This is a genomic window from Dactylosporangium darangshiense, from assembly GCF_039537565.1.
Taxonomy (GTDB): domain Bacteria; phylum Actinomycetota; class Actinomycetes; order Mycobacteriales; family Micromonosporaceae; genus Dactylosporangium; species Dactylosporangium darangshiense.
Window position 1 is genome coordinate 54,736 of record NZ_BAABAT010000040.1, and the last position, 46,881, is coordinate 101,616.

A 46,881-nucleotide genomic window follows, 5' to 3' on the forward strand; every position below is an offset into this window, starting at 1 on the left:
TTCGCGTATCCGGGTCAGCTCACGGGCGAAATCAGTGCGGGTTTGGACGCCGTCGGGATCTGACACATCACCACGACCTCAAATGGGGGACATGGGCACCGTAAGCATAGCCATTGATCAATCGAAGGATTGCCGGTCGGCAAGTAGTGACGCATAGCGGACATTCGGCTGATGCCCCTTGACCTGACCCCGCTCCCGGTGATCGCGAGGGCGTCGACATGGTTTTCCGTACAGCTCCGTCCAAGGCCAGGAAATGGCTGTGACCTGCGCCGTTGGCCGCCTTGCCCGTACGGATCCGTCCGGGGTTGAACCGGGCCCCTTCCCGATGGGCCTGGAGTCATCGACGGTGTGAGGACTGGTGCGCAGCGCACCGAGTAAGGCCCGTCAACACTCTTCATTCTCGGAAAGGACCCGCAAGATGAGACGACGTCTCCTGGCTCTCGTAACCGCTGTCGCCATTGGCGTCGGGGTGCCGATCGCCCTGGCATCGCCCGCGCAGGCTTGGACCGGCGGGAACGTCTGGATCAATTTCGGTAGCTGGAACTGCCCGTCGGGCGGCTCGGTGGTGGGCGTCTACTGGGCCGTGGACAACTACTCCAGCGGCCCGGCCGAGGGCGACTGGGGCGACAACGTCATCTATCCCCCGGTGCGTGTCGGGTCCGGTGCCTACAACACCATCAGCTACCAGCTCTTCTGCAAGAAGTGGGGCTGGTACCAGTACCAAGGCGTCGTCAGCCAGCGGGACCTCACGCCGTACCAGTCCGGGCTGAGCTACACCTACTGATCGCGGCCGCCGTACGTCATGTGCGGCGCGCGAGAGAGGGCCGACTCCGAGGGGGAGTCGGCCCTTTTCGCGAGATACTGTGATCCGTTGCTCACGCCGGGGAGGTCAGCGCGAAGGTGGTTGTCCGGATTGCGGTAGGAGTCATCCCAAAGATTGGCAAGGCGGGTTGGAAAGTCCTGGTTCCGCTCGGAGTGGGTGCCGCCGCCGCGCTCGGGGCCGGCGTCAAGGGCGGTGTGGACGCCGTAAAGGGGCGCGCCATTCGAAACGAGGCCGGGAAGCGTTTCGAGGGGGCGGTCGCCGAATGTGAGGCCGCTCGAGTGGATGTGGAACGGGCGGCTCGGGAGTACGGCGCTCTGCAGATCTGTGTCCACAAGGAGACCGTCGGCCGGTTGGCCGACTGGCTCGAACGCAACGAACAGCTCGTCAAACGCCTCAATTTCCAGAAGGTCGATGGCGTGCGCATCCGGGTGCCGAGCATTCCGCAGTACGTTGCCGGCGTTGAGCATGTCACGGCGGGGGTCACCGGGCTGGCGAGTGCGGTCGGTGCCGCCGTTTCCGCGCAGGCGGGGGCCCTCTGGGGCGTTTCGGCGTTTGCGTCCGCGAGCACCGGCACCGCGATCTCGTCGCTGAGCGGCGTCGCCGCGCAGAACGCGACGCTGGCCTGGCTCGGAGGCGGTTCGCTGGCATCGGGAGGTGGCGGGGTTGCCGTCGGAGGGGCTGTTCTCGGCCTCGTGACGATCGTCCCTGCGCTGCTCGTCGGGGGCATGACCATGGGCGTCGTGGGCGCTCGCACGAAGACCAAGGCTCGGGGATTCGCTGCGACGGTGGACGTCGAAGTCGAGCGCATCGGCCTCGTCCGCGAAATGCTCGGCGCCACCGAGCGACGCATCGAGGAGCTACGGGTCCTGCTGGGCCGTATGACCGAGCGGGCGAGTCGCGCGCTCGACGTGCTCGAACTGCTGGCATTCGATCCGGACGTCCATGCCCGCGAGTTCCTGCGCGCTTACCAGTTAGTTACCGCGATCAAGGAAGTCCTGAACACCCCGGTCCTCGACCCAGAGTCGGGGGAGCTCGCTGAGGCGTCGGTCGAGATCCTGAGGAGATTCGCATGAGCACGCGCAGCACGGCCTCGGCGTTGATTCCCAAGCCGAGCCCGGCCATGGTCGTTGATGCCTTCCGGCTGGTGGTGGCCTCGGCGAGGGAGTGGTACACGGTCGTGGCGCAGGAAGCGACCAGGCGCGAGGAGATCAGAGCCTGGGAGAAGAGTCAGCTCGAGATCATCAAGGTCCAGCGGGACTTCCTGCTCACGGCGTTGGACAAGACCTTCGACGAGCGCCGGGAGAACTTTCGGCGGCTCTTCGACGACCTGGATGCGGTGCTGGTCTCGGATAGAGACGACGCGGCCGCCCGTGCGGCGGACCTGCTCGGTGCGATCACGGACCTCGCCAGGACGAGCCCGTTCAAGGATCTGAAGAGCCCCGCGCTTGTCGTCCAGGAGTTCCTGCAGAGCGGACGGGTGATCGAGCTCTAGGAACCGGCCGGGCCCGCCGGGGCGGTCACGAGGTGCGGCGCAGGCGGGTGCAGGCGTCCAGGGCTTGGTGCAGGGCGGTCTCCACAGTGGTGAGGTCGTTGCGGTCCAGTGTGGCGCGGACCCTCGTCAGGCACGCGACTCGGAGTCTGGCCTCGCCGCGCGGGGGCGGGTTGTGCCGCCGCGTATGCGGGTCAGGGCGCCATTTGGGGCCAGCCGCGCCAGGTCGCAGTGGGTGGTGGCCGTGGAGCCGCACTCGGTCAGGGACCGCTCCATCACTTGGCTAATCGGCCATCCACGGCGCCAACCCTGTGGGGTGCCAAGAACCCGGCCAAGCCCGTGATCTCGAACTCTGTCGTACTTCGGCAATGCAGCGCGGGGAAGTGCGGATGATAGAAGGTGCGTCACGGTAGGAACCGAATGAGGCTAGTCACCCAGCACGGCTCGTGGCGCCGAAGTCGCCGCCACGAAGCGCGACAATCTCCAGGCAACGGCCGCGCGAAATCTGCGGCATAGAAAGACGTTCTGCGTGTCGATGCAGGACGTGGGAACGTCCCCCTGATGCGCTTGTCGGGCTTGGTGTCCCATCGCAGGAGGAGGACGTTCATGGGTAACGGTAGCGGTGTGTCCCGTGGTGATCGCAACCGCAATGTGCGGCTGGCTCGGTTGCGGATGCTGGTCCCGCCGGTGAACGCGATCGTCGGCATCGGCTTGGCAGACAGGAAGCAGATGGTCGTGGTCACGGACCATGACTCGAAAGTGTCGGTACGCAGAACATTCCGCCGCCGCGCCTGGGATCTGGGTGTGGCGCTGGACTGGGCGGGGAAGCAGGCCGCGGTGAAGGGCTTCGCCGGCGTGACGGTGGCGTGTGAGCCGACCGGTCACCGGTGGCGGGTGCTGGGTCAGCTGGCCGGGGAACGGAGCATGCCGTTCGTGTGTGTCCAGCCGATGCTGTCGTCGTGGGCGCGGCGCAGTGAGGATCTGACGTTCGACAAGACCGATGAGAAAGATGCGGTGATCATTGCCCGGCTGACGGCTCAGCTGCGCTGCTATGTTCCCGAACCAGTCGATGAGACGTGGGGCCGGCTGCGGCATCTGGGCGCGCGTCGGGAGCAGCTGCTTGTCGAGGCCGGCAGTCAGGTCCAGCAGATCCGAGCTCTGTTGGAGTGTGTCTGGCCGGCGGTGTTGCAGAGCGCCCGGCAGCCGTTTCGTTCCCTGACGTGGACTGCCGCGTTGAGCGTCGTGGTGGACCGTGATGGCGGGGACCTGGCCCGGACCCGCCGGCTGGGGTTGGTGCGGTTCGAGACGGCGGTGCGGCGTGAGGTCGTCCGACGCGGTCGGCAGCGACCCTGTTTGCGGATCGTGCGGCTGTTGTTCGCGGCGTTGACCGACCCGGCCGGCGTGACCGCTCACCGGGCGGGTGCCTTGGAGCGGGTGGCGCTGCTGCTGAGCGACTGGCTCGAGACCCACCGTCGGCTGCTGGACACCGAGGGGCGGATGACAGCGGTCCTGGACGGGCTGCGGCTCACCGAACTGGCGGCCTCGATCCCTGGTCTGTCCGCGGTCGGCGCCGCGGCGATCCTGGCCGAGACCGGTGATCCGAAACGATTTGCCAGTGCCCGGGCGTTGGTCAAGCACGCCGGTTTGGCCCCGCGGGAGAAGCTATCGGGCACGTTCAAAGGCCGCACGAAACTGACCGGTCAAGGACGTCCCGGGTTGCGGCTGGCCGCCTGGCGAGCCGTGTGGGGCGCGCAACGCGCCAACCCGGTCTACGCCGCCCGGTTCACCCGCCTGACCACCCGGGAGCAGAACGCGCTGACGGTCACCCAGGCCCAGGCCGTGATCGCCGCTGCGATCCTGCGGCAACTGCATGCCGTCGTCACCACCGGCCGGGCCTGGGACCCGGTCATCGCCGCCCACGGCGCCGAACCCCGCACGGTGCTGCCCATCGCTGCCTGACAGCTGCAGGCGGCCCGTCAAGCCGGGGTCGGGGCGAGCCCCACGCGGCATTGAGGAACCACGGTTACCTCGACGCTCATCATGGGCAGCCCCGCCCGTCGTCTCACCAACCCGATTACACGCTGCCGGGACCAACCCCATTACCGCTATGCCGGGACAGACGACGGACGAGGCACCGACCAGGGGCTTGACGCAGAACGTCTTACGCTGATGAGCGTGCACCTGATCAAGCTGGCGCTCGTCTTGCAGCCTGTGGAGATACTCCTGGTATGGATCTGGCGACAGCGCTCGGCACAGGCTCGGCGGTCCTCGGCGCCGCTGTCACGGTGGTTGGCCTCGCAATTAACGCCTCGAGCAACAGGCGGGCCCAATACGATCGCATACTCGCCGAGACGGCGAAGCTAAGCCAGGGCGCGGTGGCCTCCGCCCGGCACAGCGTAGGGAAGCTTTTGGAGGGTGGACCTCAAGGCCGCGTACTGCCTGACGAGACGGTGGAGCAGATCTTCGACGTTCTTTGGGCATTCGAACGCCTGGACGGCCTTTATGAATCGCTGCGTCCACGTTGGATCCGTTCAAAGCGGCCCAACGGCCCTCAGCGCCTGCTGCTGATCTCCTGCCGGAGTGCGATCTCCACCTGGTACGACTACTCCACAAGAGCCTTCACAACAGCCTCCGGCGAACCTGCAATTTTGGAACCGAGCAGTCTCGGTGTCCAGCACCTCCAGACGGAGGTCCAAAGACTCGGATTGGGCACGTCCCGAACCCCGTCCGCTCGGTCTGCGGCATGACAGCATGCCCCATAGACGACGGACGAGACACCGACCAGGGCTTGACGCAGAACGTCCTACGCTGATGTGCGTGCACTGAGGCTGTTTGTATCGGGAAGGCTCGACAACTTCGGGAGCACGGATGCGGGACCTCAACGCCACGTTGACGCCGGCCGTGCGCCGTCAGGCGGCTGCGCTGGCCGGTGCGCGGTACGCGGCACTGACCGTCGGCGTGCCGCCCGTTCGCGGGCTCGGCCACATCGACGCCCACCTGCGCCGGTTTCTCGAAGCGCTTGCCGCCGAGGTGCTTCCGCTCGGTGACCCGGCTGTGGTGGGCGAGTTGAAGCGGCGCGCCGAGAGGTACCTCGACGCCTTCGACGAATATGAGGAAGTGCCGACCGGCGTCGGCTACTACCCGTACGAGTGCGTGATGCAGCTGCTCAGGGCAACGGAGGTGCTTGCCGGTCAGTCGCTCGCTGCGCGGTCGTTCGACAAGTTGTGGGAGTACGGCGAGCGGTTCGCGGGACACGTCGACTGGGAGATGGAGCGCAGTGGGGTCGCGCACGACCTGGGGCAGCCGTTCGAGTCGGCGGAGCGCGACATTTGGCTCGCGCACGTCCGACTGACGGGAGCGGACGACGACGCGTACTACGGGGTGCGCGGCCTCGGTGAGCGCTTCGTCCGGGTGGTGGTCGACAGCCTCGCCGTGGTCTATCGGGCGTAGGGCCGGCTCTGCGAAACCAGCCCGTCCAGGATTCCGTCAAGTTCCTCGGCATGAGGCCTGCTGATACATCCGGTCATCGGCTAGATCAGCGAACCGGCGTACGCCGGATGCCCGTTACGCAGCGTCACGGAGATGATCGACCATGCGCTCGCGGTCGGCGGCATGTGCGAGCATCTGATCAAGACAGCCGGTCTATGCCGAGCGAGTGGATGAGCTCCCGTTCGTCTGAACCCGAACGGCATGTGCGGACCGCCGAAGTCGTGGTCTGGTTGTGTGCGTGGTCGGCGTGCTGGTTGGGCGCGTGCCTGTCGGGCGGCGCGATGAGGGATCATGGTTGCATGGAATTTGGTCTGATTGTCCGTTCGTGTACCGGTCAACGACGATGAACGCTCGTGGGCGAGGGGTTGACTCGCCGGTCAGCTGGGTGCCGATTGCCGGGCTCACCGAGCTTGCCCGCGCGCTGTTGGGCGACCGGCGTGGTGATCGGGATGCGATTCCGGGGCATGTCCGCGACCGGATCACCGCGCTGGCCGAGCGATGGGCCGCGCACGGGTTCACCGCCGAGACGGTGCACGTCTGGAAGGATCTGGATCCGGCGGCGGCCGCGCGGCTGCATGCCCACGGCATCAGCGCGGCCGCTTTGCAGCAGCACACCGTCGTCACACCGATGGGCAGCACCAGCCTGTGGCAAGCCGTCATCTCCGGCACGCTGTCGGCAGCCGAAGCCGTCAACGAACTCCGGGCCGCAGGACCGCCCGAGCCGACGGCGCGGCTGTCTACACCCTCACCGGCCGTGTCGACGCCGCGGCCAGCTCCGGCGGTGTTCTCCCACCCCGTGGCTGACCTCGACCCCGACAGCGCTGACCGTCGCGGCAAATCGACGCCAACTCAGACGCCGTTTCGGGCCTGATGCCGGGGGCTGTCGGTGGGCACCAATCCAAGCCTGATACCGCCAAGACCGCCCGATTGGTATCGATGCTCGCCCGCGATGTCCATCAATGCGTCGATGGCGTTGGACAGCTGAAGCAGCCGGACGTGGTCGGCCGGCGCAGCTCGCCGACGCGTTCAGGTCGCACCTGAACACGCAGTCCGGGCAACGGCGCCGGTGCACTACGCCGCATATGAGCCCAGCCCGCTGGGAGCGGCAGATGCGCGCACGTGACCTTGGTCGTCGCCCGGCCGGAGTGTCCACTGAACAGGGCGGTCCGGCCTGACGCGGTATCAGGTCACGTTTCGGGCGCGATCTGGCGGCCGTCGGTCCGCTTCTGTGGACCGGAGCTGCCGGTTGCGTGTTGATTCTGTGGGAGCTGGGACGTGCACGGCCGCAAGGAGGCGGCGTACGGCCTCGGGATCACCGATGATGGCGGCGCCCGCGGCTACGAGGCCGGCCAGGTCGTCGTCGCCGAAGGCGGCGAGGAGGGCGTCCGTCGTGGTGATCAGGACGGCGTCCGGTTCTTCGGGCGGCTCGTGGGCGATCTCGGCGCCGGCTGGGGTGAAGCGGACGCCGAACACCCCGGCAGGACCGTGGTCGCGGAGTTCGATCCGCAGCGTCGCCCCGGGCCGCTGCGGAGTCGGCACGAAATAGGTCCGGATGGCGAGCATGGCGCTGTCTGCGCTCACGAAGAGCTGTTCCGCGGTCGGCGGAGCGGCCAGTGCCCACGTGCCGAGCGCGACCACGATCGGCTCGAGGCCGCGACCCCACGCGGTCAGCTCGTACACCCGCACATTGCCCGGCGGAGGCAGCTGCCGGCGGCGTACGACGCCCGCGTCGGCCAGCTCGCGCAGCCGGTCGGAAAGCGCGTTCGGGCTGGCGGTCGGAAGTGCCTGCTGCAGGTCGGTGAACCGTTTCGGCCCGAGCAGCAGCTCGCGCACCACGAGCAGCGACCACCGCTCACCCACGATGTCGAGGCCGCGCGCGATGCCGCAGGCCTGTCGATAGCCCCGCTGAGCCGGCATGGACAACCTCTCTCGTGTGCTTGCCCGATCATAGCATTCACTATTAGGGTCATAGCACTCGATGCGAGGAGGACCCATGTCCACGCCAGCTGCACCCCCGCTCACCGATCGCCAGACCTGGCAGCAGCAGCTCGACGAGCTCCGGCTCCGCGAGAAGGCGCACACCCGCGAGGGTGATGCCATCGCCGCGGCCCGCCGCCGGCTGCCGATGGTCGAGGTCGACCCGACGACCCGCTTGATCGGTGCCGACGGACCGGTGCCCCTGCTCGATGTCTTTGAGGGCAGGACCCAGTTGTTCGCGTCGTACCACATGTGGCACACGGGCAGGCCGGCCGCCGAGCAGTGCGAGGGCTGTACGTTCTTCACCGGCCAGGTGCTCGAGCTGTCCTACCTGCATTCGCGCGACGTCACGTTCGCGGTCTTCTGCCAGGGACCGGTCGAGGAGACGTCACGCTACCGAGACTTCATGGGCTGGCAGGCGCCCTGGTACTCGGTGCCTGCGGAGTCGCTCGACGCCCTCGTCGCCGGGCGCGCGTTCGGGATGAAGGCGTGCTACCTCCGGCAGGGCCGCCAGGTGTTCGAGACCTACTGGACCACCGGGCGGGGAGTCGAGGCGATGGCGCTGTCGTACGGGCTGCTCGACATGACCGTCTACGGTCGCCAGGAGGACTGGGAGGACTCACCGGAAGGCTGGCCGCAGGACTTCCGAACCGACGGCGACCAGTTCCGGCTCGACGGGCGACCCGCTTCGCAGTGGTCGCGCCTCGCCGCCGGCCGTGACGACGACCTGGGCGCTACCGGGCCCGCCGGTAGCGAGCACCACTGCCACTGAGGTTCGGCCCCCTGTCCATCTCATGAAGCCACCGGCCGAGTGCGCGGATCTAGGCCAAGATCGGACATCCGCTCTTCGGCAGATCCGGAAGCCATGATCAAGTGCGTGGGTTGACCTTCGATGTGGGCACCGGCGATCCCCATGAGTGACCGTAGATCTTGTACCGGTGCGCAGCCGGTGTGGTGTGGCCTGTCTGTTGATCACAGTACGGGTGTACGTGTCGGCGGTGTGTCGTGATCGTCCACAGTGGACCTCGATCGTGGCCGTTGTGGGACGGGGCGAGTTTGGGGTCGCTGAGCGGCGTGCGGGTCGTCGCGACCGTGAAAGTGCAGCTCAACGGCGGTTCGAGATGGGGCGAGCGCTGCGCGTCGGCGTGCCGGGCGTGGTGGTCGAGCCGCAGGTCGGGCCGTTCCGTGGTGACTAACAGTACGCCCGTACGGGCTAGAACTTGTGTCGCGGGGCGATCGGCACATCGAGCTTTGTCGACACGAAAGGCCAGCTGAGCTGGCCTTTCGTAATGTCGGGACAGCGGGATTTGAACCCACGACCCCTTGACCCCCAGGGGGGGTAGCCGGAGGCCCCAGCGACGTGCTCAGGCACATTCTCCCAGGTCGCTACAAGCATAAACCGGCCGAGTAAAGGAGTCGCTGGTTGCGCTGCGCAGCAGGCGCCCGGGCTGGGTCAAGTCCGATGGCGTCTGCAGGCGCTGCAAAACCGGCAGGTGCGGACGCTGGCCCCAGTCTGAGTCCGTTTTAGGCGAGGATCTCGATGTCCTTGGCCAGGTCGCTCGTCGGCAACAGCCGGAGCATCGCGAAGATGTTCGTCACCCCGAGATACGCCAATCGCAGCAGCACAATCGACCATCATCGCTCAGCGACCGCCGGCTGTCCCCACCGCCATGGCCGTCAAATCAAGGTCGTGGGCCTCTCGGCGAGGAGGCGCCTCACCAGGCCGGATCGCATTCTCGGCAAGCGCAATCACGAACGAGCGACCATCGCGTCCGTTGTCTCCGCCGATCACCGATCCGGCAGAGTTCCGCGACCTCGACATCCGACGACGCGACTGCCTCGGCGGCGTCCTGCACCAGTACTAACACGCCGCTTGAACTGGACGGACACGGTTTTCGGCAAGCGCAGGGCACAGGCTCGATCTGCCCGCCGGATCGGGGCGCATCTTCGTTCAATGGGGCCTGCCGGCGCTTGCCAGAGGCGGCAACGCCTATCTTGCCAGCCGTTCCAGCTCGCTCAACATCAGTTTGTACTGCGGCGAACTGCTGCGCGTCGACGTCAGGTGGCTGGCATCGACCGCCCCTTGCCAGGAACCGCAATTGAGCAGATGTCCGACCGCTCGGACGAACGTGCGGATCGATTTCGGGTAGCTGCCGACGGGTAGATCCTGAATGACGGCCTGGAAGCGGGCGAGTTGTGTGAGCTCCCGTTCGAGCTGCGGTGCCCCGGCGTCCCGGAGCATGCGCACACCGGTGGCGAGGTAGTGCTGGTAGTCGTCGAACAGCAGGCCACTCACGGAGTCGGGGATGCCGTACGGAGTGGGTGCGCTTTCGACGTCGTCGGAAGGTTTGCTCGGTCGCACGCCCGACAGATATGCCTGGCGCAGTATTTTTCGGCAGAGGTCCTGCACGCCCACGTCCTGGTCAGCGCCGGCCAGGGCGATGGTCCTGTCGACGATCGTCGGCCAGGGGCGAATCTCCGACAGCACGTGCAGCACATTCTCGGCACTGGGTCCGTCGCGGGACAGGAGGCTTTCCATCAGCTCGCGGATCCGCACGTTCCCGCGCTCGGCCATCTCCCTCATCAGCTCCCAGTAGTGCGCCCGCTGTCCTCCGATGTAGGGCGTCTGGGCCATTGCGGTGGCCAACCGATCGAGCGTCTCAGCGCGTGCCGGCCATCCGTCGCGTAGCGCCAAGCCGACCAGGTAGAAGTCGTGGTGAGACACAAGGATCTCGAGAAGATCTTGCTGGAGATTCTGGTCGTGATCCTCGGTGAGCCGGCCGATCAGTTTCTTGAGCGCCTCGTCCTGCGACTCGAACGTCCCGTTCTGGTGAGGCGGGAAGAGGTCCACGACGAGGCGGTGCCGCTCGTCGAGTGAGGCCGCACGCTTCAACGCCCAAATCGGGTCCTTGGCCGCGTTCCATCGTGCTAGTTCCAGGACACCGACGTGTTCTCGCCGGTCGGTTGATTCCAGGTAGCACAGGATGCCTGTGCTTGTGCTCTGCATCAGCCGATCTCGGAGAACGGCATCGATGGTCCGCCAAGCCTGCGGCGTCATCAACGAAACCAGAAGAAAGTCTGGCGAGCCGTAGCCGGAGCGCGTGCCTCCATCGGTGTGCACCAGCCCATCGCCCTTGTTGAAGATCCGGACGACTTCGGCGAGACGGACTGGAAACTCGTGCCGTCCGGTCAGAACGACGATCGCGCCGCTTTCCGCACCTCGCAGGACGGCCTGATGTACCTGGCGCCAATCCCGGTCATCGACCGGCAGCACGCTGACGGTGCGCTGTTGCGCCACACCTTCCAACGTTGCGATGAAGGTGGGCATCAGGTGCGGCGCCACCACGTACACCGCGCCCCATCCCATGCGGACCGACACCGCGAGCATTCGGTCCAAAGCGTCGTCGTTGCCCGTCAACTGACCTCGTTCCTCCAGTTCGCTCGGTCGCCCAGCGGTTTCAGCCGACGGTAGATGTCGGCCCGATCCGCATCCTTGTCGTATGCCAGCACTGTGGCGCATATGTGATCGGCGATGGCGGGATAGGGCAGGGCGGCCTCCAGGACGGCCGCGAGCTCGTCGGGCATCGGCAGTTGGCCGGCCCGGCGATACCCGCGGACGATCCGTTCCAGCGCGACCGGGCCGAGCCTCGGTGCCACCAACGACCATGGCCGACGCCCCACGCGGGCATCGGCGAGAAGCAGCGCTTCTTGCGCGAGGTCGACGGCATCGAGCTTCTGCTCCAGGCCCGGTCGCAGATCCATCGCGTCGTTGGCCCGATGTCGATGACACGCAGCCCACGCTTCGGCTAGATAGAACGCGGTGTTGTTGCGATCCGAGTGCGGTGCGACCGCCGCGATCGCGCTTGCCAGCAGCGACGTGGCGCTGTCGGCGATGCCGCAGCGGAAGAAGTTGATCGCGGCCTCTGCAAGTAGCCGGCTCTGGTCGGGCACATCCGTACCAGGCTGTCTGCCGGTGACGCCGCAGTGCAGCACGGCGTGGTTCACGACGGTGTCCTGTTGTCCGTCCATGGTCAGCTCCAGCTGGTGGCGCTGTCCGACGAGCGCGAACCAACTCCAGGCCAGGGTCTGGCAGGCGCCTCCCGGAGCATTGGCCGTGCCGAGGAACAGAGGCGGCACCGCCGTCTCCTCCAACTCGCCCGGCGGTAGCAGGCATGCAAGATGACAACTGCAGACCACGTTCATCGTTGCCCGGATCGGATCCCGGCCGCGGACGTTCAACAGCTCGTGGGTGACCTGGTCGAGCCAGTACCGAATCAGGAAGTCGGGCATGCCGGCGAGCGCGGTGGACTGCACGTCGAGCGCCGTTCGTGGATGCCGTCGGAAGGTCTCGAGGAGACGATGGCAGGCGCGGATCGCCTGGTCCTCGTCGCCGAGGGCGACGTGGATGCGAGTCCAGCCGGACCAGTAATGCATCGTCCCTTCGGGCGACAGCTGGGGCTCGGCGTCGCGCCAGGCCGCGGTCAACGCGGTCGGTTCCAGGCCTGCCACTCCAATGTTGTCCAGCAGCAGCGCGAGGCCTTCGACCGCCGACGGATCATGCGCGGCGTCGCCTGGTGTCGGGCCGAACAACCATCCGGCCTCCATGGGTACCTTCTCGGGATCGCGACCGCCCCGGCCCAGCAACCAGGTTTGCGGAGGCATTGACGACGGCGCGGGTTCGGGATCGGCCCAGCGGATCAGACTAGCTTCGTCGACAGGTGCGAGTGCCGACGCAATCGCGCGGACCGACTGTGCATCGACGACGTCAACCGCCGCGGTGAGCACGTCGAACCGCCCGGCGAGCAGGGCCGTCCGGGCCAGTATCGAAACCGCCGGCCATTGTGAACGCCGCACGAGGTCAGCAAGGGCATCGGGTAACACGGCCGCGACGACCTGCTCGGAAGCGGCGTACGGCGCTTCGGCGAGCTTCAGGATCGTCTCCGCTCGATCTACGGGGTCTGCCACTTCAGTGATCTCGCGAACGAGGTTGAGCCGATACCGCGGCGCCGCGACTGAGCGGAGGGCGAAAAGATTGATCCGCCAGCGCCTGTCGGCGACCGTCTTGATCAGCTCCCCGAACGCAGCGTCGAGTGTCTCGTCAAGGTCGGACGACGTCGGCTTGGCGAGGATGCCGGTGAGCTCCACGATGGCCTGGACAAGCACCCGGGTCGAGCCGGCGCCGATGGCTGACCTGGCCGCGGTTGCGACTGTGGCACGGGCGACATTTATGTCCCCTTCAGCCAGTTGCACGCCGGCCAACGCCATCATCAGCTCGGGACGAGGATCAGCGGTGACGAGTCGATCGATCAGCGGACGCATCGCCGGGCCTGCGTCGCGCGTGTCCGACACCAGCGTTGCGACAGTGCGGAGCCAGCTGGCAACGGCGGCGGTTCGATCGAATCCGGCAGGCATCAGCGACAGGGTGTGTGCCGCCTCGCCAAGTAGCGTCAAGGCCGTTGGTGCCTGTCCGATCGCGACGGTCGACTCCGCGGCAGCGGAGAGCGCCCGGCATCGGGCGCCGGATCTGACGCAACTGCGCGCCGCTCGGGTCAACCGCGCCGCGATCTCGTCGAGATGCCTGCCGCGGTAGGGCGGCGACGTCAGCATCCGCACACAGGTGTCGAGGGCATTCGCCATGGGAAGGTCCGACTGGACAGATTCCAAGAGGTCCATGGTCCTCAGCAGGGCGAGGTCGTCCAGTCCTCCGTGGACCGTCGCGAGCCATTGCAGCAACCGGGCTTTGTCGTCGTCTGACGGTGACTGCTGGGCGAGTGACAACGCGACCTGCAAACACTCGTCGCGGCGAACCGGCGTCAGCCGAATATCGCGTGCGGCCAGTACCCATGCGAGGATGCGATCGAAACCGGGCGGTAGACCAGCAGCCCTGTCGGACCTGATCACACCGCGTCGAGCGTCCGCGATGATGGATGCGACCACCCCGCCGAGATCGTGTTGAGTCAGGATGCCGTCGACATCATGCGAGAGGTGGTCCAGAGATTTGTCCGGGTAGAGCACGCCGAGGGCCAGATCCACTCTCAGCCGCTGGGTCCGGTCCGGAATCGTCTCTGGTGGCAGCGCCCGCAGGTCGCCGACCGACGCGGGGTGATGTGCAGCCGGTCGCGACAACCCGCCGAAGCGGGTCCATTGGGTCCAAATCGCAGGGGCGTCGGAGACGCTCAGATCCTGGCCGATCTGGCGCAGCAGCTGGCGGATGTCCAGCATCATGTCCGCCCCCTCGCCAGAGGCTTGTTTGATCTCGAAGAAGGTGGAGCGAACGAAGCTCCGCAGCTTGGCAGGGTTACGAGCACCGATGAGCCGCCGGGTCAGTGTCCGCAAGGCGATCGACACCTCGCCGGGTACTGCGTTCTCCGGCACGCTCGGACCATTCATGCGCTAGTCCAGGTCGATTCCGATGGCCCGCAGTTGCTGATTGGCGATCTGCTCGTTGATCTGCCCAAGCGTGATCCCTGCACTGCGCACCGTGTCGTCCCGGCGCAGGAACTCACGGAAGCTGGCGTGGTAGATGCGAAAGGTTGAGCCCCGCCCGACCGTTGACAGGTCGAGGAACGGTCGCCACAGTCCGAGCACTTCCTGCACCGCAAAGGGGCTCTCGCCGGCGTACTTGGCGATCCACTCGAGCGGGACCGCTTGTTCGGACTCGGACAGCACATAGATGATCTTCATGGATCGTTCCCACGCTGTCTCCCGTACCCTGGAGCGCATGCGTCGCCAGTGATCTTCGTAGTACTTCGTAAGCCCTTGGGGGAGTCGCTCAGTGTCGCTGTAGTAGGCGGGGTCTTCCGCAATCGCCGGGAGAATGTAGTGCAGATACATGAAGTTGCCCTCGCTGCGTTCGACGAGAGCGTCCAGCAAATCGTCCAGCCGTACTCCCAGGGCGGCGAGGTCGCGCCCGAGTCGCGTGCCGCTGATGCGCTCGCCGAGATAGGCCCTGGCATCGCGCCTGTTGTCGGCGGAGAGCGGGTCGATCGTGAACTTCGAGTACGCCGCGCTGGTCCTCAGGGCGAGCTCGTCGGGCCGGACCGTCAAGACGAAGTACACCGACTGCGGCAGGTCCGGCGGGAGGAACAGCACGTTCCGCCCGGCGCCCGGGTCGCCGACCTCGTCGATCGCGTCAACCGCGACCACCAGGCGTTCGCCCGCGGCGGCCGCCTTGGTGCCTGCTTCCCGCAACAGTTCGCTGAGTGCCGCGCCGTCCCGGCGGAAGTCGGAAACCGTCGCGGTCGTCCGTATGTCGTACCGAGCCACGAGTTGCGCGCAGACGTTCCCCAGAAACTGCTCGAAGCTGTTGACGCCCATGGCGGCGACGTTGAAGTGATGCACGTAGCTGCGGTGCCGTACGAGATTGGCGATCACGGCGGTCTTGCCGATTCCGGGTACGCCCTCAACGGCGAAGTAGCCACGGTCGTGCCGACCCAGGAACTCGTCGATCCTGTCAAACACGAACTTCCGTCCGATGAAGCCCTCGACATGATGGTCGATCAGCGTGCGAAACTCGATCGCGCGGCCGGTCGAGCCGGTCCGGCTCGCCTCCGCCGTCCCGTCCGCCGCGGCCGGCGGCGGAGACCCAAGGTCGTCGAGAAGGTGTTTTCGCAGTGTTGAAAACGTCAGGTTGCCGGGCGCGTCAGGGTCGAGGATCGAGAAGTGGTCGCCGGCGAGCGCCCCGACACTGGGAAAGGCACTCTGCGCCGAGGTCCGAGTGACCACGTTGTCGGTCCGGCCGGAATACACATGGAACGGAATTGGGCACTGTCGTTCGTCCACGCCCCTGGCGTTGACGACCTGCCTAAGGACGGTGCGGCGCGACTCGGCCGCCTCCTTGGTGAGTACCCCTAGCTCCCGCGCCTGCGGGTGGCGATGGAACCTCGCAGCGGCCCGGAACGAGCGTAGGTATTCCGACCCTTCGTTGGGACACGAAAGCATGACGACCATCTTGAGCCGGGTGAGCTCGCGGCCGCGACCCTCGTTGAGCATCCAGGCCAGGAATCGCTGCAGAATGAGTCCGCCCTGGCTGTGCGTGACAATGGCAACCCTCGGTTCACTCTGCAGCTGTACGCTGTACAGGGTGGCTAGCGTCTGCGCGATGTCGTTGTAGTCCGGAATCCGAGCCGGCGTGAGGGGCATGCGCAGCTTCGGCGACTCGTACCCGAAGGCATGTACCCGCAAACTGCGCAGCTCATCGTCGGCCTCGATCCGATCGATGAGCTTGGCCCACGTGTCAGGCGACGACCAGAAGCCGTGAATGAGAATGATGGCCCCATTGACCATACGTTGATCCATTCGTCATTGATCTGCGGACGGCCCTAGAAAACCCTGTACCGGGGTCCCGACCCGAGCGTGTCAGCGACCCACAACACGGTACCGGCACTGATCCTGCTTGAGCCACCCCAGGCGCGCCTGCCGATCCGGACCTGTTCAAGTGAGCAAATGACCGCTCAGGCGTCTGTCGAGGGACGGAGGTCCGCCGAGGCGATCGCGACGGCGGATGTTGAGGTGCATGATCGTGCTGGGATCGGTGATCGGGGCGGGTAGCGGGTGTAGGGGTCGAACGTTGTTGATGCCGCGGTGCGGGCAATGAGCGTTTGTAATGCCGGCTCGTACTGGCGCAGCGCGTGCAGCAGATGTGGCTGGTTCCAGATCGAGGTCCGGTCCAGCAGTTCGCGGCGGCAGGTCTGGATCCACTGCTCCATGACCGCGTTCATCCTGGGCACTTGCACGCCGGTGAGGACGACCGCGATGCCGGTGTCGGCGAGGATCGTGTCGAACAGCGCCGGGTACTTGCCGTCTCGGTCGCGAATGAGGAAGCGGACGCGGTAGCCAGCGTCCTGCAGGTCCATGGCGGGGTTGCGCACGGCTTGGGCGACCCAGGCGGCGGTGGGGTGTGCGGTGGCGCCGAGTATGCGTACCCGGCGGGTGGCGTGCTCGATGACCGCCCAGACGTACGTTCGGGAGCCGGTCAGGGTCATGGTTTGGAAGAAGTCGGCGGCGAGGAGGGCGTCGGCTTGGGAGCGCAGGAACACCGCCCAGCCATCTGATGTTCGTTCGGGTGCCGGGTCGATGCCGGAGTCGTTAAGGATCTCCCAGACCGTGGATGCGGCGACCTTGACACCGAGGACGAGTAGCTCACCGTGGATGCCGGTATCCCCACGAACTGTTCTCCCGCGCCAGGCGTAGCACCGGCACCCGGATGGACCGCACCGTGCGCGGTCGGCCGACACGCTTCGGGCAAGAGATGCGAGCATGACGTGCGGCGAGCAGGTCGCGATGCCAGCGCAGCACGGTCTCGGGGCGCACCAGCAACCGGATCTGGCGTAGCACGGCGCGGGGGAGTCGGCGCAGCAGCGCGGCGAGCAACGCCCGATCAGCAAGGGCGAACCGGATCTTCTAGCCGTGGATTCGCCGCTGGAGGACGGTGATCTGGTGCCGCAGGGCGAGGATCTCGGTGTCCTTTGCCCGGTCGCTCATCCCGAGCAGCCGCAGCATCGCCAGCGCGTTGGTTACGCCGAGGTAGGCCAGTCGAAGCAGCACAACCAGCCATCCTCTTCCAGTGGTCGTTAGCGATACGACCAGCCTCGGCGCGTTGATGAGACAAGATCTTGTCGCCATGGTCAAACCGGCCGTGACCAGGGTGGACGTCATTGCCGGCACCCGCAACGTCGGCCACTGGGCGTGGTAGAACGAACCGCGATGGGCATCCGTGCAGACTGGCTCATTCGCCCGGACACCAGCGAACGTAGGGAGTTAGCTGCCGAGAGTTCGTAGGGCGGCGTGCGTCAGATCGGTTCAGCGGCGCCGGCTTGCGGGCTGGCGAGCGTGCCGGCCAGTCGGGCCAGCTGGGCGGTTATTGCCGGGTCGGTCGGGGCGGCGACGCTGAGTTCGGCGAGGTACCGCGCGTTGAGCCGCTCGACATCGGCGGCGTCGAGCCCCCAGGACCGGGCGATCTCGATCAGGTGGACGCGTTCGTCGCCGGTCAGTACCCCGTCGCGGAGGGCTCGGTCGAGTACGTCGAGGTACGCGTCGCCGCGGTGGTCGCCTGTGGCTGCGGCCCCGACGCGGGCGGCGATCCCGGCGACGCTGCCGCTGGGCGGCGTGTGGACCGGATGTGGCCGTCTCGATCGCGGTATCGCGGGCCGCGCCGTAAGAGCGGTGAGCGCGCCGTGGTGGTCTCGGAGCCACGGTGCCGGGAACGTGGTCGGTCGGCACCCGAGCTCGGCCAGGTCGCCCGGCGCCAGGAGCCGCAGCGCGTGCCGGAACAGCGCGGCCGTCGCGGTTGCGTCGCCGAGAGCGGTGTGAGCATCGTCGAGTGGAATCTTCGCGGCCGCGCAGCAGTCGGCGAGCCGCCGCGACGTGCCGGCGCCCAGCCGGTCCGCGAGCTCGATCGTGCAGATTGCCGGACGGGGGCGAGGGTCGAGGCCGAGGCGGCGGTACTCAGCCTCGAGGAACCCGACGTCGAAGCGGGCATTGTGCGCTACCAAGACGTGCCCGTCGAGCCGATCGGCGAGGAACTGGGCGATCTGCGCGAAGTGCGGAGCGGACCGCAGGTCTTCGTCAGTCAGGCCGTGCGTGTGGGTCGGCCCGGCGTCGCGGCCCGGGTTGACCAACGTCGTCCACCGGTCCGCGACCTCGCCGGCCGGGTCGAGCCGGACGATCGCGATCTCGACGATGCGGTCGTGGTGCTGGGCGGCGAACCCGGTGGTCTCGAGGTCGACCACCGCGAACGGGGTCCGGCCGAGCACAGCGGTTGCACCGGCCGCCGGGCCGGGTTCCGGCAGGACGAGATCGGGCTCGGTCGGCGTGACGGTAGCAAGCTCGCGGATCGCGTCCCAGGCCGCCGGCACGTCGACGGCTCGGGCCGCATGGGCCAGGATTGCGAGGTCGTCGCTGAGGTACTCGTCGTACTTGTCGACGATGCGGTCGTCGGCGATCGCCGCTAGGTCGATCGCCGGCGGCGGGTTCGCTGCTGCCAAGGCGGCGAGGTGGGCCCGCAGTTCGGCGGGGTCCGTGCCGCGGACGGACAGGGCCGGTCCTTCCAGCCCGACGTTGAGCCCGCGGCTGGTCAAAGCCAGCGCCAGCGTGCCCATGACTTTGTCGCCGCGCCAAGGAAACAGCAGCGTGTCGCGGCCCATGCCGATGATCGGCTGCTCGTCGAGCAGGAACCGCCGGTACGCGTCGCGGCCCTCGTCGAACAGCGCGCGGGCGGCCGCGTCGAGGTAGCGCGGCGGGGTCCCGGTCCTGTACAGCTCCAGCATCCGCCGCCGTACCGCGTCCGCGACCGCGCCGCCGCCACCGGCGAACGGCGGCACTCGTCCACCGGCGGAGGGGCGCAGGTCGATGACCTTCTGCCGCCCGTCAACAGCGGTGACCTCCCAGCGCCGCCCGCCGAAGATCAGCAGCATCCCGGGTGCGATCGGGTGGTCGACCGGAAGCGTGCCGAGGGTCCGGCCGCCGGCGATCAGGCGGTACTCCTCGACGGTGCGGAACGCGGCGTAGAACGTGTAGTGGTTGATCAGCCGGTCGCCCGCGCCGCCGGCTAGCAGCAGCCCACCGCGGTCCTGAACGAGCAGGTCGGCCGCGCCCATTGCGCGCAGTAGCGCGGCGAACGTCGCCCGGTCGACCCGTGCGAACGGCCCGTGTCCGCACAGCGCCTCGAACAGCTCCGCTGGACGCGCGCCGCCGCGCTGCGCGACGACGGACAGAACCTGCTGGATAAGCGTCGACAGGTGCGGGTTGTCCCGGTCCGGCGGCTCGTACCAGCGGGCGAGGAGCAGGTCGACGACGGCGGCGGTCTGGAACAACGCCACCCGCAATGCGTCGATGGGCGAGGACTGCCCGTCCAGGGCGTGCTCGGCGACATACATCCGCAGCACCGCGGGCTGGTCGCCGCGCCGGCCCGAGCGGCCGAGGCGTTGGCGCAGCGCCGCCACGTGGTGCGGCGGCCCGATCTGCGCGATCGAATCGACCGAGCCGATGTCGATGCCCATTTCCAGCGTCGAGGTGCACACCGCCGTCACCGGCGTCGAGCGGTCCTTGAGCTGCGCCTCGACGTGCTCCCGGATGTCCTTGGCCAGGTTGCCGTGGTGCGGGCGGAACTCGTTCGGCACCCGCAGAAGCTCGGACATGCGGGTGAGCCGGTCGGTGTAGTGCTCGACCGCCGCCCGGCTGTTGGCGAAGACCAGGTTGTCACTACCTCGCAGCGTCTCGAACAGGTGCTGCGCGATCGCCGTCTCGTGCGGAGGGTCCTCACCCTCGTCCGGTCGTCGGGCCACGTATCCGCGCAGCTGGAGCCGGATCTCACCGCCGTCGTCGGCGCCCTCGACGATGGCGACGTCCGCGCCGCGGCCGGGCCGCAGGAAGTCGGCGGCGGCATTGAAATCACCGAGCGTGGCGGACAGCCCGATCCTGGGCACGGCCCGGCGCACGACGAGCTCGAGGCGATGCAGCAGCGACTGGAGCTGAGCGCCGCGCTCGGTACCGACGAACGAGTGCAGTTCGTCGACGACGACATGTTGCAGCCCGGCGAACAGGGTGGCGATCCGCCCGCCGTGCAGGACGAACAGCGCCTCCAGTGACTCCGGTGTGATCAGCAATACCCCGGATGGCGCCCGCAGGACTCGCTGTTTCTGCGACTGCGGAACATCCCCGTGCCAGCGGTGCACGGCGATGTGGTGGTCGCCGAACAAGGCCGTCAGCCGGTCGTGCTGGTCGTTGATCAACGCCTTCAACGGTCCGATGTAGACGGCCGCGATGCCGGCCCGGTCAGGGTCGGCGAGTAGCGCCGAGGCGATCGGCAGCCACGCGGCCTCCGTCTTGCCGCTGGCCGTCGCCGCGGCCAGGATGACGTCCCGGTCGCCGGCGAGGATCGGCGTCACCGCCCGCTCCTGCACGTCCCGCAGCCCACGCCAGCCCTGGTCGTACACCCACCGCTGCACGGCGGGGTGCAGCCGCCCGAACTGCGTCGAGAGCCGCTGCGACGCCGGACCGGTCACGGCTACAGCCGGAACGACGCAAGGTCGTCGTCGGCCGTCGGCTCTGCCCCGGGCAACGCCGCGAGGTCCGGGTCGCGGTCCTGCTCGATCTCGGCCGCGTCGACGAGGGTTCGCCAGTCGAGGTCGCGGTGCTGGTCGAGGACGGCGAGCAGGTCGAGGAAGCTGCGGATCGTCGTGCGTGGCGTGCGGAAGTACGCGTCGCCGATTCGGCCGGCACAGTGCGCCATGAACGCCTCGATCGCGGCGTCGGGCACGAGATACGCCGTCTCGTCGCCGCTGGCCCAGATGTGCCGCAGCTTCATCAGCAGGACGTAGAAGTCCTCCGGTGACAGGTTCGCCAGGCGGATCACCGGTCCAGAGTGGTCGACTCGGCCGTCGCCCGCGAACGCGTTCTCGACCAGCCGCGTCTGCAGTGCCGAGTACGAGTACAGGCCGCGCCTGGTGTCCATGAGGAAGTCTGGGGTACCGCCAAACACGAACCCCAGGTGCGCGGCGGTTCCCTGAAGGCTGTCGTTGACGATCCGCAGGATCTGCTCGTAGTTGGCGTTGCGGGCCTGCGAGTTGTGCAGCTTGTACAGGTTCACCATCTCGTCGAGGCAGACGAGCAGTCCGTCGAAACCGGCCATGCACACGAACCGGGCTAGCAGCTTGAGGTGGTCGTAGAACGTGGAGTCGTCGACGATCGTGCGGACTCCGAGCGCGTTGCGGGCGTCGGAGCGGGTTGTGAACTCCCCCCGCAGCCATCGCACGGCGTCCGCCTTGAGCTGGTCGTTCTCCTGGTCGTGACCCTCCCAGTACTTCGCGACGACCTCGGCGAAATCGTAGCCGCCGGTGAGTTCGGAGAGTTCGGTCAGGCGGCGCCGGATGACGACGTGCGGGCTCTCGCCGGCCTCGCGGGCGTTCGTCAGCACCTGCGACACGAACCGCTCGACGACGTTGGCGAGGGCGCCGCCGTCCGGCTTCGCGCGGGTCGCCATGTTGCGCATGAGCTCGGCGTACAAGGCCCGGGCCTGCCCGCCGGTGGCGTGCAGCCGGCGGTCGGGCGACAGGTCGGCGTGGACGGTGACGAGCCGCTTCTCCAGTGCGATCGAGCGGATGAGTTGGAGGAAGAAGGTCTTGCCGGAGCCGTAATCGCCGATGACGAACCGGCTTCCGGCACCGCCGTCGGCGATCCGGTCGATGTCGGCGACGAGTGCCTGAACCTCGGCGGCGCGGCCGACCTGGATGTGGTGCTGGCCGGTTCGCGGTACGACACCGGCCCGCAGCGACTGGAGAACAGCGTCGCGGTCCTTGGGACGAATCCGCGAGCCGTGCCCGGCGGCGTTGATCGTCATGCCAGCAGCCCTTCGAGGATCTCGGTGTTCACGTCGAGCGTTTCGTCGCCATCGACCACGGTGTCGCCGACCCGGTCGAGCGCGGCCTCGTTGAGCACGTCGAGCGCGCCCGCCGGCAGCAGTCCGCACTCGGCGGCAAGCCGGTCGAACTCGGGGCGGCTCCACGACGGCTTCGCCGCCAGCAGTCGGACCAGGCGACTGTGCGCTGCATCGAGCCCGTCGACCGGCGCCACCGCTGGCTGCGGCGCGGCCGGCGGGGCGGCGGGTTTATCCGGTGCCCCGTCCTGCGGATCGTCCTCGACAAAGATGGTCGCGAGCAGCGCGGAGACGCTCGCCGTGTCGGCCAGTTTGGCGGCGATCGTGGCGTCGTCGAGCGCGAACCCGGTCCGTGCGGCCGGGCTGGCCGGTCGCGGTGGCAGCAGATGCTCGTCGTCGACCGGCAGGCGCTCACGGACGACGACCGGCCCGCTCACCGCATCGTGGAGGCGGGCGAAGACGTCGCCTCCGTCGAGGTCCAGCAGCTTGTAGATCTTCGTGAGGGTGGTGACCTCGGCGGGGGAGACAACCCCGTCGACGGCGGCAACGGAGACCGCTAACTCGGCGATGTCACGCTTGGTCGCCGCGTCCAACCCGGCCAGCCGCCGCTTCAGCCCGGTCAACTTGACTCCGGTCGCCGTCAGCCAGCGGATGTGCGCCGCGAGCCGGTTAGTCTCGGCGGCGGTCAGCTGGAACGCCTGCCGGACATGGCCGACGAGGTGCTCGTGCTCGGCACCGCTGACCTCCCCGTCTGCCTGACTCACCGCGACGGCCAGATGCAGCAGCAGCGTCACCGCCAAGTACGGCGGCCGCGCGGACGCCGGCGCGTCCGGGCCGCACCGGAACAGCACGGCCGGACCCTCGGCGAGCGGTGGGCCGCCCATGCGAACGTCCGGCTCGACACCGAACCCGAGCCGCCCGAGCAACTGCACAAGTCCGACGGACTCCGCCTTCGTCGCCTTGCCCGGCGTGGCCGACTCCCAGAATCGCAGCAGGTCGGCGGCGTCGATGACGCCGCGCTCGACGTTCTCCTCACACCAGTGGCGCAGCGGCGCGACCTGACCCATCCGGCTGGCCAGCAGCTCCGCCGGCAGCAGCGCGGCCTCGGCAAACGACCCGCGCTTATCTGGGTTGCGCCCTACCCACCGGCTGTATGCGTCGAGGTCGTTGGTGACGGAGCCGACGAGGTCGCGGAGGCGAGCCGAAGCCGAGGGCTCCTCGAGGACGTCCGGAACCTGCAACTTCACGGTCACTTGGCCGATGCCGGCGCTTGCTGGGCTGTACTCGCTGGTCAGCTGCCGGCCGTCGGCGCCGAGCGTAATTCCGGCACCGAACCGTTCGACATAGCGGATCGTGAATAGCTCCCGGAACTCGTCGGGGCAGCGCTCCTGCGGCGTGCGGGCGTAGATCGACGGATGGAACCAGGCCCACGCGTGGGCCCACTGCGCCGGGACGGGTTCACCGTCACGGGCGTACACGCCGAGGCCAAGGCGCAGTGTGATCGGCGGCGACCAGCGGTCCCCGGTTGTCGCCGGCGGATCGTCGGGGACGGAGATGGCGCCGCTGCCGTCGCCGACGAGGTCGAGTACGGCGAGGAAGTCGGTGGCGTACGAGCGGAACGACCGGCTCTCGCCGTAGATGCCGAGCAGCCGTCGCACCTCGGTCGCGATCGTGGCGAGCTCGTAGCGGACGGTCCCGTCGTGCTTGAGGTCGCTCAGGACCCGGCGCTCGAGGCCGTAGAAGTAGAGGAAGACATACCCGATCGGGGCCCGCGGGTACCGGCGCCCGTCAGCCAGCCACGCAAGGTACGCCGCCCGCGCGCCCGGCAGGATCTGGGCGTAGGACGGCCAGTACGGCAGATTGCCTCCGTCCCAGTCGGGCCGCGTCGGGTCGATGGGAAGACTGGGGTCGATCAGCGCCGGCTCGGTCCCGCCGCGCGCGTCGCGCAGCCCACGGCCGGTGTAGAACATCCCGTCCGGGATTCGGTAGCCTGCGACGTCGAGGACCTGTCCGGGCGGCACCCACACCGCCTGCGGCCCGACCGCGTGCAGCAACGGCCGCGGCGCGGCGGGTGTCGCGGTAGACCGGCGCGCCATGCTCGCACCGTCCCACGCCCCGCCATGTTGCCCCATGTCGCGACAAGTTAGCGGCAATCCCGCGGCGGTGCCTCGTGCCGCGCGGGTTTGTGCGCGTTCGGTCCGCGCTGATCAGACGTTCGGGCATCGGACCGCGCCGTGCGGCCCACGCGCTCCGGGAACCGCACCAAGGCGCCGACGGCGGCCGCGCATTTGATGCGCCGCGCCCAGCGTCAGGCAAAAGAGATCGGCAGGGCTTGGTTCGCCACGTCCGTGCCGGTCGTGGCCGTCGCTGTGTCGCCGCTGCCGCCCGCCAAGGCGCGGCGGTGCGGGGTGATGGTGCTGTCGTCGCCGGGCCCATCGGGGCGTGCCGGACGGACACTCTCGCGCTCGGGCTCGCGGTGCAGCGGCGCGGGATCGCCGGGTGCCTACGACAACCTCGGCCGGTAGACGACGACCGGCTTTGGGCAGAGACCTTGCCTGAAGTGGCAGACCGGCACCACTTGCCGCGGCGGCCCGACCGTAGTCAGCCCGACGCGGCACCGCGCCGACGTCAGTCAAGGCGGACGCGCGACGTCGTTGCGGTTGGTGGTGGTTCGGTGAGGAGGTGTGCGAGGTGTTGGGTGGCTTGGTGGCGACGGTTGGCGTTGATGCGGGTGTAGTACCGCATGAGGGTGGCAGGGTCGTGGCCGAGTCGTTCGGCGGTTTCGTGGATGCCGTAGCCGGTGTCGAGCATGGTGGATGCGATGAGGTGGCGGATTTGGTGTGGTCCGATGGGGCGGCAGCCGGCGGCGGTGGCGAGTTGGTTGAAGCGGCTGGTGATGTTGTCCGGCCGGAGCGGTTGCCCGGTCCGCCCGATGAACATGTACGCGGAGCGGGTCGCTGTCGTGGTGAGGCAAGTGAGGGTTGCTGGGTCGAGGACGATGGTGCGGGTGCCGTTGTGGGACTTGGGGGGCTTCTCGGCGACGCAGCTGGTCGGGTCTTCCACGACGCGTTGGCGGGTGATGTGCAAAGCGGCGAGGTCGGGTTCGAGGTCGGTCCATTTCAAGGCGCAGAGTTCGCCACGGCGCAGTCCGGTGGTGAGCAGAAGTCGCCAGAGCGGGTAGCGGTGGTCGTGTTGGACGTGATCGTGGAAGCGACGGGCTTCGGCGAGGGTCCAGACCGGGCGCACGTGATCGGTGTGGCGCGGTTTGTGGGTGCCGAGGGTTCGACCGATTTGTTCGCCGATGGCTTTGGTGAGGATGAGGTCAAGGGTGCGCAAGGTAGTGCGGGAGTAGCCGGCTGCCTCGAGGTCGCGGTAGGCGCGTTCGGCCAGTCGCGCACTGAGCCGGTTGGCTCGGACGGTGCCGAGGTGCGGGTCGATCAGGCCGAGGAGCCATGAGTAGTTGTAGAGGGTGTTGGGCTGCAGTTCCTGGGCGCGGGAATGTAGCCACTGCTCGCAGATGGTGTGGACGGTGTCGCTCTGGCGTGGCCTGGCGAGGTTGATGTCGCGCTGGCGGGCGAGGCGCCGATATTCGGTGAGGGCAGCTTTCTCGGTGGGGAAGCCGGTCCGGCGGGCCTGCATGCGGGCGCCGGTCCGGTCGCGGCCGAGTTCGATGCGGAATCCGAACAGGCCGGTTTTGGAGTCCTGGACGATCATGTCGGTTGCCGTCACGGTGACCTCCTGAAGATGTGAGGAGAACTCCCGACTGGGTCTCAACTCAGGACAGCGCGGTTACCCGCAGGTGTGACGGACCGGTTGGGCGACTGTCGAGGGGCACGGTCGGTGAAAGATCGCAGTACGGCCGTACGTGTCACCCGCGTGTCGTGATCATCCACAAGGGAGGCGTGCGAGCACTGCGGGGCTAGCCGCGGTAGAGAAGAGATTCCGGCGGCGTTAGCCCAGGTCAACGCCGTGTGGAGAGGGGGACGCCGGATCTGGCCCTCGATACGACGATCGCCGCGGCGGCAGCCAACGCGTAAACCGTACGTTTGTACGGGTAGAATTATGTGTCGCGAAGATCGTCAGGCATTCGCTGACATCAACAAAAAAGGCCAGCTGAGCTGGCCTTTTGCACTGTCGGGACAGCGGGATTTGAACCCACGACCCCTTGACCCCCAGGGGGGGGGTAGCCGGAGGCCCCAGCGACGTGCTCGGCAACGTTCTCCCAGGTCGCCCAAAGTGTAAACCGGCCGAGTAAAGGAGTCTGTGCCCGCGCCGCAGGACGGCGTAGCTGGCCAGAAGGCGCCTTCGGGGAGCCTCGACGACGACGACGAGGTGCGTGCGGTCGGCGGGTTCGGTTCATGCCGGATCAGTCGTCGGTCACGCAGCCTTCATCTGCGCCCATGTCAGCTGTCCGTGAAGACGTCCTGCGCGAGATTTGCTGCTCCTGTCGCGTGCAGGATCGACGCGGCTGCTTCCGCAGCAGCCGAGACGAAACGCTGGATAGGCCAACCGTCGGGCAATTCCGCACCGGCCGTCATCGCCGTGACCAGTGTCTGGGCGTCCGCGCTACGGTCCGGGTTGTCTTCTTCGGAGAGTCGCTGGCCTCGCTCGTGAGCCACCTGCAGAGCGCTCTCGATCCAGCCCAGTGCTCGCGTCCGGGCGGCCGGCTCAAGACGGGGGTCATCGCCCTCGAGTTCAGGGAGTTCGGCGGCCAGGTCGCCTGCGGCGATGGGCGCCACCTGCGCGGCCAGGGAGAGGATGTGTGTCCGGAGGACTGCATTTTCGTTGATGTCTTGATGCAGGATCAGCGTTGCGTGCATTGCGGGATCCAGCAGCATGTAGTGGGTGAGCATCTGCGGCGTCGAGACATGGCCCTCGATGGTGCGACGGGGGTTCGCGTCGGTTTCGGTAAGTCTTGCCGTCAGACCGGTGACGGCGAGGAGGTACCGGATGCGTTTGGCGAGGCCCGTACCGCGCGCCAGGATGCGCTCGAGCGCAAGGTTCATGTCGTCGTAGGCGTCTGCTGCCTCGTCCGTGTCGGCGTGTTCTGTTGTTGCCAGCGCGGCGACGAAGGCGTTGATACCCAGGCGCAGCCGAGCGGGTGCTGGTTGCTCGGCCAGGGCGGCGGTCAGCGGTCCGGATCCGGCCATCAGGAGCGCGTCGTGGATGACGTGGTGGAAGGAGGAGTTGTTTTGGGCGGCCCGTTGTACGAGGGCGTTGCCGGCCGGGGTGTCGAGTAGCCCCGGGTGTCGGATCGTCAGCCACACCAGGACATGTGCTGCGGCAGCGGACTCCAACTCTGCTGCGTCTTCTTCGGCGTCCTCTTCGTTTTGCTCCTCCTCTGCCTGGGCCAGAATCGAGATGATCGTGTCGTCGCCGAATGTGTCCAGCACCTGCCAGGGCCCGGTCAGGTGCGCAAGCGGTGCAGCCATCGTCGCCAGCGCCCGCAGGCCAGCCCAGAGCAGTGCTCTGAGTTGTCGGTCGCTGCGCTCCTCGGTCGCTTCTGGCGGCTCATCGTCCACGACCCGGTTCCAGAGGAGCTGATGTTCCTCCATGAACCGCTCTATCAGGACGTGCCCGAGCATCTCGTCGTCGGTCCAACCGGTTTCCGGCTCGGAGGCCGATAGCCGAGCCCGGCGAAGGAGATCTGCCGCAAGGTCCGGTGAACCCTCGCCCTGGACGACAAGTTTGGTCTGGGACCCCGACTGGTGCTCGAAGCGTGCCGCGCGGACAAGCAGTACGCCGAGTGCGTGTGACAGTTGGCCGCCCCAGGGCGGCTCCACCGCGCCGGCGACAACATCCCACGCTCGCTGCTGGTGAGGCGGAGCGCCCGGGTTCCACAACGATCGGATGGCGTGGGCAATGAGATATTGCGCCGCGATCTCCTGGAGTTGGTCTTCGAGCAATTCCGCCAAGTGCCAGCTCGGGCGCTTCGTGGCATCATCGTCGAGCGGCGGCAGCCAATTCTCGTCGTCGTAAGGTTTGTCGATCTTTGAGATCTTGACCTCGTCGGGCGCGTACTGCAGTAAGCCTGGGCTCCACGTTGTCAGATGCTGCGCCAGTCCGGTTGCTGCCAGCGATGTCTGCATCAAACCGGCGCCGTCCAGCACCACGAGGATGATTGCGCCTCCCGGGCGGCCAAGAATGCGGTAATCGAGAATGGCGTCGTCCGGGGAATCATCATCGTCAGGTGCGTCGGCGTCCTCGTCATCGGCGGAGAGAATTCGTGGAGCTTCCCAACCGGCCTGGATGGCATCTGATACGGCATCCAACATCTGGGAGACACCATCCGCGTCGGGCTCAGGACCAGAGATACTCACTCGACACAGGTATGGCATCGCTCTCCCTCGAATGACGACCGCGCTGCCCCAGCCGGACGAGGCAGAAAGGCGAGACCAGTATCACTGCGGTGGCGATTTGTACCGTTTGTTCGCCGCGGGCACGCGACGCAACACGCCGCATGGGTCGACCACACCTTATGTCGGTAGGCGCGCCAGTAGCGTCGGGACCGCTGGGTGATGACATTGCCAGCACAGAGCCGAACGTGGTGTCCGGCGGTTGATGAGTCTTCGAGCCTCGTTGATGCAGACGTCAGCACCCGGAAGTCGACAGCAAGCGGTGAGACATCTTCCGAGGCGTTGAACCACGCGACGACCTCGTCCTTGGACATCCGCTCGAAGTCAGGACCACTCACAGAACCCGCCTCCCCCACTCATCCAGCTCCGCGCCGACGAGCGCCTTCACACTTAAGGTTCGATATTTGGCGGTCCGGTGCAACTGCTCGCAGATCACCGCGACGACCCGCGCGCTGCCCGCCATTCCCATCACGACGAGCCACAGATCCCCGATTCGCCGTTCGAACCGTAAGCCCGGCGGTGCGTGCAGCGCCTGTTCTGCCTCCTCGAGGGCAACCTTGCGCTGCCGGGCTGTGGCCGCCCGCAGCGCCGCCGTGCCGCTTTCGACTCGTCCACGACTCCGGCAGGAACTACCGTCAGCCCAGCGGACACGACGCAGCGTCGGTGACCGTGTGGACGCCCACCCCGATCTGGCAGTTGCCGACCTTACCGACGGTGCCGGAGTACTGCCGGGTCACACCCGGCGAACCGACGCCGTCGTTCGGGAAGCCGGTGTCGTCGACCACCCACGCCACCGGCTCCACCAGATCCACAGCTCGGCGAGCCAACCGCATCCGCACCGCCGCGGTGTCCCAGGTCGAGGTGGTCACGAACTGCTGCAACCCCTGATGATCCACCCCGAGCCGCGCCGCCATGGGCCGCATTGACTTGCGCCGCCCGTCCAGCAACAACCCCCGCAGATACGTCACGCCTGTGGCCCGCTGATCCGACCGGGCCAAGGGCGCGAACACATCCGCCGTGAACGCCTCAAGGCGTTGCCGCACAACGGAAAGCTCATCAGGGGTCACTGAGGCAAGAAACTACCCGCACCGCCCCAGCGACCCCACGACATGCAGGACCTAACAAAGCACTACTGGACGACCGCGATGAATCCGCCGAAGGGGGCGGTATCGACTGTGAGCGAGCGGCCGCGCGGGTTCGTCAATCGCAGGGTTGGATCTGTGGCGGAGGTATCGGCGAACAGTCGGAGGGTGGACCGGGGCTGGATGCCCAGGTCGCGAAGGTCGACGGTCAGTTGCTGGGCGTGGCCGGTGGGTGGTGTGTAGTTGGGGGCCGAGGGGTCGAGGCCAGGGGCGATGGTGACGGTTTTGCCGTTGACGCCGGCGATGTACCAGGTGCGGCCCTTGCGGCGGGCGACGATGACGTGGCTGGCGGGGTCTGCGGCCAGGAATCGGGTTTCGTCCCAGGCGACCGGTACGGTGCTGAGGAGGTGGCGTACCTCGGGTGACTGGGTGAGGTAGGCCTCGGGGGTGTCGGCGAAGCCGTTGAAGCCGGATTGGTAGACAACGGTGAGGGCCAACTCGTGTGCGTCGGTGGTGCGGCGCGGGCTCTGTGGGAGGGCGTACGGGGACAGCAGGGTGGTGCCGTAGTCGAAGGCGCCGACGACGTTGCGGGTGATGGCCGCGATGGTGGTCTGCTCGGGGATCTGGTCGGCCAGCGGCTTGGTGTTGGAGTAGTGCTCGCTGGCGATGCCCGCCTCGACGCCGAGCAGGTGCGGGTAGGTGCGGTCCCAGCCGCGCGGGATCGTGGTGTTGTGCAGCACGACGTGCAGCCGGTAGCGGGCGGCGTCCTCGATCACCTCCCGCTGCCAGGCGATGAGTTGCTGCTTGTCGGCCTCCCACATGTCGACCTTGACGCCCGCGACGCCGAGATCGCGTAGCCGCTGGAAGGTGGCGCGGCGGGTGGCCGCGTCGACGAGAAGATTGCGCGGGGTGCCGGAGCCGGTGTTGTTCGTGCCGCCGGAGTTGAACCACAGGAAGAGTTTGAGAGCGCGCTGGTCGGCCTCGGCGACGATGCGCTCGAGGGGGACTGGGGTGCCGGCCGCGTCGGTCATCTGATCCCACCGGGCGTCGACGAGCGCGTACGGCCAGCCCATCTGTTGACCCAGATCGAACCAGCGGATGGTCTGCTCCAGGCTCTTGGGGCTGTTGTGGTCCATCATCCAGCTGAACGTTGCGGCCCCGGGGCGGATCCACGAGGTGTCGTCCAGTGCGCAGGGCACGCCGAGGTCGGTGGCGAGAGTCGTCTCGGCGACCTGTGCGGCGGTCCGTGCGACCGCGACGAACCGCCACGACGTCTGCCATGCGCCGCCGACCTGGGGGGTGCCGGGGCCGAGGGTGCCCAGCGCCTCGTCGTCGAACGGGAACGCGATGGTGTACGTGACCCGTCCGGCGGCCGGATCGACCACCGGCTGCGTGAGGTGGCAGGCGGGGTACGTACCGTCCATGCCGGACTCGCTCGCCAGGACCCACCACTCCTTGCCGTCGTGCGCCGCGGTGCGGGCCAGCAGCGGGAAGGACGCGCCGCGGGGCGAGATGGTGGGCTTACCCAGCACGGGGACGGTGTGGTCCTCGCGAGGGACGTACCACTCCTGGTACTTCGGCTTCTGGACGGTATAGGGCAGGGTGAACTGCTCGCCGCCGTCGGCCGGGATGTTCAGCGTCAGGCCGGTGGCCTCGCCGACCACGGTGTGCGTTGCGCCGTCACCCCGGTCAGGGAAGCGGTATCGGAAGGCGACGCCCTCGCGGTCGGCGCGCAGCACGATGTCCATAGCGAAGCCTTGGGCGTTGCGCAGCGAGACGACACGTTCGGTCATCGTCTTGCGGACCCGGGAGACCTTGCCCTGCAGCAGCTCGTAGTCGACCGGCACCGTCCTCGGACGACCGCGGTCGGTCAGAATCAGGCCCGACGTGAAGTCCGCGTCGTCAAGAGTGAGTCCGAGCCGGCTGGGCGGAACGACCTCGGCGCCATCCACGGCAACGGTATACGTCGCGACCCCGGACTCCACCTGTACTGTCACCCGCACCCGCCCACACGGGGAGGAGACAGTGACCGGGTCCACGCCGGTAGTCGGGGCGGCCTGCGCCGCCCCTGCCGACAGTGGAATCGTCAGCGTCGCGAACGCCCCGACGGCCCCAACCATCAGGGTTCGTCGCGATACTTCTCCCGAGCCGTTGGAACTCATCCTGTAGTGATTCATGCGAATGCGAGTCCTTTCCGAAGACTGGGCCCAGGGGCCACGGTTCGCAGGGCTGCTCGACGGAGCGCCGTTCCCGCCTGGCAGCCACAACGATTGGGAAGGCGGTGCCGACCCCCCACCATCGGCACCGCAGATCGTTACTTGCTGGCCGCCTGCCGCAAGGCCGGGCTGAGGGCAGCACCCACTGTCCAGGCGAGCATGGCGACGCGCGGTGCTGAGGTGGTCCCGTCCTGAGGCTTAGCGGCCGCACGTCGATCCAGGCCGTGGGATCCTCCACGGTCCCGGCGTTCCCGGCGTCGTGCCAGCCGCATGCGTTGTCCTTGCGCCAAGGTCTGATGGTGTTTGTGCCTCGTGGTTCAGCACGATCTCGTCAGCACGCGCGGTTCCTCACAGTTCATCGGTAGTCTCGTTCGCAACTGAGGCAAGCAAGAAACGCGCGGACTCTTCGCCCCCCGGGCGCCCATCAGCTCACACGGGCGGCGCAACTACGAGTGGCGCCTAAGCCATGGGGTAGATGTTTAGGCGGCGGAGGTGGCCAGGCGGTACACGACGCCCGACATCACGATGGACAGTAAGCCGCGAGATACTCCACATTGGACACGCAAGCCTGCCGTTGCCCAGCCTGCCTAAAGGTTTACACGACCTGATGAGTTTTCGCCATGTGCGAACCTTCCTCGGCCGTGCCGGCCGGCGTTGCTCGCATCGCAACAGCTATTGAACTGCGTCCGTGTCAGTCTGTGGGAGGCGTTCGTGTCGGACCCGAGAATGCGTCGACCAGAAGGACACCAGCCGAGCTACCCGGTGTCCCCGCATCCAGCAGGCGGTGGCCGACAACCGCATCCACGTAACGCCGGCGTCAGCGAGCGCGACGCAGGAAGCCTCTACATCGGACAGATGTTCACCGACAACACCGTTGGAGCGGTGGAAGCTGCACAGCGCCCCGCAGGTGATCGTGGTGAAGGTGAACGGAACAGGGCGCCGGCGAAGACCGGGCCGTTGCCGGTGAGATCGAACTTGGTGAGGGCTTCGTTTGCAGGGTCCGTTGGTCAGCCGCATGCCGGGCGTCTGCCCGGATGAGTTCTCCGACGGCCGGTCAGTGGCGTCGGTGCGGCGCAGCAGCCGATAGCTGACCGCCATAAGTGCTGCACCGAGGAAGATCCAGGCGAACTGGAACCAGTAGAAGAAGGGCATCCCACCGGGGCCCCGTCTACGCGTACAGCGGTACCGAGAGGGCCACGAGCAGCACCGCCATGCTGGCGTAGGCGTTGATCCTGATCGTCTTTCGCGATCTCGTCATCCCGGCCTCCGAGCAGTCGTCGACGATGCCGGTGTGTTGCGTACTCGAAATCGCACGGTTTGTTGCCGGTTGTTTCGTGTCAACCATTCCGGGAGTCTGCGCAATACATAGAGGACTGGGAGGTGACGCCGCGCCGTGCTGCCGGCGAATCATTCTGCGCCGTTCTCCGGCACCGACTGCCCGCTGCCACCGCCCACTCGGCGACGAGCCACCCCGGCGTCGTTCGACGCCGCTGCCACGCTGCAACTGCAGGAGTGTCCATGAGTTCCATCAGCCGCAGGCCCGCCGACAGGGGCGCCGACGCGTCGCACAGCACCGTAGCTGACCCGTGGCTCAACCGGGCCGACTCCGGCGTCGTGATGCCGGCGGCATCACGACGCGCATCATCGGTGCTGCTTCGTGACCGGTCGGCCGCATACTTTTCGGCTCTGAACTTGCAGTGCCGCGGTCCGCAGTGCTGCCTGCCCGCCGTCCGCGAGCCGGACGGATGGCGACACCTCGGCACCCTGGTCCGATGCCACCGTGAGGAGGGACCCGCGATACAGCCGTGGCACCGCCCGATGGCGAACCCTTGACCGCAAGCATCTTTCGAGGAGTGCGGCTGCCGCAGCACAGAACCGATCCGTGACGGAGCCTGGGGCGTCGCGTAAGCACGCCGGCCTCCCTGCTGCTCCAGGCGTGTTGGTAAGTCGGCGCAGAACCATCCGTTGATTGCTGTGAGGTCGCCGTGCACCCAGCCGGCCTCTTGCATGCAGGCGAGGCCGGCGCACACCTCGGCAGTCCTCCGGCAGCCCGCCGCCGGTCGCGACGAGCGCCGCGGCGGCGGAGCTCTCCGCGAGCTCCGCCGCGATCACGTTCGCGCCGTCGAGGTCTCGCTCCGCTGGATCGTCGACGATCAAATTGTCCAGGACGCTGATGAGGTTCGGACGGCTGAGTCGACGGTGCACAGCCAGTTCACGGCCGATGTCCGCGAGGTGGGACAGCTGGCGCGAGGTGAGCGTGCCGGTCGGGATGAACTTGAGCGCCGCCCTCCTCGCCGGTGTCGCGCACGGCGGCGTACATCGTGCTCCAGTTGCGGCTGGGCGGCTGCGGTGGTCGTTGCGTCATGCTGCCTCCACCAGGAGCACTCGACCGGGTTGAGATTGCGGCCGGCATAGTCAGCGGCGAGAGCGATCTCCCGCAGGGCACCAGGCCGTCAGCGATCCACATCGGACACTCGGCAGGTGAACATCACACCCGAACCGATCGTCAGCCTGCAGATGAGGCACGTGAGCGGCGATTGGTCGACTCTCCGTCGTCGGTCTGTTGGCCCTGGGTTTCGCACCGGTCGTTGTAGCGGTGATGTAAACCTCTAGGGTCTCCGGAACAAGGATGGATGACCGAGGCGGGAGGACGGTGCGCGTGCCGTCTGGCTTCCGCGTCGGCCCGTGGCGGGCGACGCTCGGGATGGCCAGCGGCAACGCGGAGAATGCATTGCGGGACGCGAACTACAGAGATCACGCGAGCACGTCCTCGACCGCGACAGCGATGGCCAGCAGCCGCCGGTCGCCGCGCGGAGTGGCTTCCAACGACAGGCCAACTGGCACACCCGCCTCCGTGGCGCCATTGGGCACGGTGATCGATGGCATCCCGGCGACCGAACCGGGATCAGTATTCTGAATCGAGGTGAGGAACACGTCGACGTCGCGTCCATTGTGGCTGGTGGTTGTCGTGTCGCTGATCGGCGGGGCCAGTAACGGCACCGTAGGGTAGACCAGTGCGGCGATGCCGCTGTCGCCAAATGCCCGCAAGTATGCGGTGCGGAGCCGATCCCGCGCCTGCAGGCATCTCCGGTAGGTGGCCTCGGTAATCGGCCACGCGAGGACGGCGTCCAGGATGGCCTTGACGTCCGGTGTGCTGACCTGGTCGACGACATCGGCCAAGGTCAGCATGCTGAACGGTGCTGGCAGCGCGGCCAGATAGCCCGGCAGAGCCCTGTGAACCTCGTGGAGCACCATGGGCAGGCCGCACTGTACGTCCAACTCGTGCGCGCCGGCGACGCTCACCTCAACCAGGGCTGCGCCGGCGTCGGCGAGGCGGACGAGGGCCGCCTCGGTGTGCGCGGCGACCAGGGGGTGCAGGTCAGCATAGAAACCGTCGCGCGGTACGCCGAGGCGAAGCCCCTTCAGATCGGTGGCTGGCAATGGTGGCTGCCCGGTGACGACGGTGTCGATGAGCGACACGTCGGCGACGGTGTTGGCGATCACGCCCACGGTGTCCCGGGTCGTGGACAGCGGGATTGTCCCGTCATTGCCCCACCTGCCAGTTGTGGGCCGGAAGCCGACCACGCCGCAGTATGCCGCCGGAATGCGCGCGGAGCCGGCGGTGTCGGTGGCCAGTGCCACCGGAGCCAGACCGGCGGCGACCGCGGCCGCGCTGCCGCCGCTCGAGCCACCGGCCGACCGACCCGGCGCCCGTGGATTGGCGACCACGCCAAAGCCGGTGTTGTGGCTGGTCGTGCCGAACGCGAGCTCGTCGAGGTTGGTCTTGCCCAAAACGAGCGCGCCGGCCCGCCGCGCCGCCGCCACTGTCGGGGCGTCGGCAGCCGGTCGGCAGCCACGCAGCGCCGGCGTACCACCCGACGTCGGTAGGTCGACGGTGTCAATATTGTCCTTGACCGCCAACGGGAGGCCGGCCAGCGGCCCCCTGAACCCGGCACCGTCGGGTATATCGTTGACGACAGCGATGAACGCGTGCAGGTCTTGTCGGGCGTCGATGCGCTCGAGTAGCGTCGCGACGATCTCGCGGGATGTCGCGATTCGGTGGCGTACCAGTTCGCGCATCACCGAAGTGGTGAGTTTCGCCGGCAACATGACTTCCTCCTACGACATCACGGAGCGAGTCGGCCGGCATCTAGGCACCGACCTACGAGCGGAAGCGGTCGCGCGTACGCGGCCGCGACAAAGGCTCTCTACGACGGCGACCTGGGCGGCGGCGTGAGGACGATAGCCGGTACGGCGTCGATGTCGGGCGTCACGAGGCGCGGTTCCGTGCGCGGCGATTGCGATAGTGGGCGGGAAGAGAGTGACCGCGACGGCGCCTGCCTAAAGGAGGCAGAGGAAGGCGACGATGGAGTCGGCGCCGTGCGGACGCATCAGCAGGGCTCGCTCACCAGGGCGCGTCGCAGTGCCTAGGGCAGCGGCGACGTGAGATGCGCGTGTTCCGAGTGGCCCGTAGGTAGGGGTGGTGGGCGGGCGGGGCGCGGCACAGCGTCCGACAACCTCAACCAGATCTTGCGGGTCCGACACGGACGCCTCCCACGGGTGGACATGGACGCAGCTATGGAGTTGTTGAGCGGCGAGCAACGCTGGCCGACGGGGTCGACGAAAAATCGCTCATGGCGAGAAACCGCGGTGCCGCGGTAAACCGGCAGGCGGGCTTGGCAACTTGCCGGACCGCCCGCGACTGCTCGTTTGACGCTGAGACCGTGTCTCATTTGGGAGCTGACGATCGGTTCGGGCGTGATGTTCAACCGGAGCGTCCGATGTGGACCGTGGCCGTGCTGGTGCCTCATGGGGGATCGCTGTGCCGGTGACCCGCCGCGCCGGCGCCGGTGCGGCTGCACGGTGGTGCCCGGCGCTGGGCGATGAGGCGATGTTCGATGAGGAGTACGGCCAAGCAGTGGGCGGGTCGCCAGTGATTTGAGCCGGTCGGTGATGGCGGTGACGAGGTTGGGCTGGATGCCTTCGGATGGTTCGGCGAGGATCAGCACGGCTGGCCGGCCGACGAGGGCACGGACGATCGCGAATTGTTGTTGCTCGCCTCCGGAGAGTGTTCCGGCGGGTTGTTTGCGGCGTTGGTGCAGGACGGGAAGTAGCTGCATATCTCGTCGGGGATTGTTGTGGTTTTGGGCGGGTGCCGTGTAGGCCGATGCGGAGGTTTTCCTCGACGGTGAGGCGGGGAAGAGTCCTCGGCCTTGTGGTACGTATCCGATCCCGGCCCAGCTTCGGCGATACGCGGGCAGTGTGGTGATGTTCGTTCTGTCGAGATGCATCGAACCGGAGGCGGTGGGCAGCAGGCCGACGATCGCTTGGCCAGGACGATGACCAGCGGCCCAGGCCCCACCGACTGGCTGCGCGAAGCCCTCGACGCCGATTGGATGCCAAACGGAACATGTCGTCGGCACAGCGCGCAGCGGTGGACACCGCGGAGCCGCAGATCGTGGACGTTCATGGGTCCTGTCGGATTTGTGGTGTAAACGATTCGCCGGACACGGCAACAGAAGGAGGTGACATTACCTAACGTGCCATCCAAAGGGCTGAGCAGACGCCGCCTTATGAGTGGCGCTGCGGCGACCGCGATGGCGCTCGCCTCCGGCTGCGCCCATGAAGACGACGACGGCTCCAGTACCGGCGTGCTCGTCGGCGCACCTCAGGAGGAGTTCACACCGCCGACGGGCAAGCTGTCCGGATCGCTGCGGATCCTCGCCTGGAGCCATTTCGTGCCGACGTACGACCGTTGGTTCGACGACTTCGCCCGCCGGTGGGCGGGGCGGGTCGGCGTCGACGTCAGCATCGACCATATCGATCTGAGTCAGATCACGACCCGGGTAGCGGCCGAAATATACGCCGCTCAGGGCCACGACCTCATCCAGCACGTTGCGCCGTTGCCGCAGTTCGAGCCCGCGGTGCTGGATCTGAGCGATCTCGTCCGGGAAGCCAACCGGCGGTGGGGGCCTCAGGCGGAGCTGTGCCGGCAGTCGAGCTTCAATCCGACGACGAACCGGTACTTCGCCTACGCACCGGGTTGGGTCCCGGATCCCGGCAACTTTCGGCGCTCGATGTGGTCGGCGATCGGCCTGACCAATGGACCGGCAAGCTGGGACGAGTTGTTACGCGGCGGAACCGAGATCCGCCGGGCCAGCGGCAACCGGCTCGGCCTGGGGATGTCCCAGGAGCTCGATTCCAACATGGTCGGGTGGTCCCTGTTGTGCTCGTTCGGATCCTCCGTACAGAACGCTGAGGGACGGGTCACGCTCAACGGGCCCGAGGCCGTCGCGGCGGTGGAGTTCATGACGCGGCTGTACCGCCAGGCCATGACCAACGAGGTGTTCTCGTGGGTTCCCAGCTCGAACAACCAGGGGATGGTCGCCGGTCGGCTGTCGTATATCACCAACTCGATCTCCGCCTGGCGCACGGCGCAGCGGAACACTCCCGCGGTCGCGCGCGACATAGAGTTCGTGCCCGCGCTGGGCGGGCCGGCGGGTGCGTTGGCTGCGCACCACCTCGTGCACAACTGGGTCATCCCGAAGTACGCCGCTGGAGCGGCCGCTGGTCAGGAGTTCCTGTTGCACTACACCGCCAATTTCGCGGCCGCCACGTACTCGTCCATGCTGTATGACTTGTGCGCTTGGCCAGGCCGCACGCCAGAGCTGGCAAACTGGCTCCGGCGCGACCCGTTCGGCGCCAATCCGCCGGACAAGCTGGCGCTGCTCGCGGACGCCGCCAAGTGGAGCATCGGCCTCGGCTACCCGGGCACGGCGAACGCCGCCACCGGTGAAATAGTCAGCAGCTACGTCGTTCCCAACATGTTCGCCCGGGCGGCGCGAGGCGAGGTCAGCGCCGCAACCGCGGTCGCCGATGCGGCGGCTCAGGCCCGATCCATCTATGCCAAGTGGCAGACCCGCGGCTTGGTGGCCTGATGGGAAATCACACGCTCGCGCAACGTCGCCGCCGCATCCGCGAGCGCGACACCGCGCTCGCGATGCTATTCGTCGTGCCGACGGCCGGCTACGTCCTTGCCTTCATCCTCGGTCCGGTCGTCCTGGCCGTCGCCTACGCACTCTCCGATGTGACCGTTGCCGACCCGAGTTTCGATTGGGTTGGCCTGGGCAACATCGACCTCGTCCTGGCTGACTCTGTGTTCTGGCGGTCGCTGCTGAACACGTTCGTCATCACCGTAGGGACGACGTCGCTAGCCGTGGCCGGCGGCAATGTGGTGGCTCGACTCATGCTGGCTCGCGTGTACGGGCGCTCACTGGTCCGCCTCTGCGTGCTAATGCCGTGGGTCACTCCGGTCACCCTTTCGGCGGTATCGTGGCTGTGGCTGCTCAACTCGGTCTACTCGCCCTTGGACTGGGCCGGACGGCAGCTGGGCCTGCTCGGCGCGGCTGAGAGCGCCAACTGGCTGGGTCGGCCTTCGACGGCCATGGCGGCGGTCGTTGCGGTGCAGGCGTGGCGGCTCACCCCGCTCACCGCCGTGATCATTATGGCCGGGCTCGTAGCGATCCCGCGCAACATCCATGAAGCGGCACGTATCGACGGCGCGGGTCGCTGGATGCGGACCCGCTTCATGACGGTACCGCTGACCGCCCCGATCGTCGCGGTCGCGGCGTTGTTCTGCGCGGTCTTCACGTTTGGCGACATGGCGGTGGTGCGGATACTGACCGATGGCGGCCCGAACCGCTCCACTGAAATGCTTGCCACACTTGCGTTCGGCAAAGTCATCGCCGGCGGCGACGTGGGTCAGGGCGCCGCGGTGGCACTGTTCCTGCTGCCGATGCTGCTCGCGGCCACGCTAGCTATCCTCGGCCTGGTACGTCGGATGGTGGCCCGGTGATCCCCACGGTGCGCACCGCACGAGCGCGGGGGCGGCAACGGCTCGGCACCGTAGTCGTGCACGTGGCGGCATACACCGCAGCGCTGCTGGGCGCAGGGCCGTTCTTGTGGAGCACCCTCACCGCTGTAAAGCTCAACCGGGACTTGTACGACCCGGCGCACAGCCCTCTGTGGTTCAACGCTCCACCGACCGCAGACCACCTTGTCTATCTGTTGCGGCACACTGCTTTCGCGACGTTCGCGTGGAACACGCTGTGGATCAGCACTCTCGTAGCGGTGGGCACCCTCGTGCTCGCCACGCCCGCCGGTTATGCGCTGGCGCGGCTGCGGCGGCCTTGGGCCGGGCGTCTCGGCATGGCTATCTTCCTGACCTACCTGGTCCCGCCGAGCGTGCTGTTTCTGCCGCTGTCGCGGCTCGTCGCCGCCGCTGGGCTGCAGGACTCGGACTGGGCGTTGGTGCTGATCTATCCGACCGTGACCATTCCGGTATCCGTCTGGCTGCTGATGGGATTTTTCAGCGCGATTCCAGCGCGAATGGAGGAGCAGGCGATGGCGGACGGCTGCACCCGCTTCGCCGCATTTCGCTGGGTCGCGCTGCCGCTGGTGGCACCGGGGCTGGTGGCCGTCGTGGTGCTCAGTTTCGTGCTGTGCATGAGCGAGTACCTCTACGCGACGGCGTTCGTTGCCCGCACCGCCGGGAAGGTGGTCTCGACCGGAGTCCCCACGGAGCTGATCGGTGGGGATCTCTTCTACTGGCAGTCCCTGCAGAGCGCCGTCGTGCTGGTCGCGGTGCCCGTCGCCGTCGTATTCAATCTGCTGCTCAAGCGGTTCATTGCGGGATTCACCGCAGGTGCGGTGTCCGTGGGATGAGGGTGGGGCGCCGGCTACGGCGGCGGCCCGATGCCGCTCCTCGGCGCCTCGGTGCTGTGGCCCGGCCGGTCATCGAAGATGATGTGGATGTTGACGTTAGCGCGGCCGAGGGCCCATAGGCCGATGATGTCGGCCAGCGCGAAGATCACTGCGGCGAGGATCGCCAGCACGATCCGCCGCCGGCGTTCCCGGCGCCTCCAGTCGGCCAGGGCGGCCGGGTAGCGATTCGACGCGCCGTGCACCGAAGTGGCGAGCGCGTCGAACACATCGCGGAGCTGCTCCTCGGCGATCCCCCCGCCCGCGGCCGAACCGGTTGCGGGCGCCTGACCCGGCGCCTGATCGGATGGAACGCCACTCATCTTCGCTCCTCGAGTAAGCGCGTGAGCGTGGCCATACCCCGCGACGTGTGTGACTTGACCGCGCCGGCCGAGATGCCCATAGCCGCGGCTATCTCCGATTCTCGCAGATCCAGCCAGTACCGCAGCACCAGCGCCTCCCGCTGCCGGGCCGGCAGTCCCTTGATCGCCTCCACCAGGGCTCGCTGGTCGTCGCGCAGCAGGACCTCGGCCTCGGCCGACCCGACCGATTCGATCACCTGCTCCGCGTGCCTGCGTGCCACCTGTAGCCGGCGCACCCGCATCCGCACGAGGTTGCAAACGACGGCGCGCAGGTAGCTCAGCGCGGCGTCGTGACTGCGCAATCGGTGCCATCGCCGGTACAACTCGTAGAACGCCTCCGAGACGATGTCCTCGGCCTCGCCCTCCGCACCGAGCAGCACCGCCAGGCGCAGCAGCGGGGTGTGGTTGGCGTCGAAGAGCCTGGCCAACGCAGCCTCGCGCTCCGTGTCGGCGAGGTTCCCCCCGGCGGGGCCGAGCCCGGCTGCGGCCGGGTCGGCGGCCGGTGCAAACGGGCGTGACGAGACCTGCTGCGTCACGGGACCACCGCCCCGATGGCGGTACCGTTGCCGAGTTCCCGGGCCACGCCGAGCCGGTCCAGCACCGGGGTCAGCGCGGCAGCGACCGTGAGGTTGAGCACCAGCGCGGCGAGCGCGACGTACACGTGCACGCCGGCGAAGGAGACGACGGGAGAGAAGCCGCCGGAGGCTACCAGTGCGGTCCCCGCGACCATGCCGCCGAGCCAGCCGGCGAGCAGCGCGCCGCGGTGCGGCCAGCGGGTGAACAGCCCGAGGGCGACAGTGGGGAACGTCTGCAGGATCCACACCCCGCCGAGCAGTTGCAGGTTGATCGCGTCCTGGTCCGGTAGGCCGAAGACGAACGCCAGCGCCCCGAACTTCGCCACCAGCGACACCGCGCGGGCGACCTGCGCCTGGTGTTTCGGCGTCGCCAACGGGTGGAAGTACTCGACGTAGACATTGCGCACGAACAGCGTCGCCGTGCCGACCGACATCACCGCGGCGGGCACCAGCGCCCCCACCGCGAGCGCACCGAACACGAGCCCAGCGGCGACCGGTGAGGTCAGCTCCCGCACCATCAGCGGCACGGCCGCCTCGGCGTTGCCGGGCCGGGCCTGTACGCCCGCGGCGAGCGCTGCGACGCCGAGCAGCGCGAAGAGGCCCAGCACCGCGGTCCACGCCGGTAACCCGATGATTGCCTTGCGGAGCCGGTCGCTGCTGGACGCGGCGAAGGACGCGGTCAGTACGTGCGGGTACATGAGCAGCGCGAGCGCGGAGCCGAGCGCCAGCGTGGCGTAGGCGGTATAGAGCGAGGGGGTGAGGGTCAAGGAGGTCTCCGGTACGCCGCGCGCGGTGATGGTGTCCTCGGCGGCGCGGAACACCGCCTGCGGCCCGCCGAGCCGGTCGAGGACGAGCACGACGATGCCGACGACCGTCGTGCCGACCAGGACCCCCTTGGCCATGGAAATGACGGTCGGCGCGCGCAGCCCGCTGCGGTAGGTGGCGCCGGCCAGCACCGCGAACACCGCGACCAGCGTGAAGTCGCCCGCGATCCCGTCGGGGTAGAGGCCGCCGGCGACCAGGACCGCGCGGATGCCGAGTAGCTGCAGGGCGATGTACGGCATGGTGGCGAGGATCCCGGTGAGCGCCACCACGAGCGCGAGGAGCGGTGAGTCGTAGCGAGCTCGCACGTAGTCGGCCACCGTCGTGTGGCCGTTGTCCTTCGCCACCTGCCACAGCCTCGGCAGGAGCACGAAGGCCAGCGGGTAGACGATCACCGTGTACGCGAGCGCGAAGAACCCCAACGCCCCGACGCCGTACACCAGACCCGGTACCGCGGCGTACGTGTAGGCCGTGTAGATCGTGCCGCCGAGCAGGAACCAGGTGAGCACGGCCCCGAACTGCCGCCCGGCCAGAGCCCAGCCGTCGAGTGTGGGCAGCTCGTCGCGAACCCGGAAGCGCCGCGCGGCGATCGCAAGCAGCGACGTGCCGGCGACGACCAGCGTGAAGGCGGTGGTGCTGGCGGGATCGACCATGGGCACCTCTCAGTCCTTCGTATGTTGCGCAGGCTTCCGGATCGGTTGACACGAAACAAGAGGCAATCGGGCGGTAAACCGTGCGACATGGGTGCGCAACATTCATGCATCGTCGACGACTGCTCGGGAGGCCGGTATGGCGAGATTCCGGAAGGCATTCAGGTTCGCCGCCTATACCGGCCTGGCACTGCCGCTCGTGGCCATCCTCGGGGTGCCGTGGTACGCGCGCACCACGCCCCGGCTGGCCGGGCTGCCTTTCTTCTACTGGTTCCAGCTCGCCTGGATCTTCCTCAGCGTGGCGCTGATGGCGCTCAGCCATCTGCTGCTGAAGCGCGCGAACCCTGGGGTCCGCGCGCCTGGGACGCATCCGGGCGGACACCCCCATCCTGGAGAACATGCATGAGCATCTTTATGCCGAAGACCCGGCCACGTCCGGGCTTGCGGTCCATCGCGATCTGGACGGCGGTCGCGGTCGTTGGTGCGGTGGCCTGGGCGATGATCGCGCTGGCCCGCGGCGAGCGCATCTCGGCGATCTGGCTGGTCGTTGCGGCGCTGTGCTCGTACGCGATCGCCTACCGGTTCTACGCGCGGTTCATCGCCCGGCGCGTGCTCAAGGTCGATGACCGACGCGCCACGCCCGCGGAGCGGCTGGACAACGGCATCGACTACCACGTGACCGACCGACGGGTACTGCTGGGTCACCATTTCGCCGCGATCGCGGGTGCCGGGCCGCTGGTCGGGCCGGTCTTGGCGGCGCAGATGGGTTACCTGCCCGGGACCATCTGGATCATCGTCGGCGTCGTCTTCGCCGGCGCCGTGCAGGATATGGTGGTCATGTTCCTGTCGATGCGCCGCGACGGGAAGAGCCTCGGCCAGATGGCCCGGGACGAGATCGGCCGCGTCGGTGGCGTCGCGGCCCTCGTCGCGGTCTTCTCGATCATGATCATCCTGCTCGGTGTCCTCGCACTCGTCGTGGTCAACGCGCTGGCGAAGTCGCCTTGGGGCACCTTCTCCATCGCCATGACCATCCCGATCGCCCTGTTCATGGGCTTCTACCTGCGGGTAATGCGGCCGGGCCGCGTCGTGGAGACCAGCGTGATCGGGGTCGGCCTGCTGGTGCTCGCCATCGTCGCGGGTGGCTGGGTGCAGAACTCGAGCTGGGCGGGCGTGTTCACCCTCAAGCCGGAAACGCTGGTCTTCTGCCTGATCGGCTACGGCTTCGTCGCCTCGATCCTGCCCGTGTGGATGCTCCTGGCGCCGCGCGACTACCTGTCCACGTTCATGAAGATCGGCACGATCTCGTTGCTGGCGGTCGGCGTCCTCGTGACCAACCCGGCCCTGCAGAACGAAGCGATCACCAAATTCGCCTCGACCGGCAACGGCCCGGTCTTCGCCGGCGCGCTCTTCCCGTTCACCTTCATCACCATCGCCTGCGGAGCGCTGTCCGGCTTCCACGCGCTGATCTCCTCGGGCACCACACCGAAGATGATCCAGAAAGAGTCCCAAGTCCGGCTCGTCGGCTACGGCGCCATGCTCATGGAGTCCTTCGTCGCGGTCATGGCCATCATCGCCGCGTCGCTGCTGGATCCAGGGCTGTACTACGCGATGAACTCGCCCGGCGGCGTGGTCGGCACGACGTTCCAGACCGCTGCGACCGCGGTGACCAACCTCGGCTTCACCGTCACGCCCGAAAGCCTCCATGCCGCGTCCGCCGCCGTCGGTGAACCGACACTGGTGTCACGCACCGGCGGCGCACCCACCCTCGCGGTGGGGATTTCCGAGATCTTCTCCGGATTCCTCGGCGGTACGGCAGTGAAGGCGTTCTGGTACCACTTCGCGATCATGTTCGAAGCACTCTTCATCCTGACCACGGTCGACGCCGGAACCCGGGTAGGCCGGTTCATGCTCCAGGACATGCTGGGCAACATTTGGAAGCCGATCGGCCGGATCAGCTGGCGACCCGGCGTTTGGCTGACCAGCGCGGCCGTCGTCGGCGCATGGGGCTACTTCCTCTACACCGGCGTCACCAACCCACTCGGCGGCATCAACCAACTCTTCCCCCTGTTCGGCATCGCCAACCAGCTGCTCGCCGCCGTGGCGCTGACCGTTGTGACAGTCATCCTGGTCAAGAGCGGCCGGCTCAAATGGGCCTGGGTCACCGCCATCCCGCTGGCCTGGGACGCGGCGGTGACGCTGACCGCCAGCTACCAGAAGATCTTCTCCGCCGACCCGAAGATGGGCTTCTTCGCCCAGCGCCAGCGCTACGCCGACGCGATCGAACACGGCAAGGTCCTCGCACCCGCCAAGAACCTCGACCAGATGCACCAGGTCGTCACCAACTCCACCGTGCAGGGCATCCTGTCGGTGCTCTTCGCGGTCCTGATCATCATTGTGATCGTCGACGGAGCCCGAGTATGCCTCCAGGCGATCATCCGGGGCCGGGAACTCCCGACAACGGAGGCGCCATTCGTGGAATCGGCGATCGTCGCACCGCCCGGCCTCTTCACCACGGCTGGCGAGCAGCGGGAACTCGTCATTGCGGCGGCCGTCGACGGGAACAGCGACCGATGAACCTACAGCACCTACCGACGCGGCTCTGGTGGTACCTACGCGAACTGGCCGGCGAGACCGGCTACGACCACTACGTCGCGCACTACCGGAAACACCGCACCGCGGGAGCCCCACTGACCCGCCGGGAGTTCGAACGGCTGAAGAGCGGCACGGCCGTGCGCTGCTGCTGAAGCACAGGACCGCCTCGCGGCCGGACCGGGCTCACACCAACCCGGCCGGCCGCGACGGCGGCGTTGTATCAGGTAGCACTGTTCTGCTCGTCGAACACGGTGCCGCGGCCCGTGTGGCATTGTCGCCGGAACGTCTCGCGTTCGGCGACTTCGCGAGCGAGATGCTCACCCCCTATGTCGCCGCCGCGCAATGCCGGGCGACGCCAACCCTGAGGCGTTGTCCAGCCCTACGGCTGTGACTACTTGGAGAAGTCTCCTTGTGTCAAGGAACAGGCCTGTGACTGGGAAAGCCCGTATGTCCTCTGGCTATGCCAATCATCCCGTGGAGTCTTGCCTGGCATCACCATCCTTCCCGGACGTGACGCTTTCTGTGCGCTCGTGTGGTGGTGGCTATGCGTGACGTCGTTGAGACTTCTCCGCCGGGAGACGCAAGCAGCGACCACGCGCGCGGGCCGGGTGCCAGGATCGCGGCAGCGGCCCGCCGTGCGCTCGGCGCTGCCTACAACGGTGAGACCGCGGACTCGGCGGCGAACGCCACTGACGCCGCTACCTGGCTGGACGCCATGCGCGACGAGGACCTGACCGATCTCCTGGACCCCATCGGGCAACTGGGCTGGGCCGAACTGCTCGGAGAACGCTACGACGACGCGATCCGGCACTTCGGCCGGGGCATCCGCCTGGCACGGCACACCGGTCGGAGCTATCTGATGCCGTACCTGTTACTGGGCCAGGCGTACGGCTGTCGCGTGGTCGGCCAGCTCACCGAGGCGATGCGGTCGGCGGAGTCGGCCGAGGACATGGCGCACCTGCTGAACCGGTCGGATCTTCTCGGGTACGCCCTCAGCCTGCAGGCGTCGACGGTGGCCGTGCGTGATGCTCCGGAGCTGGCGGCGCCGATCGTGGAACGGGCGCTGCGCCCGATCGGCACGGCCGGCCGGCTGCGCGGGCTGATGATCGCGATGCTCGCCTCGATCCGGCTGGAGCAGGGGCGTCCGGCCGAGTGTGTCGAGCTGATCCGGGCGCTCACCGATAAGCCGCAGCACTGCGGGCCGGCTCATTCGTTCAGGGCGGGCTGGTACTACACGGCGGCGCGGGCTGAGGTCGATCGTGGCCGGACGGCTGAGGCCCGCGACTGGACCCGGCGTGCGGTCGAGGCAGCGGG

32 protein-coding genes and 1 pseudogene (1 of these 33 only partly in view) are annotated in these 46,881 nt (G+C 67.7%); 13 read left to right on the forward strand and 20 right to left on the reverse strand.

Annotated elements, in window-relative coordinates:
• On the reverse strand, positions 1-66 hold the beginning of the coding sequence (locus tag ABD901_RS44410) for an nSTAND1 domain-containing NTPase (protein WP_345137335.1). Its footprint begins 3,624 nt before the window's first position; 66 of the gene's 3,690 nt are visible here — the first part of the coding sequence; the start codon lies at positions 64-66; its stop codon lies beyond the left edge, outside the window.
• Positions 67-418: 352 nt separating this feature from the next.
• Here ABD901_RS44410 and ABD901_RS44415 point away from each other — a divergent pair, with 352 nt between their 5' ends.
• From ABD901_RS44415 to ABD901_RS44440, 6 genes are all read left to right on the forward strand, one after another.
• The gene (locus tag ABD901_RS44415; RefSeq protein ID WP_345137337.1) at positions 419-784 is read left to right on the forward strand and encodes a hypothetical protein; all 366 of its coding nucleotides are present in this window, start codon (positions 419-421) and stop codon (positions 782-784) included.
• 191 nt (positions 785-975) lie between these two features.
• Positions 976-1,896: a hypothetical protein gene (locus ABD901_RS44420; protein ID WP_345137339.1), complete on the forward strand. Its 921-nt coding sequence runs from the start codon at positions 976-978 to the stop codon at positions 1,894-1,896.
• Entirely contained in the window at positions 1,893-2,315 is a 423-nt protein-coding gene (locus ABD901_RS44425; protein ID WP_345137342.1) for a hypothetical protein, read from the forward strand. The genes ABD901_RS44420 and ABD901_RS44425 overlap by 4 nt, the downstream gene beginning before the upstream one ends.
• Before the next feature lie 603 nt (positions 2,316-2,918).
• On the forward strand, positions 2,919-4,271 hold the full coding sequence (locus ABD901_RS44430; RefSeq protein WP_345137344.1) for a transposase: 1,353 nt from the start codon (positions 2,919-2,921) through the stop codon (positions 4,269-4,271).
• Positions 4,272-5,180: 909 nt separating this feature from the next.
• Positions 5,181-5,762, forward strand: a complete 582-nt coding sequence (locus tag ABD901_RS44435; protein WP_345137346.1) for a hypothetical protein — start codon at positions 5,181-5,183, stop codon at positions 5,760-5,762.
• A 424-nt stretch (positions 5,763-6,186) separates the two neighbouring features.
• A complete protein-coding gene (locus ABD901_RS44440; protein WP_345137348.1) occupies positions 6,187-6,672 on the forward strand; it encodes a hypothetical protein in 486 nt (161 codons plus the stop codon).
• Between the two features lie 311 nt (positions 6,673-6,983).
• Here the strand turns inward: ABD901_RS44440 and ABD901_RS44445 are convergent, their stop codons facing one another.
• Positions 6,984-7,718, reverse strand: a complete 735-nt coding sequence (locus ABD901_RS44445) for a winged helix-turn-helix transcriptional regulator (protein ID WP_345137350.1) — start codon at positions 7,716-7,718, stop codon at positions 6,984-6,986.
• A gap of 76 nt (positions 7,719-7,794) precedes the next feature.
• Here ABD901_RS44445 and ABD901_RS44450 point away from each other — a divergent pair, with 76 nt between their 5' ends.
• Complete coding sequence (locus tag ABD901_RS44450) at positions 7,795-8,550, forward strand: DUF899 family protein (protein WP_345137351.1); 756 nt, start codon at positions 7,795-7,797, stop codon at positions 8,548-8,550.
• A 1,218-nt stretch (positions 8,551-9,768) separates the two neighbouring features.
• Here the strand turns inward: ABD901_RS44450 and ABD901_RS44455 are convergent.
• The 15 genes and pseudogenes from ABD901_RS44455 to ABD901_RS59250 form a co-directional block, all read right to left on the reverse strand.
• Positions 9,769-11,196 (reverse strand): hypothetical protein, encoded by a 1,428-nt coding sequence (locus tag ABD901_RS44455; protein WP_345137353.1) that lies wholly within the window; start codon positions 11,194-11,196, stop codon positions 9,769-9,771.
• A complete protein-coding gene (locus tag ABD901_RS44460) occupies positions 11,193-14,153 on the reverse strand; it encodes a hypothetical protein (RefSeq protein ID WP_345137356.1) in 2,961 nt (986 codons plus the stop codon). The genes ABD901_RS44455 and ABD901_RS44460 overlap by 4 nt, the downstream gene beginning before the upstream one ends.
• 18 nt (positions 14,154-14,171) lie before the next feature.
• The gene (locus tag ABD901_RS44465; protein WP_345137358.1) at positions 14,172-16,076 is read right to left on the reverse strand and encodes an alpha/beta fold hydrolase; all 1,905 of its coding nucleotides are present in this window, start codon (positions 16,074-16,076) and stop codon (positions 14,172-14,174) included.
• Positions 16,077-16,231: 155 nt separating this feature from the next.
• Positions 16,232-16,816: a hypothetical protein gene (locus ABD901_RS44470; protein ID WP_345137360.1), complete on the reverse strand. Its 585-nt coding sequence runs from the start codon at positions 16,814-16,816 to the stop codon at positions 16,232-16,234.
• A gap of 364 nt (positions 16,817-17,180) precedes the next feature.
• Complete coding sequence (locus ABD901_RS44475; RefSeq protein ID WP_345137363.1) at positions 17,181-17,324, reverse strand: hypothetical protein; 144 nt, start codon at positions 17,322-17,324, stop codon at positions 17,181-17,183.
• 245 nt (positions 17,325-17,569) lie between these two features.
• Positions 17,570-20,782 carry a DEAD/DEAH box helicase gene (locus tag ABD901_RS44480; protein ID WP_345137366.1) on the reverse strand — a complete coding sequence of 1,071 codons (3,213 nt, stop codon included), beginning with the start codon at positions 20,780-20,782 and terminating at the stop codon, positions 17,570-17,572.
• 2 nt (positions 20,783-20,784) lie between these two features.
• Positions 20,785-22,116 (reverse strand): ATP-binding protein, encoded by a 1,332-nt coding sequence (locus ABD901_RS44485; protein WP_345137367.1) that lies wholly within the window; start codon positions 22,114-22,116, stop codon positions 20,785-20,787.
• Positions 22,113-24,248, reverse strand: a complete 2,136-nt coding sequence (locus ABD901_RS44490; RefSeq protein WP_345137370.1) for a tellurite resistance TerB family protein — start codon at positions 24,246-24,248, stop codon at positions 22,113-22,115. The genes ABD901_RS44485 and ABD901_RS44490 overlap by 4 nt, the downstream gene beginning before the upstream one ends.
• A gap of 532 nt (positions 24,249-24,780) precedes the next feature.
• Positions 24,781-25,866: a tyrosine-type recombinase/integrase gene (locus tag ABD901_RS44495; RefSeq protein ID WP_345137372.1), complete on the reverse strand. Its 1,086-nt coding sequence runs from the start codon at positions 25,864-25,866 to the stop codon at positions 24,781-24,783.
• 689 nt (positions 25,867-26,555) lie between these two features.
• Positions 26,556-28,427 carry a hypothetical protein gene (locus tag ABD901_RS44500; protein ID WP_345137374.1) on the reverse strand — a complete coding sequence of 624 codons (1,872 nt, stop codon included), beginning with the start codon at positions 28,425-28,427 and terminating at the stop codon, positions 26,556-26,558.
• A gap of 722 nt (positions 28,428-29,149) precedes the next feature.
• Positions 29,150-29,575 (reverse strand): annotated as a pseudogene (locus tag ABD901_RS44505) (transposase); the annotation flags it as partial.
• A gap of 62 nt (positions 29,576-29,637) precedes the next feature.
• A complete protein-coding gene (locus ABD901_RS44510; protein ID WP_345137376.1) occupies positions 29,638-31,767 on the reverse strand; it encodes a glycoside hydrolase family 97 protein in 2,130 nt (709 codons plus the stop codon).
• A 711-nt stretch (positions 31,768-32,478) separates the two neighbouring features.
• The gene (locus ABD901_RS59245; RefSeq protein WP_380132012.1) at positions 32,479-32,958 is read right to left on the reverse strand and encodes a DUF3311 domain-containing protein; all 480 of its coding nucleotides are present in this window, start codon (positions 32,956-32,958) and stop codon (positions 32,479-32,481) included.
• A 1,602-nt stretch (positions 32,959-34,560) separates the two neighbouring features.
• On the reverse strand, positions 34,561-35,916 hold the full coding sequence (locus ABD901_RS44515) for an amidase family protein (RefSeq protein WP_345137379.1): 1,356 nt from the start codon (positions 35,914-35,916) through the stop codon (positions 34,561-34,563).
• Positions 35,917-36,233: 317 nt separating this feature from the next.
• Entirely contained in the window at positions 36,234-37,229 is a 996-nt protein-coding gene (locus ABD901_RS59250; protein ID WP_380132014.1) for an ATP-binding cassette domain-containing protein, read from the reverse strand.
• 150 nt (positions 37,230-37,379) lie between these two features.
• Between ABD901_RS59250 and ABD901_RS44520 the strand changes: the two genes are divergently transcribed.
• The 3 genes from ABD901_RS44520 to ABD901_RS44530 are packed head-to-tail and all read left to right on the forward strand — an operon-like array spanning position 37,380 to position 40,530.
• Positions 37,380-38,744, forward strand: a complete 1,365-nt coding sequence (locus ABD901_RS44520) for an ABC transporter substrate-binding protein (protein ID WP_345137384.1) — start codon at positions 37,380-37,382, stop codon at positions 38,742-38,744.
• Complete coding sequence (locus ABD901_RS44525) at positions 38,744-39,661, forward strand: carbohydrate ABC transporter permease (protein ID WP_345137386.1); 918 nt, start codon at positions 38,744-38,746, stop codon at positions 39,659-39,661. The genes ABD901_RS44520 and ABD901_RS44525 overlap by 1 nt, the downstream gene beginning before the upstream one ends.
• Positions 39,658-40,530, forward strand: a complete 873-nt coding sequence (locus tag ABD901_RS44530; RefSeq protein WP_345137387.1) for a carbohydrate ABC transporter permease — start codon at positions 39,658-39,660, stop codon at positions 40,528-40,530. The genes ABD901_RS44525 and ABD901_RS44530 overlap by 4 nt, the downstream gene beginning before the upstream one ends.
• 14 nt (positions 40,531-40,544) lie before the next feature.
• On the opposite strand, the gene ABD901_RS44535 is transcribed toward ABD901_RS44530, so the two are convergent.
• From ABD901_RS44535 to ABD901_RS44545, 3 genes are all read right to left on the reverse strand, one after another.
• Positions 40,545-40,796 carry a hypothetical protein gene (locus ABD901_RS44535; RefSeq protein WP_345137389.1) on the reverse strand — a complete coding sequence of 84 codons (252 nt, stop codon included), beginning with the start codon at positions 40,794-40,796 and terminating at the stop codon, positions 40,545-40,547.
• Positions 40,797-40,885: 89 nt separating this feature from the next.
• The gene (locus ABD901_RS44540; protein ID WP_345137390.1) at positions 40,886-41,464 is read right to left on the reverse strand and encodes a sigma-70 family RNA polymerase sigma factor; all 579 of its coding nucleotides are present in this window, start codon (positions 41,462-41,464) and stop codon (positions 40,886-40,888) included.
• Positions 41,461-42,978, reverse strand: a complete 1,518-nt coding sequence (locus ABD901_RS44545) for a sodium:solute symporter family protein (protein ID WP_345137397.1) — start codon at positions 42,976-42,978, stop codon at positions 41,461-41,463. Before ABD901_RS44545 ends, ABD901_RS44540 begins: the two co-directional genes overlap by 4 nt.
• Before the next feature lie 21 nt (positions 42,979-42,999).
• On the opposite strand from ABD901_RS44545, the gene ABD901_RS44550 reads away from it, so the two are divergent.
• The 3 genes from ABD901_RS44550 to ABD901_RS44560 all read left to right on the forward strand — a co-directional run.
• Positions 43,000-45,549: a carbon starvation CstA family protein gene (locus ABD901_RS44550; RefSeq protein ID WP_345137392.1), complete on the forward strand. Its 2,550-nt coding sequence runs from the start codon at positions 43,000-43,002 to the stop codon at positions 45,547-45,549.
• Complete coding sequence (locus ABD901_RS44555; RefSeq protein WP_345137393.1) at positions 45,546-45,719, forward strand: YbdD/YjiX family protein; 174 nt, start codon at positions 45,546-45,548, stop codon at positions 45,717-45,719. The genes ABD901_RS44550 and ABD901_RS44555 overlap by 4 nt, the downstream gene beginning before the upstream one ends.
• 392 nt (positions 45,720-46,111) lie before the next feature.
• The coding region (locus tag ABD901_RS44560; protein WP_345137395.1) for a hypothetical protein at positions 46,112-46,881 on the forward strand (770 nt) is incomplete at its 3' end.

Coding starts and splice junctions, on each gene's coding strand:
- ABD901_RS44415 (WP_345137337.1), top strand. CDS start 419: ATGAGACGACGTCTCCTGGCTCTCGTAACCGCTGTCGCCATTGGCGTC.
- ABD901_RS44425 (WP_345137342.1), top strand. CDS start 1,893: ATGAGCACGCGCAGCACGGCCTCGGCGTTGATTCCCAAGCCGAGCCCG.
- ABD901_RS44430 (WP_345137344.1), top strand. CDS start 2,919: ATGGGTAACGGTAGCGGTGTGTCCCGTGGTGATCGCAACCGCAATGTG.
- ABD901_RS44435 (WP_345137346.1), top strand. CDS start 5,181: ATGCGGGACCTCAACGCCACGTTGACGCCGGCCGTGCGCCGTCAGGCG.
- ABD901_RS44445 (WP_345137350.1), bottom strand. CDS start 7,718: ATGCCGGCTCAGCGGGGCTATCGACAGGCCTGCGGCATCGCGCGCGGC.
- ABD901_RS44450 (WP_345137351.1), top strand. CDS start 7,795: ATGTCCACGCCAGCTGCACCCCCGCTCACCGATCGCCAGACCTGGCAG.
- ABD901_RS44465 (WP_345137358.1), bottom strand. CDS start 16,076: ATGGATCAACGTATGGTCAATGGGGCCATCATTCTCATTCACGGCTTC.
- ABD901_RS44485 (WP_345137367.1), bottom strand. CDS start 22,116: ATGACGATCAACGCCGCCGGGCACGGCTCGCGGATTCGTCCCAAGGAC.
- ABD901_RS44490 (WP_345137370.1), bottom strand. CDS start 24,248: ATGGCGCGCCGGTCTACCGCGACACCCGCCGCGCCGCGGCCGTTGCTG.
- ABD901_RS44495 (WP_345137372.1), bottom strand. CDS start 25,866: ATGATCGTCCAGGACTCCAAAACCGGCCTGTTCGGATTCCGCATCGAA.
- ABD901_RS44500 (WP_345137374.1), bottom strand. CDS start 28,427: ATGTTGGATGCCGTATCAGATGCCATCCAGGCCGGTTGGGAAGCTCCA.
- ABD901_RS44510 (WP_345137376.1), bottom strand. CDS start 31,767: ATGAATCACTACAGGATGAGTTCCAACGGCTCGGGAGAAGTATCGCGA.
- ABD901_RS59245 (WP_380132012.1), bottom strand. CDS start 32,958: ATGCCCTTCTTCTACTGGTTCCAGTTCGCCTGGATCTTCCTCGGTGCA.
- ABD901_RS44515 (WP_345137379.1), bottom strand. CDS start 35,916: ATGTTGCCGGCGAAACTCACCACTTCGGTGATGCGCGAACTGGTACGC.
- ABD901_RS44520 (WP_345137384.1), top strand. CDS start 37,380: ATGAGTGGCGCTGCGGCGACCGCGATGGCGCTCGCCTCCGGCTGCGCC.
- ABD901_RS44525 (WP_345137386.1), top strand. CDS start 38,744: ATGGGAAATCACACGCTCGCGCAACGTCGCCGCCGCATCCGCGAGCGC.
- ABD901_RS44545 (WP_345137397.1), bottom strand. CDS start 42,978: ATGGTCGATCCCGCCAGCACCACCGCCTTCACGCTGGTCGTCGCCGGC.
- ABD901_RS44550 (WP_345137392.1), top strand. CDS start 43,000: ATGTTGCGCAGGCTTCCGGATCGGTTGACACGAAACAAGAGGCAATCG.
- ABD901_RS44555 (WP_345137393.1), top strand. CDS start 45,546: ATGAACCTACAGCACCTACCGACGCGGCTCTGGTGGTACCTACGCGAA.